General features: G+C 37.3%; 44 protein-coding genes. 28 read left to right on the top strand and 16 right to left on the bottom strand.

The features are described 5' to 3' along the window. Positions 1–36: 36 nt before the first annotated feature. The gene (locus VLZ86_RS13640) at positions 37–1,710 is read right to left on the bottom strand and encodes a BCCT family transporter (RefSeq protein ID WP_325452266.1); all 1,674 of its coding nucleotides are present in this window, start codon (positions 1,708–1,710) and stop codon (positions 37–39) included. 622 nt (positions 1,711–2,332) lie between these two features. On the opposite strand from VLZ86_RS13640, the gene VLZ86_RS13635 reads away from it, so the two are divergent. The 15 genes from VLZ86_RS13635 (at position 2,333) to VLZ86_RS13565 (ending at position 25,751) form a co-directional block, all read left to right on the top strand. Next, positions 2,333–3,382: a GNAT family N-acetyltransferase gene (locus tag VLZ86_RS13635; RefSeq protein WP_325452264.1), complete on the top strand. Its 1,050-nt coding sequence runs from the start codon at positions 2,333–2,335 to the stop codon at positions 3,380–3,382. Positions 3,383–3,913: 531 nt separating this feature from the next. Then, complete coding sequence (locus VLZ86_RS13630) at positions 3,914–4,546, top strand: Crp/Fnr family transcriptional regulator (protein WP_325452262.1); 633 nt, start codon at positions 3,914–3,916, stop codon at positions 4,544–4,546. Between the two features lie 69 nt (positions 4,547–4,615). Then, a complete protein-coding gene (locus VLZ86_RS13625) occupies positions 4,616–5,428 on the top strand; it encodes a sulfite exporter TauE/SafE family protein (RefSeq protein ID WP_325452260.1) in 813 nt (270 codons plus the stop codon). A 144-nt stretch (positions 5,429–5,572) separates the two neighbouring features. Next, positions 5,573–6,982 carry an MBL fold metallo-hydrolase gene (locus VLZ86_RS13620; RefSeq protein ID WP_325452258.1) on the top strand — a complete coding sequence of 470 codons (1,410 nt, stop codon included), beginning with the start codon at positions 5,573–5,575 and terminating at the stop codon, positions 6,980–6,982. 200 nt (positions 6,983–7,182) lie between these two features. Then, the gene (trxA, locus tag VLZ86_RS13615) at positions 7,183–7,482 is read left to right on the top strand and encodes a thioredoxin (RefSeq protein ID WP_325452256.1); all 300 of its coding nucleotides are present in this window, start codon (positions 7,183–7,185) and stop codon (positions 7,480–7,482) included. Further along, a complete protein-coding gene (locus VLZ86_RS13610; protein ID WP_325452254.1) occupies positions 7,479–8,063 on the top strand; it encodes a methyltransferase domain-containing protein in 585 nt (194 codons plus the stop codon). Before trxA ends, VLZ86_RS13610 begins: the two co-directional genes overlap by 4 nt. A gap of 188 nt (positions 8,064–8,251) precedes the next feature. Then, positions 8,252–9,112, top strand: a complete 861-nt coding sequence (locus VLZ86_RS13605; RefSeq protein WP_325452252.1) for a class I SAM-dependent methyltransferase — start codon at positions 8,252–8,254, stop codon at positions 9,110–9,112. A gap of 309 nt (positions 9,113–9,421) precedes the next feature. Then, positions 9,422–10,018 carry a hypothetical protein gene (locus tag VLZ86_RS13600; RefSeq protein WP_325452250.1) on the top strand — a complete coding sequence of 199 codons (597 nt, stop codon included), beginning with the start codon at positions 9,422–9,424 and terminating at the stop codon, positions 10,016–10,018. Between the two features lie 454 nt (positions 10,019–10,472). Beyond that, on the top strand, positions 10,473–17,201 hold the full coding sequence (locus tag VLZ86_RS13595; RefSeq protein WP_325452248.1) for a polyketide synthase: 6,729 nt from the start codon (positions 10,473–10,475) through the stop codon (positions 17,199–17,201). Between the two features lie 54 nt (positions 17,202–17,255). Next, on the top strand, positions 17,256–21,251 hold the full coding sequence (locus VLZ86_RS13590) for an amino acid adenylation domain-containing protein (RefSeq protein ID WP_325452246.1): 3,996 nt from the start codon (positions 17,256–17,258) through the stop codon (positions 21,249–21,251). Beyond that, on the top strand, positions 21,244–21,984 hold the full coding sequence (locus VLZ86_RS13585) for a 4'-phosphopantetheinyl transferase family protein (protein WP_325452244.1): 741 nt from the start codon (positions 21,244–21,246) through the stop codon (positions 21,982–21,984). The genes VLZ86_RS13590 and VLZ86_RS13585 overlap by 8 nt, the downstream gene beginning before the upstream one ends. Before the next feature lie 298 nt (positions 21,985–22,282). Then, a complete protein-coding gene (locus tag VLZ86_RS13580) occupies positions 22,283–22,891 on the top strand; it encodes a class I SAM-dependent methyltransferase (protein WP_325452242.1) in 609 nt (202 codons plus the stop codon). Positions 22,892–22,965: 74 nt separating this feature from the next. Further along, positions 22,966–24,297 carry an MBL fold metallo-hydrolase gene (locus VLZ86_RS13575; protein ID WP_325452240.1) on the top strand — a complete coding sequence of 444 codons (1,332 nt, stop codon included), beginning with the start codon at positions 22,966–22,968 and terminating at the stop codon, positions 24,295–24,297. A 270-nt stretch (positions 24,298–24,567) separates the two neighbouring features. After that, positions 24,568–25,230 (top strand): peroxiredoxin, encoded by a 663-nt coding sequence (locus tag VLZ86_RS13570; protein ID WP_325452238.1) that lies wholly within the window; start codon positions 24,568–24,570, stop codon positions 25,228–25,230. 71 nt (positions 25,231–25,301) lie between these two features. Continuing rightward, a complete protein-coding gene (locus VLZ86_RS13565) occupies positions 25,302–25,751 on the top strand; it encodes an isoprenylcysteine carboxylmethyltransferase family protein (RefSeq protein ID WP_325452236.1) in 450 nt (149 codons plus the stop codon). Between the two features lie 73 nt (positions 25,752–25,824). Here the strand turns inward: VLZ86_RS13565 and VLZ86_RS13560 are convergent, their stop codons facing one another. From VLZ86_RS13560 to VLZ86_RS13525, 8 genes are all read right to left on the bottom strand, one after another. After that, positions 25,825–26,310, bottom strand: a complete 486-nt coding sequence (locus VLZ86_RS13560) for a nucleoside deaminase (RefSeq protein WP_325452234.1) — start codon at positions 26,308–26,310, stop codon at positions 25,825–25,827. Between the two features lie 12 nt (positions 26,311–26,322). Continuing rightward, positions 26,323–27,024, bottom strand: coding sequence for an ankyrin repeat domain-containing protein (locus VLZ86_RS13555; protein WP_325452232.1), 702 nt, complete (start codon positions 27,022–27,024; stop codon positions 26,323–26,325). Between the two features lie 39 nt (positions 27,025–27,063). Then, entirely contained in the window at positions 27,064–28,491 is a 1,428-nt protein-coding gene (locus tag VLZ86_RS13550; protein ID WP_325452230.1) for a bifunctional metallophosphatase/5'-nucleotidase, read from the bottom strand. A 65-nt stretch (positions 28,492–28,556) separates the two neighbouring features. Beyond that, positions 28,557–29,183: a TlpA disulfide reductase family protein gene (locus VLZ86_RS13545; protein WP_325452228.1), complete on the bottom strand. Its 627-nt coding sequence runs from the start codon at positions 29,181–29,183 to the stop codon at positions 28,557–28,559. Positions 29,184–29,212: 29 nt separating this feature from the next. Beyond that, complete coding sequence (locus VLZ86_RS13540; protein ID WP_325452226.1) at positions 29,213–29,635, bottom strand: sulfur reduction protein DsrE; 423 nt, start codon at positions 29,633–29,635, stop codon at positions 29,213–29,215. A 6-nt stretch (positions 29,636–29,641) separates the two neighbouring features. After that, positions 29,642–30,040, bottom strand: a complete 399-nt coding sequence (locus VLZ86_RS13535; protein WP_325452270.1) for a DoxX family protein — start codon at positions 30,038–30,040, stop codon at positions 29,642–29,644. 124 nt (positions 30,041–30,164) lie between these two features. After that, positions 30,165–30,527 carry a hypothetical protein gene (locus VLZ86_RS13530; protein ID WP_325452225.1) on the bottom strand — a complete coding sequence of 121 codons (363 nt, stop codon included), beginning with the start codon at positions 30,525–30,527 and terminating at the stop codon, positions 30,165–30,167. Between the two features lie 189 nt (positions 30,528–30,716). After that, the gene (locus VLZ86_RS13525; RefSeq protein ID WP_325452268.1) at positions 30,717–32,741 is read right to left on the bottom strand and encodes a cation:proton antiporter; all 2,025 of its coding nucleotides are present in this window, start codon (positions 32,739–32,741) and stop codon (positions 30,717–30,719) included. Between the two features lie 284 nt (positions 32,742–33,025). Between VLZ86_RS13525 and VLZ86_RS13520 the strand changes: the two genes are divergently transcribed. The 13 genes from VLZ86_RS13520 to VLZ86_RS13460 all read left to right on the top strand — a co-directional run bounded on the left by VLZ86_RS13520 (position 33,026) and on the right by VLZ86_RS13460 (position 45,484). Continuing rightward, positions 33,026–34,360 carry a cytochrome ubiquinol oxidase subunit I gene (locus tag VLZ86_RS13520; RefSeq protein WP_325452223.1) on the top strand — a complete coding sequence of 445 codons (1,335 nt, stop codon included), beginning with the start codon at positions 33,026–33,028 and terminating at the stop codon, positions 34,358–34,360. Positions 34,361–34,362: 2 nt separating this feature from the next. Beyond that, entirely contained in the window at positions 34,363–35,439 is a 1,077-nt protein-coding gene (gene cydB, locus VLZ86_RS13515) for a cytochrome d ubiquinol oxidase subunit II (protein WP_325452221.1), read from the top strand. Between the two features lie 21 nt (positions 35,440–35,460). Continuing rightward, positions 35,461–35,757, top strand: a complete 297-nt coding sequence (locus tag VLZ86_RS13510) for a hypothetical protein (protein WP_325452219.1) — start codon at positions 35,461–35,463, stop codon at positions 35,755–35,757. A 386-nt stretch (positions 35,758–36,143) separates the two neighbouring features. Next, positions 36,144–36,752 (top strand): TetR/AcrR family transcriptional regulator, encoded by a 609-nt coding sequence (locus VLZ86_RS13505; protein WP_325452217.1) that lies wholly within the window; start codon positions 36,144–36,146, stop codon positions 36,750–36,752. A gap of 1 nt (position 36,753) precedes the next feature. After that, complete coding sequence (locus VLZ86_RS13500; RefSeq protein ID WP_325452215.1) at positions 36,754–38,004, top strand: TolC family protein; 1,251 nt, start codon at positions 36,754–36,756, stop codon at positions 38,002–38,004. Positions 38,005–38,016: 12 nt separating this feature from the next. Beyond that, the gene (locus VLZ86_RS13495; protein ID WP_325452213.1) at positions 38,017–38,916 is read left to right on the top strand and encodes an HlyD family secretion protein; all 900 of its coding nucleotides are present in this window, start codon (positions 38,017–38,019) and stop codon (positions 38,914–38,916) included. Between the two features lie 65 nt (positions 38,917–38,981). Further along, positions 38,982–39,476, top strand: coding sequence for a hypothetical protein (locus tag VLZ86_RS13490; protein WP_325452211.1), 495 nt, complete (start codon positions 38,982–38,984; stop codon positions 39,474–39,476). Beyond that, entirely contained in the window at positions 39,477–40,379 is a 903-nt protein-coding gene (locus VLZ86_RS13485; protein ID WP_325452209.1) for an ABC transporter ATP-binding protein, read from the top strand. A 221-nt stretch (positions 40,380–40,600) separates the two neighbouring features. Next, a complete protein-coding gene (locus tag VLZ86_RS13480; protein ID WP_325452207.1) occupies positions 40,601–41,323 on the top strand; it encodes an ABC transporter ATP-binding protein in 723 nt (240 codons plus the stop codon). Positions 41,324–41,475: 152 nt separating this feature from the next. Then, complete coding sequence (locus VLZ86_RS13475) at positions 41,476–42,582, top strand: ABC transporter permease (protein ID WP_325452205.1); 1,107 nt, start codon at positions 41,476–41,478, stop codon at positions 42,580–42,582. A 121-nt stretch (positions 42,583–42,703) separates the two neighbouring features. Beyond that, positions 42,704–43,825: an ABC transporter permease gene (locus VLZ86_RS13470; RefSeq protein WP_325452203.1), complete on the top strand. Its 1,122-nt coding sequence runs from the start codon at positions 42,704–42,706 to the stop codon at positions 43,823–43,825. A gap of 406 nt (positions 43,826–44,231) precedes the next feature. Continuing rightward, positions 44,232–44,822: a cytochrome b/b6 domain-containing protein gene (locus VLZ86_RS13465; RefSeq protein WP_325452201.1), complete on the top strand. Its 591-nt coding sequence runs from the start codon at positions 44,232–44,234 to the stop codon at positions 44,820–44,822. Positions 44,823–45,118: 296 nt separating this feature from the next. Beyond that, positions 45,119–45,484: a rhodanese-like domain-containing protein gene (locus tag VLZ86_RS13460; RefSeq protein WP_325452199.1), complete on the top strand. Its 366-nt coding sequence runs from the start codon at positions 45,119–45,121 to the stop codon at positions 45,482–45,484. Positions 45,485–45,517: 33 nt separating this feature from the next. On the opposite strand, the gene VLZ86_RS13455 is transcribed toward VLZ86_RS13460, so the two are convergent. The 7 genes from VLZ86_RS13455 to VLZ86_RS13425 all read right to left on the bottom strand — a co-directional run bounded on the left by VLZ86_RS13455 (position 45,518) and on the right by VLZ86_RS13425 (position 54,828). Continuing rightward, positions 45,518–46,636, bottom strand: coding sequence for a mechanosensitive ion channel family protein (locus VLZ86_RS13455; protein ID WP_325452197.1), 1,119 nt, complete (start codon positions 46,634–46,636; stop codon positions 45,518–45,520). A 153-nt stretch (positions 46,637–46,789) separates the two neighbouring features. After that, positions 46,790–48,100 carry a Na+/H+ antiporter NhaA gene (gene nhaA, locus VLZ86_RS13450; RefSeq protein WP_325452195.1) on the bottom strand — a complete coding sequence of 437 codons (1,311 nt, stop codon included), beginning with the start codon at positions 48,098–48,100 and terminating at the stop codon, positions 46,790–46,792. A 256-nt stretch (positions 48,101–48,356) separates the two neighbouring features. Further along, positions 48,357–49,652: an NAD(P)/FAD-dependent oxidoreductase gene (locus VLZ86_RS13445; RefSeq protein WP_325452193.1), complete on the bottom strand. Its 1,296-nt coding sequence runs from the start codon at positions 49,650–49,652 to the stop codon at positions 48,357–48,359. Positions 49,653–49,744: 92 nt separating this feature from the next. Continuing rightward, the gene (locus VLZ86_RS13440) at positions 49,745–50,491 is read right to left on the bottom strand and encodes an SDR family oxidoreductase (RefSeq protein WP_325452191.1); all 747 of its coding nucleotides are present in this window, start codon (positions 50,489–50,491) and stop codon (positions 49,745–49,747) included. Positions 50,492–50,928: 437 nt separating this feature from the next. Then, a complete protein-coding gene (locus VLZ86_RS13435) occupies positions 50,929–51,642 on the bottom strand; it encodes a hypothetical protein (protein WP_325452189.1) in 714 nt (237 codons plus the stop codon). A gap of 173 nt (positions 51,643–51,815) precedes the next feature. Next, on the bottom strand, positions 51,816–53,267 hold the full coding sequence (cls, locus tag VLZ86_RS13430) for a cardiolipin synthase (RefSeq protein WP_325452187.1): 1,452 nt from the start codon (positions 53,265–53,267) through the stop codon (positions 51,816–51,818). A 151-nt stretch (positions 53,268–53,418) separates the two neighbouring features. After that, the gene (locus tag VLZ86_RS13425) at positions 53,419–54,828 is read right to left on the bottom strand and encodes an NAD(P)/FAD-dependent oxidoreductase (protein WP_325452185.1); all 1,410 of its coding nucleotides are present in this window, start codon (positions 54,826–54,828) and stop codon (positions 53,419–53,421) included. Between the last annotated feature and the right edge of the window lie 97 nt (positions 54,829–54,925).

Here is a 54,925-nt window from a genome sequence, read left to right as displayed (position 1 = left end):
GTTTACTTTAAGAATTTTTAATAGTATCCATATTACTTAGAGGTCAGTTATATTTGGTTTCTTTTTAGGTTGGATTTCAGGATCAATCTTTTTCAAGTTTTTCTCTGCCCGCTCTTTGTTCACCAAATCAAGAATATTTTTTCTATACGATTCCCTTTCGAGGAGTTTTTCCTGACGTTCTGCCTTATCATAATCTTCATTAATCCCCCGATAGAGTGAAAAACACATCATCACCAAGAGAATGGCAAAGGGCAAGCCAGAAATAGTTACCACGGTTTGTAGTGCGTTCAAGCCCCCTCCGTACATTAACACCGCGGCAATCAAACCTGTGGCTACTGCCCATATCACTCTTTGGTATTTTGGGGTCTTTAATTTTCCTCCAGAGGTAATACTATCTACAACCAAAGCTCCTGAATCGGCGGAGGTAATAATAAAACTACAAATCAGAACCACGCCTAAGACTTTCAGCAACATCGCCAATGGAAATTTATCGAAAAACACGTAAAGTGCCGTAGAAATATTATCATTAACTGCTGCAATCATGGCGGTATCACCAAGAAGAATATCGCGCATGGTGGTCCCACCAAAGGCACTAAACCATAGGAACGTCACCAATGCCGGTAAAATTAAAACACAAAGAACAAACTCTTTAATGGTACGGCCCCTAGAAATTCTGGCAATAAAAGTGCCTACGAATGGCGACCAAGAAATCCACCATCCCCAGTACATAATAGTCCGTGTTTTTTGCCAGTCTGTACCTTGCAAAGATTCGGTCCAAGTAGACATGTCTACAAAGTGTACCAAATAACTTCCTATATTTTGGATGTAGGATTTAAAAATAAACGTAGTGGGACCCAATATCAAAATCAGTAAAAAGATAGCAGATGCCACTCTAACGTTAAGTTTACTTAGCATTTGGACGCCTTTATTGACCCCACTAAAAGCTGAAATGGTAGCTGCTAATGTGACGCCTACAATAATAATCACTTGATAAAACAACGAATTGGGGACGCCAAATACATGGGTAAGCCCAGCGTTAATCTGCCCTACGCCAAACCCGATGGTTGTTGCTAATCCGAAGAGCGTTGTAATGACCGCCATAATATCGATCATGTCCCCCATCCATCCGTGGATCCTGTTCCCTAAAATTGGATAGAAAACGGAGCGCAACGTAAGCGGCATTTTTCTATTGAATGTAAAATAAGCTAAAGAGAGCCCGACAACCGAATAGATGGCCCATCCATGAATACCATGGTGGAGAAAGGAGAAATTAATTGCCTCTTGGGCAATGAGGGCTGGTTCATGTCCTGCCAATCGGGGCGGATTTAAAAAATCCCTAACAGGATCTGCAATACTAAAAAGCACTAATCCATTTCCAATGCCCGCGCTAAAGAGCATCGCAAACCATGCCCATAGGCTAAACTCAGGTTTTGACTTTTCACCTCCAATGCGTATCGCACCAAATTTACTGAAGGCCATATATAAACAGAAAACAATAAATAAATTTACTGATAAGGTGTAAATCCATCCACCATGCGCAGATACAAAGGTCTGGGCCATTCCAAAATAGTAATCGGCTTCTTTCTCAAAGATCAGCGTAAATCCAACGGTAAAAATGATGACGGCGATTGCGCTTATAAATACAGTTTTATTTACAACAAGACCTAAAAATCTTGAGGCACTTTCTTTTCTAGTAATTTTAATTGACATATATAATAAATGGTTTAATTCAAAAATGAATTTTTATACATTTCCTTCAGGAAAAGAATAGAAATTATTATTGTAGAGATATCGTAGCAGCACATCTTTAAACAAGAATGCAAGAATCAGTAGTATTTATCTCGGGTAATAAAAGATCTATGTTTCTGAAGGATTTGAACAATCTTGTTAATATTTTTGGTTACATTTAAAGAAAGCTGAGTACTTCTCATAAGTAATATTATAATAAAATAGCGATGCTTATTATAGCATAATATAATGTGTTATACAAACTTTTTTGTAATTGATTTTCTATTGTAGAAATTATTAGTAGATGAACAAAAAAACATGAAATTTTCAAGTTAAATGTGTATTTTTGGATTAACCCATTCTAACACCAAGTTTTAAGTGAGTTTTTGTAGACCTAGTGTTAAGGTAAACCTGAAAAAGTGAATTAGTATTATTATTTTTAATATTTAAGAATTATCGATAGGCACATATATTCTCCCATTATTCAATAGCAAAAGGAAGTCTTAAAAAAATTAATCTTGTCAACAATAATAAACAATTGGTCAAACACAGAAAAATGATTTATAGACATATTTCTCACAGAACTAGTTATTAAAATAGATCCATGATTGAAGTTATAAAGGATAAAAAACATTGGAATGAGTTCTTAGCAAATATTGGGCATATAGATTTCTATCACACTTATGACTATCATCAACTTTCTAAAAATGATGGGGAAGTACCATTACTTATAAAATATACCGATGAATCTACCACAATCGGTTTGCCATTACTTTTAAGACCTATTGAAAATACCAATTATAAAGATGCCATATCAGTATATGGCTATGTTGGTTTATTGGCCTTGGAAACAAATGCAGGTTTCAGTAAAGAAAAATTTCACAGAGAACTCAATGCGTTTTTCAATGAGCAAAACATTGTATCAGTTTTTTCAAGACTTCATCCGTATTTAGATTACCAGGAATCGCTTCTTGAGGGGCTCGGCACAATTAAAACATTGGGTAAGGTAGTATATGTTGATTTGAAAGAAACCGTAGAAAATCAAAAGAAGATGTATAATAGGCGAATGAAAACCTATATAAACACCTCTCGTAAAACTTGTACAGTAATAGAAAGTAATTGTGAAGATCATCTTAATTCTTTTATGGATCTATATGAAGAAACCATGAGACGAGTAAATGCCCAAGAAAAATACTACTTTAATGATAAGTATTTTAAACAACTTATATCAAGTGAGGATTTTACCGCAAAATTACTTTTGAGCATCCATAAAGAATCAGGGTCTATACAAGGAGGAGCCTTATTTATAGAAAAAGGCCCCTTTGTACAATATCACTTATCTGCCCTTCGTGAGGACTGCCAAGAGCCCAGTTGCATAAAACTCATTATTGATGAGATGCGTATCAAATCCACCAAGGCTGGATTTCAATACTTAAACCTTGGTGGTGGCAGAGGAAGTAATGAAGATTCTCTATTCGCTTTTAAAAGTAATTTTTCTAAAAAATTTAAAGATTTTAAAATTTGGAAGTATGTCGTCGATGAAAATATGTATGATATATTAGTACAAAATCACTTAAGGGATTCATCTGAAAATGACCTCATAGATCCTGAATTTTTCCCAGCGTACCGGTCCTCTATCAATATCGATTTGTAAGAGATTACCTTCTTCTGAATACTATTGTAACGTAATTTTTTCTACTTGTGAAAGTGTTCTATCTGAATTTTCCAAAGAAATAAATTAGTTGCAACAACGGCATATATTAGAGACCATCCTGAGGTGAAGTGTGGGTGTATTTATGGTCATTGAACGAAATAACTTCTAATGTTAGCGATGGCATTCCATGAGACCGCACCCCATCACTTTTGAGATCAGGTATTTAAAAATTTTTATTGATAAAAATCCATATTACCAAAATGCATTGTGAAACACTCCCACTGAAATTTTTATTAAATTAAAACCTAATCTCTTTCTAACATAATCACATACTTTCTTATCTTGAACCGGTAGTTCTGAAATTTGCAACACTTTTAATAGTTGTTGTATTATACACAATTCAGAATATTAAGAATCTAAAAACACTAATCCATCCCAATCAGAAGAGTTCATTGAACTTAACTTAAACCATGAATGGATCATATCTGTTTTCAATAAAGTAATTTTTAAACCACTTAACGCAAATAAAAAATGAACAATGAATTGAAACAAAGTTATGGGCACCTGTTTGAAGACGCCTTGCTCGATGAAATAGTCCAAGTAGGAACTTTCAAAGAAATTCCTGAAGGTTTTATGATGATGGAAATTGGAGAATATGTAAAATCCATGCCATTACTTATTTCTGGAGTTGTCAAAGTATTACGAGAAGATAATGAGGGCGATGAGCTTTTACTATATTATTTGGAGAAGGGCGAAACTTGCTCCATGACCATGACCTGTTGCCTAGGTCAAAAACAAAGTGAAATCAGGGCCATTGCAGAAACAGATACCAAATTAATCATGGTGCCCGTTGCCAAAATGGAAGAATGGACGGCAAACTATAAATCTTGGCGAAATTTTGTATTTGAAAGTTACCATAATCGCATCAACGAATTGCTGATGACCTTAGACAGTATTGCGTTCTATCAAATGGACGAAAGGTTGACACACTATTTGATTGAAAAAGTGCGGGTCAATGAGAGTAATATTATTAATAGCACGCATCAGGAAATTGCCTACGATCTTTATACGTCTCGAGTAGTGATCTCAAGGCTTTTAAAAAAAATGGAACAGCTCGGAAAGATAGAGCTCGGCAGAAACTATTTAAAAATAATAAAACTATAAAGACTATGTAACCAATGTTACCGCATTTATCCCGTAAACGTGGTATTTTTGACATATAAGTTATAATTTATGGAATTAATTGAGATTTTTGGATATATAAGCGCACTGGCAATTGGTATTTCATTGGGCATTATTGGCGGTGGTGGGTCAATTTTGGCGGTACCGGTTTTAGCATATCTATTTTCTATTGACGAGAAGGCCGCAACTGCCTATTCCTTATTTATTGTGGGCGCTAGTGCATTAGTAGGCGGAATTCAACAACACCGTAAAGGTTATGTAGATTGGAGAACTGCAATCGTTTTTGGAGTTCCGTCAATTATTGGAGTATCCCTAGTAAGATATTTTGTGATTCCTGCATTACCTGAATTGTTTTTTACAATAGGTGATTTTGAATTTACCAGACGCATGGGAATGTTCGGGTTTTTCGCGTTATTGATGATTCCAGCCGCACTCTCAATGCTTAAAGGAAACAAGAAAACCGTTCTAAATAAAAACCAAAAAATCAAATACAACTATCCTTTAATCGTCCTCGAAGGTCTTATCGTGGGTGGAGTTACTGGCTTGATTGGTGCTGGTGGCGGATTTTTAATTATTCCGGCACTTGTCATCTTGGCAAAAGTGGAAATGAAAGTTGCGGTAGGTACTTCCTTGATGATTATCGCATTTAAATCACTATTAGGTTTCTTCCTAGGTGATGCTTTAACCATGACCATAGATTGGGCGTTTTTGGCGCTTTTCACTGGTTTGTCTTTTGTAGGGATTTTTATTGGCAGCTATTTAAGTAATTTCATAAATGGCAAAAAGTTAAAGAAAGCTTTTGGATATTTTATTTTTGTCATGGCATTTTTTATTTTCTACATGGAATTTATAGTAAAACAATAATAGTAACTTTGGTTACTACAAAGATTGATAAGAGTTTTTACATTTGAACAATATTCTCCTCTCAAAACGATTTCATAGAGGAAATATTCACAATAATCATCCATATTTCTGCGACAGACATCGAAGAAGTAAATATTTAAAACAATGAAAATAGAGCAAATTTATACAGGTTGTCTATCACAAGGCGCCTATTATATTGAAAGCAATGGAGAAGTGGCAGTGATAGATCCTTTAAGAGAAGTAAAACCATACCTTGATAGAGCAACAAAGGATAATGCTAGCATTAAATACATTTTTGAGACGCATTTTCACGCCGATTTTGTTAGTGGACATGTGACACTTGCAAAAGAAACTGGAGCTGCAATTATTTATGGACCACATGCCAATCCTTCTTTTGATGCGATTATTGCTAAAGATGGTCAGGAGTTTAAGCTTGGAAACATTACCATAATTGCATTACATACCCCTGGGCACACGATGGAAAGCACTACGTTTCTCTTAAGGGATAAAAACGGAAAGGATCACGCAATTTTCAGTGGAGACACCTTGTTTTTAGGCGATGTGGGCCGACCTGATTTAGCCCAAAAAATGGGTGTTTTAACAGAAAGGGATTTAGCTGGTTTTCTATATGAAAGCCTTCGTACGAAGATTATGCCGTTAGCCGATGATGTTATCGTTTATCCAGCACATGGCGCAGGTTCGGCGTGTGGAAAAAACATGATGAAAGAAACAGTAGACACTTTGGGCAATCAAAAAAAGATGAATTACGCTTTGAGAGCCGATATGACCAAAGAAGAGTTTATTGATGAAGTTATCGATGGTTTGTTGCCGCCGCCCTCCTATTTCCCACTCAATGTCAAAATGAACAAAGAAGGCTATGAAGATATATATGATATATTAAAAAGAGGCACCCAAGCTTTGTCTGCAGACGCTTTTGAAGCCGCCGCCAATGAAACTGACGCCCTGGTATTAGATGTCAGAACCCAGGAAGAGTTTGCCAAGGGCCATATTCCAAGATCCATTTTTATCGGCCTGAACGGTGGTTTTGCTCCTTGGGTAGGGTCACTTATTGCAGATGTTAAGCAGCCAATTCTTTTGGTAGCCCCAGAAGGAAAAGAAGAAGAAACCGTGACCCGGTTATCGCGCGTGGGATTTGATAATACCTTTGGCTATCTCAAAGGTGGTTTTGATACCTGGAAAAAAGCAGCTTTTGAATATGATACCGTGACCTCAATCCAAGCCACAACATTTAAAGAAATTATTTCATCAGACCATGTGCCCATTTTTGATGTCAGAAAAGAAGGAGAGTATTTATCAGGACATGTAGTGAATGCTAATAATACACCTTTAGATTACCTGAATGATCATTTGGAAACATTTCAATGCAACCAAACATTTTATTTGCATTGTGCGGGTGGTTACAGGAGCATGATTGCTGCATCTATTCTAAAAAGTAGAGGCATCCATAATCTAATTGATGTGGCAGGTGGATTTAAGTCCATAAAGGAAGCAGGTATTCCAGTATCAAAATTCGTATGCCCTTCAACATTGTAAAATAGCACAAGAACTAAAAATATTTTAATTTAGGAAATCAAAACCTAAATGAACGCAGCTGTGTGAAAAACCGTTACTACCAAACTATTAACAATCGGAACTAAGCAATTTACAATTAGATCAAAATGATGGCCAACATCTACTGTTAGTGAAGTTTAAGGCATTTAAAGGGTCACTTTTAATAAATAAATCTTTTAATTATGAGCAAATTTTCAGAATTAATAACTCAGGACAAACCAGTTTTAGTCGATTTTTTCGCAGAATGGTGTGGTCCCTGTAAAATGTTAGCGCCAATTTTAAAACAAGTAAAGGAAAGCTTGGGCGATGGTGTTTCGATTATAAAAATAGATGTTGATAAAAATCAGTCCTTAGCTGCCAAATATCAAGTTAGAGGCGTTCCCACCATGTTACTATTTAAAAATGGAAAACAAGTTTGGAGACAATCTGGAGTACTTCAAAAAGATGAAATCATAAATATCATCCAGACCTCAAACCAATGAATTTATCGGAAGAATTTTGGGACAGTCGCTATATCAATAAAGATACAGGGTGGGATTTGGGCGAAATCTCCCCGCCTCTTAAATCCTATTTTGACCAGTTGACCAATCGGAATTTAAAAATTTTAATTCCTGGAGGTGGTAATTCTTATGAGGCCGAATACCTAAATCAACAAGGATTCCAACACGTTTATGTTGTAGATCTCTCCAAAACTGCCTTAAATAATATTAAACGACGGGTGCCATCATTCCCGTCTTCAAATCTCCTTCACCAGAATTTTTTCGACTTAGAAATGAATTTTGACCTTATAATCGAACAAACCTTCTTTTGCGCCTTGGACCCAAAACTGAGGCCTTCTTATACTGAAAAAGCTGCTGAGTTACTCTACAAACGCGGAAAAATTGTTGGCTTACTTTTCAATGTTCCTCTCAACACCGATAAACCACCATTTGGGGGAAACAAAAAAGAATATCTAGATCATTTCGAACCTCATTTCGAGATTCTATCGATGGAACCTGCTTATAATTCACATTCCAAAAGACTTGGAAGGGAATTATTTATAATAGCTAAAAAGAAAAATTAATTCTCAATAATTTTTCAACCTTATTGATTGATCTTGTTATTATCCATAAACGTGCTCTTTTGTAAGTATCCTTGGCAAATTATCTATAAAAAAATAGGAATAAAAAATATTTTTTAAACAATTAGTTTATCTTTATAAAATTAACCCTCGTTAAGAACTGACTACAAACAACTAGTGCCTAATGCTTTATGATTAATAAATTAAAAGCCATTTTTTATCAAATTATTTCAGGCACCTTAGGAAATGCACTCGTATTTTTTCGACCTAAAAAAGCGTACGAGTTGGGAGAAAATAGAATTGCACTAGTCCATAGAAATAAAAAAAACCTGACCATCTCTGAAAGGTTAATGCGTGCTGCACTTCTCAAAAAACTTGATAAAACACAAGATTACGATACTATAGCTGAGCAAAATCGAAATTTTTGGATAAATAATTCTGCCACAGTATTATTTTCGGAGTTGGAAGATACCTTTAACACAGATTTCCTACCTCATTGCACCTTCATATTTGAATTGCTGAAAAAAGAATTATCCAATCATCCGGAGGAGTTCCACACAATAGTAGAGATCGGGACAGGAAATGGAGATGTTCTAAACTATTTAAGTACAGAGTTTCCTGAAATCAAGAGTTTTATTGGCATTGACCTCAGCATGGATCAAATTGAAATAAATAAAGACAGATTTAGTGATAACAAAAAGCTTGAATTTATAGACTCAGATGCCCTGGACTGGGTTAAAGAATATGGTCAAGGCAACACTGTTTTCGTCACATCTAGAGGGGTTTTAGAGTATTTTATAGAATCCCGCTTACAGGAATTATTCTATGAAATCAATTCCTTGGGCAAGACCATCTTTATAGCCATTGAGCCTAATGGAGCCGACCATAATTTTGACACCAATCCTAGTTCGCAGCTTTATGGACACGAGCCCTCGTTTTCACATAATTATCCTAGACTTTTCAAGAATGCAGGCTTTGTGTTGTGGCATTTTTCTCAAAAAGTTTGTTATAAGGCTAAGGATATGCAAACATTTGTTGGAGCTAAAAATTGAAGAACAATGTTTTTAATTATATAAAAACTTAAAGTTAGACTTCAACCAATTAAAAAAACACACATATTTATCATGGGTACTGCTGTTTCTAAATCAAAAACTATGCGTGAGTTTATTAAAAAAAATGAAATTTGGATATTTTTAGTTCTTGGTCCAATAGTTAGTGCCATTTTTGTTTACGCTAGGATTCAGGGTCTTTTTCCGAGGTTCGTTTATACCAATGGCCGTTTTTGCGTACTTTTATTAGTACTAATTCTTTTAGTAAAATACACCAGGGGCATTCAGGGGGTAAAGGATATTTTTAAACCCATGACCAATTGGAAAGTTCATCCAAAATGGTATCTATTCAGTATTTTATTTGCTTTTGTGGTAGGCGGGATTACTTTAATTTTAAAAAGTTTTTACATTGAGGGAGACTTCACATCCTATTTAAAAATCAACTTCGGAGTTTTAACCTTTAGGGGGATTGTTGCTCTATTTGTTTGGGCCTTCCTTGGTGAAGTTGTATGGGTAAGTTATTGCATTCGTGAATTGTCAAAAATAGTAAAACCATTTTATGCAAGTCAAATTGTTGGTTTTGTTTGGACGTTATGGTGGATTCCAGTTGTGATCCATGGCGAAGGAGTGCTGCCGGGGATTCCAATAGTGTCTTTGGGAATATTCATGTTGGGCATTGCAGGCATGTGTACGATTGTTTACGGATATTCAAAAAGTGGTATTTGTGTTTTATTATTACAATTTGGTTTGAACATTAGTCTCAATGCTTTATCCATCTCGCCAAGCACAGGAGGTATAGCTACATTTACAGCCTTTTCTATCGTCTATTTTTTAACGATGCTTGGCTTTATGTATTTCACCAATCCAGCAAAAGAATTTAAACTATATCGAATTTTAAGAAGTAGTTGATTTTCTTCGAATTTATGCAACTTTCTATTTAAATATTTATCTTGAACTTTTAATATAGAAATGTTTTTTAAGGTATTAATATAACTTAAGGTCAGCATTGTAAAATCTTAAGGTTTCTGAAAAATTAAGGAATGAAAACCTACTCCAACCTATTATTACTAAAATAAGGAAGAAAAACATTCTAATTTTCGTCGGATTAAAATATTAAAATGAATCTTATCCGGTTTGAACGAAAAAAGAAACAATTTATCTGATTTTTCTTAGGTATTACTAACATAATCATTAAATTTAATACCTATTCCCCTTCAAAATTTATTATAGCTAATTAAGCTAAGTCATCAGTTGGCTTAGACTATAGAATGAAATTAGTACGAAGTTTTCTAGTACGAATTAAAGAGATGACAATTTATCGGAAGTTGGACGGTCAACGCCTCATTAATAAATTTGAAACAACATGCATAGCCCTACCAGTGTTTATAACCTATTTGAGAAAGCATCAAGATTATATCCTGACACGCTTTGTTTATTAGCTGAAACAGAAAGATTGACCTATCGGGAAATCGAAGACGAAATTTCTAAAATTCATACTGAAATTATGGTCCATGCCAAGGATGAAGAAATTATTGGCGTGCCAACAACACGTGGGATAAAACAGATTGTTTTCATACTGGCCATTTTAAAAGCAGGAAAAGCGTATCTACCGATTGATTTTTCTTACCCAAAAAAAAGATTGGAAAGCATCATAAGCAATTCCAATCTAACCTACTGTCTCACCACTAAAGAAGATCAAAATAATGCCATGGCGCTGGGTCTCATACCCATTCCAAATGGTAATTCTATAAATAATATAGAGCAGCCAGCCTCAGGTACAAAGGTTCAAAACCCCATCACCTACATCTTATATACGTCAGGATCTACGGGAGAACCAAAAGGGGTGTGTATGGGTGAAAATGCAATGGTGAATCTGATTCAGTGGCAAAACGAAAATTCAATATCAAAGCATGGCAGTCGCACCTTACAATTTGCTCCAATAAGTTTTGACGTCTCTTTTCAAGAAATCATGACCACCTTAAGTACTGGCGGTACTTTGGTATTGATAAATGATATGTTAAGACTGGACATGGTTGCGCTTTTAAATTATATCAACAAACAACAGGTCAACCGACTTTTTTTACCATTTGTAGCTTTACAAGCCTTGGCCGAAGTAGCCTTAAGTACAGCGCTCTACCCTACCTCGCTTAAAGAAGTGATGACGGCAGGTGAACAACTCAAAATTACGCCACAGATCATTAATTTGTTTACCAATTTGAATGACTGTGTCCTCTATAACCAATACGGACCAACCGAATGTCATGTGGTTTCCGAATTGAAATTGGAAGGAAATCCTGCCGAATGGCCGACCTTACCATCCATTGGGAAAGCTATTAGCAATACAGGGTTATACATCCTTGATTCAGAACTACAAGTAGTACCCGATGGAACAATTGGCGAACTGTGCATCGCCGGAGCATGTTTGGCGGAGGGCTACATGAACAAAAAAGAGCTTACTGTAGAAAAGTTTGTCAATTGGAATTCACCTGATGGTAAATTTAATAGAATGTATCGCACTGGGGATATTGCAAAATATCTGCCAGATGGAAACATAGAATTCCTAGGGCGTAAAGACGATCAGGTAAAAATAAGTGGCCATAGAATAGAGTTGGCAGAAATAGAATTGGCGATTAATTCTCTATCAGGCATTCATCAGACCGTTGTAATTGCCTCTAACCATTTGGGAAGTCAAGCGCAATTGGTGGCCTATATGCAACCCAATCATGACCAAATGGATGTAGCGGAAATTCGTCAGAAAGTTTCTGAGATTTTGCCTGATTACATGATTCCCTCTTATTTTGTATTAGTCGATCAATTTCCAAGAACGTCTAGTGGTAAAATTGACAAGAGAAGTTTACCTGCACCTGAATATAGTCGACCAAGCTCTGCCCCACCATACAAAGCGGCAACAACGCAAATTCAGAAGAATTTAGCTAAAGTGTGGACGGCCCTATTGCACATACCAGAAATTGGAATTGACGACAATTTTTTTGAATTGGGTGGCACTTCATTATTGGCACAAAAATTAGTTGCCGTATTATTGAAAGATTATAATTATACATTACCCGTAACCAAACTCTATCAATTTCCGAGAATTTCTGAAATTTCGAATTACTTGGAACCCAATAAAAAGACGAAGACGAAAAGAGTTTTTAATGCCCGTTCTAATGCAGGCATTTCTAGAGACGTTGCCGTTATAGGTATGGCGGGAAGATTTCCAGGCGCAAATACCATTCAGGAATTATGGGACGTACTGAAAAACGGTAAAGAAACGATCTCATTTTTCTCTTTGGAAGAGTTAGATCGCACCATCCCCGAAGCGTTAAGAAATGACCCGTTATACGTTAGGGCACGGGGGATTATCCCGTCTGCTCAAGAATTTGATCCAGTTTTCTTTGGATTGAATCCGAAAGTAGCTTCTGTAATGGATCCACAACAGCGGCTATTTTTAGAAGTAGCTTGGGAAGTCCTTGAGCAATCAGGACATCTTCCAAAACATTATGACGGAAGTATTGGCGTGTATGCGGGTAGCGGTATGAATACTTATTACAAAAACAACATTTTGCCCAATCCTGAATTATTAAACCAGGTTGGCGATTTCCAAGCCAGTACGCTCAACGAAAAAGATTATATCGCTACCAGAACTGCATATCATTTGGATTTAAAAGGTCCGGCAGTGAGTGTGCATTCTGCTTGTTCCACTTCGCTTCTAGCCATTGCCCAAGCGGTGGAGGCGCTAAGAAATGGTCAATGTGATGTGGCTATTGCCGGAGGCTCCAGCGTTACTGCACCTATATTTAGCGGACACCTTTATCAAGAGGGATCCATGCTCAGTCCTGATGGCCATTGCCGCTCTTTTGACATAGAAGGAAAAGGGACAGTTTTTAGTGATGGCTGTGGTGCCGTGCTCTTAAAAAGCTTGGAGGCCGCCAAAGAAGATGGCGATCATATTTATGGAATTATTAAAGGTATTGGGATTAGTAATGATGGTGGTGGAAAAGGTAGTTTTACCGCCCCTAGTGTTGAAGGACAATCTGAAGCCATTTATAGAGCCCTAAATGATGGAAATGTAGCGCCATCAGATATTAGTTATGTGGAAACCCATGGCACAGCAACGCCAATTGGTGACCCTATTGAGATGGAAGGGCTTCATGATGCCTTTGGTGAGCAATCCAAAAAAAGCTATTGTGCCATTGGCTCCATTAAAAGTAATATGGGCCATCTCACTGCAGCGGCTGGGGTTGCTGGTTTCATTAAGACGATTCTGGCATTGAATCACCAACAAATACCACCTTCATTAGGATTTACAAGCCCAAACCCAGTCATCGATTTTGAAAACAGTCCATTCTACGTCAATAATGTATTGCGCGACTGGGAATCCGATAAAATTCGTCGTGCTGGGATAAGTTCTTTTGGCGTTGGTGGCACCAATGTGCATATTGTTGTTGAAGAATTTAAGACCGAACAAAAGCCTTCAGGAGAGAGCAGGCCATTGCAAATTTTAAATTGGTCGGCTAAAACCAAAAACAGTCTTGACGGCTACCAAACGGCACTTGGAAATTTTATAAAATCATCGAACGGCGTTAAGCTGGCGGATGTCGCCTACTCACTTAACGCTACGCGGGACTCATTTAATAAACGCCGTTTTATTCTGGCATCTGATTCTGAAAATGCGATTAAACAACTCTTATCCGAAGATACAAGCGCGGTTAAATCATCAGAATTAAAAACCATTCCGCACCATTTGGCATTTCTTTTTCCTGGTCAAGGGGCGCAATATTTACAAATGGGAAAAGCGCTCTACGATCATGAACAGATTTTTCGTAACGCAGTAGATGAATGTGCTGTCCTGCTGGAAGAAGCTTTTCAATACGACATTCGAGAGATCATCTACCCTGAAGAATCTTCAGCTGACGCAGAAAATATTCTAAAGGATACCCAATTTACCCAGCCTGCATTATTTGTAATAGAATATGCTTTGTCCCAACTTTGGATAAGTTGGGGCATTAAACCATCGTTACTTTGCGGCCATAGCATTGGCGAATTCGTTGCTGCTCATTTGGCGGGCGTATTCAGTTTAAAGGATGCTTTATTATTGGTGGCCATTCGCGGCAGGTTGGTCAGTAAACTTCCATCTGGAAGTATGCTATCGGTCAGAACACCTTTTGAAAATCTGTCTCAAATACTTCCCGATAATGTCTCGGTTGCTGCAGTTAATTCTGATCAATTATGTGTGGTTTCTGGTGAAAACTCCGCGATTATTGCTTTCGCAGAACGTTTGGATGAAAAGAAAATTCCTAACAGATTACTCTTGACTAGTCATGCCTTCCATTCTAATATGATGGATCCTGTTCTGGAAGAATTTGAAGCAGAAGTCAGGAAAGTAAACCTGAGCATCCCCCGCCTACCTGTTGTTTCTACTGTTACTGGTACTTGGTTGAGCGATTCTGAAGCCACTGACCCAAAATATTGGACTTACCATTTACGGGCTACCGTCCGATTTTCGGAGGCCATGGAAACTGCGCTCGATCTTGAAAATATTGCGTTTTTGGAAGTAGGTCCGGGTCGAGCCTTGACCACTTTATCCCAACAAAAAAAGAAGGCTAAGGCGGCCACCTCAATTGCCAGTTTGGTTGCACCTAGTGAAAATGAAAATTCTTATCATACGGTGCTCTCGGCATTAGGCCAACTTTGGTCAACAGGTATTGAGCCTGATTGGCAGGCATTTTATCAAGGGCAAAACCGTAAAAAAGTTGGATTGCCTGCCTATAGTTTTGATCGTAAATGGTGCTGGGTGGATCCACCAAGTCCAACAAATGGTCAAACGAATGAATATCAACACTTAGACATAATTAATCATCAACCCATACAAGCACATTATCAAATGGATACCGTTGCACAACCTCAAAGAAAAACCGCGATTCTGGAAAAAATTTCAGAAATCATTTTGAATACCTCAGGAATAGAATTGGAAGCTTCAGAACATGATCATAATTTTCTTGAACTTGGTCTTGATTCGCTCGTTCTAACACAAATGGCCATCACGTTTAGAAATGATTTTGAGACACCAATAACTTTCCGTGAATTGAACGAAGAATTGAGTACACCTAATTTATTGGCGGAACACCTTGACAAAGTTTTACCAAAAGATGTTTATGCACCCGCCCCTACAATCAATCATGTAGTGGATACGCAAACTTATAACCATCAGCCGATGGCAGCTCCACAAACACAGTTTCAGCAACAGCAACAAACTCAACCTCAGCAACAAGTGCCAACGCAACACCAAGAGTATCATCAGCCACAAAATTATAGCAATAATTATACGAATGCGAATAGTAATCCTGCCTTAAACCTAATAGCACAACAATTACAATTATTGGGCAAACAAATAGAACTACTTCAAGGAAATGGCACGTACGCAGTTCCATCGGTACAACAGGAAGAAAAGCCTAGTGTACAACAAGATAGAAAAACATCCACTCCTGCTCCTACAAATGGGTCAACCGAAGTATTATCTGAAGATGAAAAAAAGGAGCATCAAAAACCTTTTGGTGCGTCACCAAAAATAGAAAAGAAGTCAACGGATATTGATCCTGCCCAAAAAACTTTCTTAGATAACTTAATTGCAAAATACAATAAGAAAACGTCAAGTAGTAAAGCCTATGCCCAAAAGCATCGCCCGCACATGGCAGATCCGAGAGTCGTTTCCGGATTTAAGCCGTTAACCAAGGAATTGGTCTATCCAATTGTAGTAGGAAAATCCTCTGGAAATAAACTTTGGGATTTAGACGGCAACGAATATATTGATGCCTTAAATGGCTTTGGCTCGTGCTTATTTGGCCATCAACCTGATTTTATTAAAGAAGCCCTTCACAATCAAATAGAACTTGGGTATGAAGTAGGACCACAACATCCTTTAGCTGGTGAAGTTTGCGAATTGATTTGCGAACTGACAGAACATGATCGTGCCGCTCTTTGTAACACAGGTTCAGAAGCGGTGTTGGGTGCCATGCGAATTGCAAGAACCGTTACTGGAAGGTCATTGATAGTGGCCTTCTCAAGATCCTATCACGGCATTACAGATGAGGTATTGGTCCGAGGGTCACGCATTAAAAAATCCTTCCCTGCAGCTCCCGGGATCATGCCAGAAGCGGTGCAGAACATGCTGATTTTGGATTATGGAACCGAAGAAAGTTTACAAATTATTCGTGATAGAGCTCATGAATTGGCAGCTGTTCTTGTTGAGCCGGTTCAGAGTAGAAGACCAGAATTTCAACCTGTCGAATTCTTGAGGGAAGTTCGAAAAATAACAAAAGATTCCAATACAGCCTTTATTTTTGATGAAGTCATTACTGGTTTCCGCATGCACCCTCAAGGAATCCAAGGTTTGTACAATATCAAGGCTGATATTACAACTTATGGTAAGGTTATCGGAGGAGGATTATCCATTGGAGCCATAGCGGGCAGTACAAAATATATGGATGCCCTTGATGGTGGACATTGGCAATTTGGTGATGACTCCTACCCAGAAGTGGGTGTTACCTATTTCGCTGGAACCTTTGTGCGCCATCCGTTAGCATTGGCTTCTGCAAAAGCCTCTTTGATCCATTTAAAGGAAAATGGGCCCAAACTTCAGGATGATCTGTCCGCCATGACCAATAGGTTGGCCTCAGAACTAAATTCATTTTTCAAAACTGAAAATCTGCCTCTTGAGATCAATAATTTCAAATCTTTATGGCGTTTATCATTTAAAGAGGAAGTTCCTTATGGCGAATTGGTATTTGTGTTGATGAGATTGAAAGGAATACATATTTGGGATGGATTTCCTTGTTTCTTGACCACTGCCTACACCGAGGAAGATGTATCTTACCTGATTACTTCTTTTATAGAAAGTATTAAAGAACTTCAGCAAGTTGATATTTTTCACTCCAACAAAAAAGACGAAGGACCTGTGAACATAAAAAATTCGACAAAATTGAATCAACCTCCACAGCCTGGCGCAAAATTAGGATTGGACGAATTAGGAAATCCCGCTTGGTACATTAATGACGAAAACAATAAAGGAAATTATAAGAAAATTGAATTATAGTGGTCGTAAATATCACTAATTGTTTAATTACTAAATATTTACAGTTGCATCCTGATGAAAGAACCTACCATAACTTTAGATAACAGAACTAACTTCAATCCTTTTGCCGGACCAGAAATAGAACGGGTCATCTACACCACTCAACCACAGGCGGAAATTTGGATTGCCTGTAAAATGGGCGATGATGATGCCAACAGGGCCTATAATGAATCCATCAGTTTAATATTAGAAGGGAGCTTAAATAAACCCGCATTAATAAATGCCGTTCAAGTTTTAGTTACGCGTCATGAAGCATTGAGAGCGGTTTTCAGTACGGACGGCCAATTTATGACGGTTTTTAAGGAACTCTCAATTAAGGTTGACCATCAAGATATATCTTCATTAAACGATTCTGAAAAAGAAAAATCGATAAAGGAATATTTGGTCGCTGAGGCTAATTATGTTTTTGATCTGGTCAAAGGGCCACTTTTAAAAGTGGGTCTTTTAAAGCTCTCAGACACTAAACATCAGTTGGTACTGACTGGCCATCATATTGTGTGCGATGGCTGGTCTCTTGGAATTATGCTTCAAGAACTTGGAGCACTTTATTCTGCGATCGTGCAGAATACAACTCATAATTTACCCAAGCCTGAGAGTTTTTCTGAGTATGCTGATGAACAACAGGCTTATTTAGGAAGCAGTGCACATACTATAAATGAAAACTATTGGCTAAGCCAATTTAAGGGTGATGTTCCACAACTTACTTTGCCGACTGATTTTCCAAGACCTCAATTTAGGACGTTTAAAAGTGAACGCTTGGATTTACCGATGCCTATGGAATTGGTGGAGGCTCTTAAAAAAACCGGACTCAAGGCGGGATCAAGTTTTGTAACCACTCTTCTCTCCGCTTTTGAGATTTTTTTATATACACAAACTGGTCAAGAAGATATTGTTTTAGGATTGCCTTCAGCCGATCAGGCTGCAAGTGGAAAAATTCAAATGATTGGCCATTGTGTTAATTTATTGCCCCTGCGCAGTAAAATTGATGCAAACCATTCCTTTAACGACTATCTCAAACAACGCAAACCACAGCTTTTTGATGCTTATGAACATCAGAAATTTAGTTTTGGAGAATTACTCCAAAAATTATCTATTGCCCGCGATCCTTCTCGCGTTCCTTTAGTGCCTGTGGTATTCAACATCGATATGGGAATGGATGATGGGGTATCATTTGCGGGGCTTGATTACCAATTAAAAAGTAATCCTAGAGCCTACGAAACCTTTGAAATTTTCCTTAATGCTTCAGGCTCAGCTGATTCACTTATTTTAGAATGGTCCTATAATTCCAGTATATTTAAACCAGAAACCATAAAACAAATGATGGTTTCTTTTCTAGAAATAGTTAAACGCATTATCGCTAATCCAAATATCAAGATTGGTGATATCATAAAGGTAGATGTATCCGCATATGCGGAGTTGAACAACACTTCGGCTGATTATCCAAACTTACCATTACATGAATTACTGATTAAACAGGCCAAGGCCAATCCTTTAAAAACAGCCTTGAAATTTGGTGATAAGGAACTTTCGTATGGCAATTTAGAAAAACAAGTTCATCAAGTAGCACATTACTTAAAGGCGCAAGGGATCCAAAATGGCGATTTTGTAGCCGTTTCTTTACCGCGTTCCAATGAGCTCATTGTCACATTAATTGCCATTATGCAGTGTGGCGCAGCTTATCTTCCTTTAGATCCTAGTTATCCTAGCAAAAGATTGGAGTTCATGTTGGAAGATTCTGAAGCTAAATTTATTATTACCACAAAAACATTTTCTTCGGCATTACAATCGGATACAAAATTGTTGCTTTTAGAAGATATATTTTCAGATTTATCAAAATATCCGGAAACTCCCCTTTCTGAAAAGGTAGACCACCATAATATTGTTTATATACTTTATACATCAGGCTCTACAGGAAAACCTAAAGGCGTCCCGATAACGCACAAAAACTTGGTGAATTTATTGTTCAGCACCTTGGAAAAACCCGGCATCAAAGAATCCGATGTTTTAATTTCAATTACTACAATTTCCTTTGACATTGCCATGGTCGAGTTGTTTGCGCCCCTCTTAATTGGAGCAAAATTGATAGTCACCACCGAAGAAACTTCAAAGGACACCCGTTTATTATTAGATGTCATGGAAGAAGAAGCCATAACTTGGATGCAAGCCACGCCTGCAACCTGGCAAATGCTCTTGTATTCGGGTTGGGAAAAACCCTTAGCCATTAAAGCCATCAGTACTGGGGAAGCCTTACCTATGGTTCTGGCCAAAAGCATACTCCAACGAGTGACTGAACTCTGGAACATGTATGGGCCTACGGAAACGACCATCTGGTCTGCGATGAAGAAAATCTCTAAAGAAGATACCTTGATTGCAATAGGCCATCCTATGGCCAATACCCAACTTTATATTGTTGATGAACACGATAGATTAGTTTCACCAGGTAAAACTGGTGAACTTTGCATAGCGGGTGACGGCGTGGCAAAAGGCTATTGGAAACGAGATGATCTCACTAAAGAAAAGTTCATAAAAAATCCTTTGGAGAGTGATCTGGGACCTACGCTTTACCGCACCGGTGATTTGGCTAGATTGCTGCCTTCAGGCGATGTACATTGCTTGGGACGAATAGACCATCAGGTTAAAATCCGAGGTCAGCGTATTGAATTGGAAGAGATTGAACAAGCCTTAGACTCCTTAGATGGCATCCAGTCAGCGGTCGTTTTGCTCCAAGAAGATCAACTTATCGCCACTGTTATCCCTTCTGATTTGGGTCATCCCAGTGCAAATCAGGTAAACCGGTGGAAAGAGGCCTTAAAGGATCAACTCCCGGTTCACATGATTCCGAATCAGTTTATCTCGGTCAAAGAATTTCCAACCACACTTAGCGGTAAAATCGACCGCAAAGCGTTGCTAAGTAATCTACCGGTCAAAGATGAAAAACTCGGATTTAGTGAACCAATTACAGAATCGGAGAAAATTATTGCCACTATTTGGGAAGAATGCCTAAAGATCGAGAAGATAGATGTTCATAGTGACTTTTTTGAACTTGGCGGCCATTCCATTGTGGGGGTTCAGGTTATGGCAAAACTAGAGAAGGAAACGGGAAACAGATTACCACTTGTTGCTTTACTCAAACATCCTACAGTCAAAAAACTGGCGGCTTATATGGATAGTGAATACATTGTGTGGGATTCATTGGTGCCTTTAAAACCAGAAGGGACAAAACCAGCTTTATATGTCGTACACGGAGCCAATCATAATGTTTTAATGTTCAATGCCTTAGCACAATACCTAGATAAGGATCAACCTGTTTACGGACTTCAGTCTAGAGGTTTAAGTGGTGTAGATGAGCCACATGATTCTATTGATCAAATGGCGGCAGATTATATTTCTGAAATTCTCCAATCCAATCCTAATGGTCCTTATGCTTTGGGAGGATTTTCTTATGGTGGAATTGTAGCTTTTGAAATGGCAAGACAATTACGAGCGCAAGGGAAAGAAGTGACTATTGTTGCACAATTTGACACCTATGTGTATCCCGCCTATTATTACACCAACCCCATTAAGAAAAAGATTCTTTCCAATTTATTCCATTTGGGAAAAATAGTGTATTTAAGTTTTAACATGTTTGCGAGTAGAAAACATTTTATTCGCCGAAAGGAATTACTGAAAATTCAAATTTCTGGATTGTTTTTAAAGTTAAAGTACGGAAAGGAAAAACAGTATGAAATGCAATTTAATGTTCCGTATAAGATGGAACAAAATCATCAAAAGGCTACTAATGCATATACCATTACTCCTCAGGATTTTGTGATCGATTTATTTAGGGCCATGGAGGAAATTAACTTTGTACACGACCATGATTTACTGGGATGGAAAAACATGGCACTTAAAGGGATTCGTAAACATATGGTACCCGGGAATCACGTAGATATGTTTGAAGAACCCAATGTTCAAACTCTAGCAAAAAGTCTTCAAAATGTACTCGACACTAAAACTTTAAAAAGTGTATAGCACTATACTTTGTAGAACAATTGAATGTTTGACCCGAGATCCATCCCAAAATAGAAAAGGTGATCCAGGAGTCACTATTTATAAAATTGAATTATTAAAGTTACAAGAAACGATTCCTGACCTCACGCGTTTTTTATCAGACTCAGAGTGCCAACGTGCTAATAGATATCATTTTATTAAAGACAAGAACAGATTTATTATCTGCAGGGCACTCTTAAAACTCCTTTTGGCTGAATATACAGCTTTGGATATTAGTCAAATTAGTATAGAAGTGGATGCTCACAAAAAACCCTATTTACCATCTCATCCATCTGTTTATTTTAATGTTTCGCACTCTTTAGATTATGCAATAATTGCCATAGCAGAAAACCCTGTAGGCGTTGACCTTGAATATATTAATAAAGAATTCAATTATAAAGAGATTTTACCAAATGTATATCATCAGAAGGAAATGGATGAAATTGAAATTAGTAAGGATAAGTACCTTACTTTTTACAAGTTATGGACCCGAAAAGAAGCTGTTGTAAAAGCCATAGGAAAAGGTATTGATAACGATCTTTACAAAATCTCGGTAATCGATGGTTCACATACTATTCCATCATCCCTAGTATGCAATCAAAAAAACTTATATGTTTTCAGCTTCATGGTAAATCATAATTATATTGGAGCTTTAGCCTTAACAGTTCCTATAAATAATTTAGATGACATTTTATTCCAGCCATTACCCCGGTGATTTGCAGATAAAGAATTTGATCTCTTAATGTGTCATAAAATTCAGTTCTAGACAACAATTGAACTTATAAAAGTATAACATATTAAACATCCTGTTATATTTTTTAGTAACTTTTCAGGACGATAATCAAGGTTTTGTAACCTAGGTTACTGTATTTCTGGAAAATGTTTGTTAATTTCATCCTTTATAGAAATCCGCATTTTTTCAAAGCATTGGTTTGACCGATTAATCAAATGAAATATTTTCACATTTATTAAACCATTTTGGATATCAATCAAATGATCTTAGCAAATAAATTATGAACACAAAAGAGCATTGGGAATCCGTCTACGAGAAAAAAAGTCCAGACCAAGTCAGTTGGACCCAAGAAATGCCGGAGATATCCCTAAGATTGATTCAGGAATGTCATTTGCCCAAAACTGCCAAAATCATTGATATTGGTGGTGGCGACAGTAAACTAGTGGATTTTTTACTTGAAGAAGGCTATGAAAATATAACCGTATTGGACATCTCAGCTAAGGCTCTTGAAAAAGCAAAAAAACGCTTGGGTAAGAAAGCCGATAACGTACAGTGGATTGCGAGCGACATTACTTCGTTTGAACCTAAAGTAACTTACGACTTATGGCACGATCGCGCCGCATTTCATTTTCTGACTTCAAAAGAAAAAATTAGAATTTACGCGACCATTGCTAATAAATGTGTCGCCGAGCGATTAATTATTGGTACTTTTTCACTCCAAGGTCCGACCAAATGTAGTGGGTTGGAAATTTCACAGTATGATGAAAACGGATTGGTAAAAGTGTTCCAAAGCCACTTTGAAAAAATAAATTGCCTCACTATAGACCATATCACACCTTTTAAAACCACGCAGAACTTTCAATTCTGCAGTTTTAAAAAACTGAAATAGTATATTTTTTCAGGAAGCAACTAATAATTATAGTAATTTATAGTAGATTTTTTATTTAATAAAATTTAAGAATTATGAATATCAAACAGTTTGAATACAAGCCGCTCTCCCACTTTTCTTACGCCATAGTTAGTAATGGCAAGATGGCGATTATTGATCCGGAGCGCGATCCACAGCAATATTATGATTTTGCGAAAGCGAATAACGCGAAAATAACCGCGATAATCCAGACGCATCCCCACGCCGATTTTGTGAGTTCGCATCTTGAAATCCATAAAAATACTGGAGCGACTATTTACAATAGTAAAAAGTTAGGCGCCGACTATCCTCACGAAACATTTGACGATGGCGACAGTATCAACTTGGGCAATGTCAACTTAAAAGCTATCAATACACCTGGACACTCTCCAGATAGCATTACGATAGTGGCTACAGAAGGCGACAAAACCGCCATGTTTACTGGAGACACGCTATTTATTGGTGATGTAGGCCGTCCCGATTTAAGAGAAAGCGTAGGTAACCTGACCGCCAAACGTGAAGAACTGGCGGAAATGATGTATGATACCGTTACAAATAAATTTAACAACCTTCCTGATGAGACGATTGTCTATCCTGCTCATGGAGCGGGTTCGCTCTGTGGAAAAAATTTGAGTGATGCTGCAAGTAGCACATTGGGCGATGAACGTACGGGCAATTGGGCCTTTAAAGACCAATCCAAAGAGCAATTTATGAAAACCTTACTCGACGGTCAGCCATTTATCCCCTCTTATTTTGGATTTAATGTGGATATCAATAAGGCTGGGGCGGATAATTTAGATCCAACCATTGATCAGATTCCATTTATTGAAAACACTACCGCTACAGGTCTTATTGTTGACATGAGAAATGAAGCGAGTTTTAAAAAGGGCCATTTAAAAGGCAGTATTAACGTTCAGGCAGAATCGGATACTGCAAAATTTGAAACGTGGATAGGTTCGATTGTGGCGCCAAAAGAAAAGTTCACCTTGGTCATCGATAAAAAAGAAAATAAGGACAAGCTTTTAAACCGCTTAGCTAAGATTGGATATGAAAAACAGGTTAAAAAAGTCATTACACTTTCAGATGACGACTTAGTAAAAACTGAAGCATTGGATTTGGAAGATTTCAAGAAAAATCCGGACAACTACACTATTGTTGACGTTCGGAACCGAAGTGAAATAGAACAAGGTAAGATTTTCGAGAAAGCGCTTGAGCATCCACTTTACGAATTGCGCCAAACTTCCAATCAAATCCCAACCAACAAACCAATTGTAGTACATTGTGCTGGCGGATATCGAAGTGCAGCAGGAAGTAGTATTCTAGAAAATGAATTGGAAAACGCTACCGTTTATGATTTAAGCGATGCTATTGAACAATTTAAAGACTGACATTAAACTAAGTTAGCACGAGCGATTTGTTGTGGAGTAGTTATGACACTTCCTTTGTCCAGGATACACCTACCCGAATGGCTATGCGATTCGGGTTTTTTAGTTTTATATTTTGTAGAATAGGTTTATCTCATTAACAATTCATCAAGAATTTAAGGAGATGATGTTAAAACAAAGCTAATTATAAACATATGTAACCTCTGTTATCGCTTAAAAAGTAATAATTGCTTAAATTTATAAAAGATAAAAAACAATAGTAAAAACATAATTATGGAAACAAATTTAGAAATGCAACAAGGCACTTCAATGCCAAGAATTGGAGATGATGCTCCCGACTTTGAAGCTGTGACAACTAAAGGGAAAATAAAATTTTCAGATTTCGCAAAAGACAAATGGGTGGTGATGTTCTCACATCCCGCTGATTTTACGCCTGTGTGTACTACCGAATTGAGCGGATTTGCCACTCGAAAAAGTGAATTTGACGCTCTAAATACTGAGTTATTAGGTTTAAGTATTGACAGTATCCATTCGCATATGGGATGGGTTCAGAATGTTAGGGAAAACACTGGCGTTTATTTTGATTTCCCTATCATTGCAGATATCGATATGAAAGTGGCAAAACTATACGGAATGCTACAACCCAATGAGAGTGAAACTGCCGCGGTTCGCGCCGTATTTTTCATTGATCCAAGTAAAAAAATCAGATTGATCATGTATTATCCTTTGAATATAGGTAGAAACATGAATGAAATCTTACGTGTTTTGGAAGCCATGCAAATTTCCGATGAAAATAAGGTGGCGATGCCATTAGATTGGAAAAAAGGCGATAAGGTCATCGTGGGTCCACCAAAAACTTTGGACGAACTCAATGCCAGATTAGCAGACGATTCACTTGAAAAAGTCGATTTTTATCTTGCCAAAAAACATCTATAATTCTTCAAGGTCAGTCTGATTTCTAAAAAGTGAAGACGGATAATTAATAGACTTTAGAAGAATTGTAAAAAGTGAACCAAAAAACACCTGTTAAGGACTATGCATTTGTAACGGTGCAGATACTGCTTTTTATAGCTTATTTTTTACCCTTACGTGTGTCTTATACTCAACTACCCGAATGGCTATGCTATTCGGGTTTGGTTTTGTTGGGTGTTGCTATCTTATTCGGAGTTATTGCGCTCTTTCAATTAAATACCAAGCTTTCTCCCTTCCCATCGCCAATGGCATCTGGGAAATTGATCACCAGTGGTGCTTACCGCATCTCAAGGCATCCTATTTATACGGCATTGCTGTTTTCAGGATTCGGATATGCTGTCTATGGATCATCTCTTTACAAAGTTTTGATCACACTTCTGCTTTTAATCCTATTTTACTATAAATCGGTTTATGAGGAAAGACTGTTGGGCGAAAGATTCCCGGAGTATGAAGATTATCAAAAAAGAACACGACGGTTCATTTAATATTCATGAACCTATATTCCCATCATTTGCAAAGACGTTATTTATCTTCTTGAAATATTCTTTTTTATTGATTTTAAGATTTGTGAAAACGGACGTGCAGCTCACGTATTTCCTCGGCAAGACCAGGCACGGGTCCATAGACTTCAATTTCAGGAACGACTTGATTAATGGGCAACGATTTTACTGGGGATGCAGCAACACCGATTTCTTTGAGCCAAGATGATAATTGCTCGGTAGAACTCACATACACTATCCGACCCAATCCTACCCAACCGTGCGCCGCAGAACACATGGCGCAATGCTCACCCGATGTGTAAACGATTGCCTTAGCACGATCTTCCGGCGTCATATATGTTGCTGCCCAACGTGCAATCTCAAACTCTGGATGCCGCGTTTGGTCACCTGTGGTCATTACTTCGTTTCTTCCTTCAAACATAACTTCTCCTTGTGCTGAAACGAGTACCGAGCCAAACGGCTGATTCCCTGCAGAAAGGGCTTCTTTTGCCAATTCAATACAGCGACGTAAATGCCGCAAGTCTCTGTCATCTATCTTATTCATTTTGTTTTGTTTTTAATGAGCGTTTGCTGCAATTAGAATTTTAGTAATTTTATCCATGCCCCTGCTTTTGGCGTGTTGCAGTGGTGTCACCCCATCCTTATCCGCAATATTGACATCAGCGCCTGCATCTACCAGTACTTTTACAATAGCCACTTGAGGTTCGCCAGTTGGACCCAAAATAATAGCTTCCAGTAAGGCCGTCCAACCGAGATGGTTAATATGATCAATAGGATATTCTGGTATTTCAGACAACAGCTTGACTACTTCCAAATGTCTTTTCTCTGCTGCAGGTATCAGTGCAGTTCCACCATAACGATTATAAACATCAAATTTAGCACCGTTGGCCAAACTCATTTTTAAAATAGACAAATTGCCGCTTGCGCCAGCATATAAATGAGGACTATTCAACATGTCGTCCTGTGCATTTACATCGGCTCCGGCAGAAATTAACAGTTCGGCTATTTTGCTATCGGCATTATATGTTGCAATCATTAAGGGTGTTCGTCCTTTGTTGTCGCGCACCTCAAGATTTGGTTGGGTACTTAAAATTTTTGCGACCAGTGCGGTATCTTTTTCAGAGACTGCGTTCAATAAGTTTGAAGTTGAATCTTGAGCGGTTATGTACATAATTTTTTTTGAATTTGGATTGCCGCAACTTTGCAAGGGAAAAGAAGCGATAAAAAGAAGGGTAATGACTTTATAAAAAGAGCTCATAGATATTTGATTTAGATGGAACAACAAATTTATAAAACTTTAAACCAGTCGAAAACTTTGTATTTTATCTGGAGTGAAAACTGGATTATTCTTCAAATACTCTTTCATAACCACCACCGCCCTTTGATCGTGTTCTCTACGGTTTTTACCATATTTATTGGGAACACCTTGGCTGGTTACAAAACTTACTTTATAGATTCTTTCATATTTAAGATGGGAATCTTTGTAATAAATTTCCTGAATACGATGCCCATTTGGATTTTCGATGCGCATATTAATTTGCAATCCTAAAACACGTTTTACATAGCCTCCCATTTGCCCAAAGGGATCCTTACAAAAGGTACGCTCCAAATTTTCTTCCAACATTTGCTTTATTTCGGCACCGGTTAATTCTACAGTAGAAACGGGTGGATTCATTGGAGTAATATTGTAAAGATCGTTCTCTGTGATTGCTCCCACTCCAATCGGAGCGCCAAACCGCCATCCGTTAGAAAAAGCAATCTCCGTCTTAGTGGCATGCGCTATGGCTTTCAACAGAAAATTATCCATGGTTGAATTCAGAGTGCTATAACGATGTAAAATAGTATCAGTATAACCTAAAACAAATTTTGTAATGTCCTGATAGGGCTTGAGAACCTTCTCTACCAATCGTTCTGTCGTTTCACTTTTAGGTAATGCACTATTAATTTTAATAAGTTTGTAATCAAAGTTCTTAATACTATTCCTATCTATTTCAAGGGTCAGTTTCCCTAAAAAGGCACCGTGGCATCCACATTGTACAATACGTGCGCCATTAATTTCTATAGGTTTATAAATTCTATTATGGGTATGCGCGCTCAAACAAATGTCAATGCCCTTTACGTGTTCCAAGAGTGCAACATCTTGTGGAAATCCATTATGAGAAAGCAAAACAACTACATTTGCTCCCTGAGCTTTCAAGTTCTTAATGTGCAGTGGTACCTCATGAATTCCAGATGTAAACTTCAGTCCCTGCCCCATCCTTTCCGGCATCACTTTATCAATAATCATTGCACAAATTCCTATAACTCCTATTTTGATACCTTCTTTTTCGTACATCATAGTAGGTCTCAAAAAATTCGTACCATTTTCTTTATAAACATTACACCCTAATATGGGAAACCTCAACTGTTTAGCAAGGGCTTTTAAACGTTCAGGGCCATAACCGAAATCCCAATGCCCTACTACGGCATCGGGGTTAATTGAATTTAAAATTGGAATAATAACTTCCCCTTTAGAATCAACCAAGGGTTTGGTACCGTGTAAAGTGTCTCCGCCATCAAAAAAAAGTGTATTAGGATTTTCATCCCTAATAGCTTCTACCAATCCTGCAATATGGGCATATCCGCCAACGGTTTCAATAATCTCGCCTGTTTCATCATAAAATAATTCGGGATGTGGTGCTAAATACCCGTGTACATCGTTTATGAATAATACATTTAGCTTCATATTAAGATTTTTATGATCCAAAAGGGACAGATAAATTTACAATTTTCCATCCCATTTCGGAATTATTACTTCAAACTTCTCAGAAATTTCTTAAATCCGTCATCATTATAATCGGCCATGCCTTTGTGCGTCAAAGCTAGATTTCCTTTCGCATCAATAACATAAGTAGTTGGAATTGCTGAAGATTGGTACATTGGTGGCAAATTGCTAGCTGGGGCATAAATAGGCAGATTGTAGCCTTTACGCTTATCAAATGCTTTTGCCAATTCAAAATCCTGATCCAATGAAAGCATTACAAAAACCACTTCATCACCCATTTCTTTGTGCAACTTATCAATACTTGGCATTTCTGCAATACATGGTGGACACCAAGTAGCCCAGAAGTTCATGAAAATAACCTTGCCTTTCAAATCCTCCAAAGAGGAGATATGACCTTCTCTATCCATCAATTTTAAGTTAAAATCTGCCTTTTCAAACTCGGGTCGTGATGTTATAGCCTTTTTATTTTCATGCACTTGGGTAATGTTCTTTACGTTGGGATTCATTAATCCGGTAGCAAGAATACCCCGTTGGGCAAAACCGATGACCTCAGTATGTAATCCTGTGGCGTAAAGTATAATTGCGACAACACCAAATACACCATACTGGATCCAAGTTTTCTTTTTATTTATTTCTGTTTTATCGTGTTTCATAATTCTTCTATTTTTTTTGAGATTTATAGTTATAGACTTAAGCTTTTATATCCTTTTTTTTGAAGCTGGAAATTATATAAGATGCCGTTTTCTACAATGTAAAGGCGCGCTGGAACTTTTGTTTTATCGACTTTAAATTTGTTGAGCGAAAATCCACAGGCTATGATCTGGACGCCAGCTTTCTCCGCTTTTTGAATAAATGAATTTATTATTTCAGGATCTGTAAGTTGTCCCATGTCCTTACCACAGATAATGACCTGAAAATCGCCAAAGCTCTCTCCTTCCTCTGCCTTTAGGGCTTCTGCAGTTAGGATGATGGGTTGTAACTGTTGTACTTTTGTGGTGAGAACTACGTAATTATTTTTGCTGCTATCCACTTGTTGCGCTTGTAAATTAACGCTGCCAAATAGAGTGAACATTAATAATAGTGAACTAAAAATGTATGTTTTCATATCGTTTTATTTTAAAAGTTGATCGGTATCATTCAGTATAAAAAAAAGAAGTCCGCCTAAAATTGCAATGTTTTTAAATAAAGGACCAAGTGTCGTCAATTGTCCTACTTGTACCGTTAGTGTGATAGGGATTAAAACCGCCACTAGAATAATAGCTGCCCATTTTGTCCTATAACCAATTAGAAAAAGAAAGCCTGCTACTAGCATAACAATCCCTGAAAGGATGATAAGCCATTGAGGATCTCCGAAATAAAGGGCTAACCCCTTAAAACTCGCCTGTTCTATACGTTGGGCTGTTTTTTCAACATTGAGCAAGTGGCTAAGGCCCGCTACTAGAAATATGCCGCTTACTAAAATGCGCAGTAGCTGGATGGAGCGGCGACTGATTAAAATATTGCCCGTCATTATAAAAAATGTAAATAAAGATTGTTTGATTCTGTGTGGTGCCTGTGCGTGACAGGTCATCCAAGTATATGTCTTGAAAAAGAAATATTATGGAAACACCCAGTTTAAGATGTCAAAAAGAAAGTTAGGCCACGCGAGGCGGAGGAGATATGTTATCGGGATACCGATAACTTAAATTGGAAGTAAAGTGTTGGTTGATCACTACAACAGGATCGGAAAAGTCCGCTTCCCAAGAAAAGAAATCAAAATGAAAAGGCGATGTGCAATTTCCAGTTAAAATAATTACTTGTGTGTCCACATCATCTTGAGCTGTTAAACTGGTTGACTCCTTCGATTTTTCGTCGGAAGCGGTTTTCTTACAATATGGATTTACAAAAGAAGTCTTGCTTCCACTGAAAACAATATTCAGTCCATGGGCATCTATCGCAGCAAATTTTGCCAGAAAGATAGTTATTAGAACTACTGCTATGTAAGATTTAGTTTTCACTGTAGGTACAAACATAAGACAAATGGCCTGGTTCTTATGTAACCTTTGTTACCGTAACGTGTTAAAGTCTTATTAAAACAAAAGAAAATGATTGGTAGGTACGTTTTTTTATTGCCATGAAAAATTTAAGCTGTAACAACAAACCTCTATTTTAAATGATTAGGTCATTAAGATGCTTCTGTTAACCTGCTACTGAGGATAAATAACCATTTTACTTATAGCAGGAAAATGTCTCTCCAACTTTAAAGGGATTCTATCCAGGTGTCCAAAATAAGAAATATAGCCTTTTCTAGCGGATACCAAAACAATCAAATCGGTAGCATCAATCTCTCTGGAAATAATTAGGAAATCGTCCCAGTCCTTGAAATTTTTATATTCCATGGTCAAGCTGACCTTATTGTCCTTGGCAAACCTCAATATTGATTGGTGTGTCGCCTCGTTGCAATTGAGATGTATCGGAATGGATAATTCCACTGAGAGTTTGGCGATTTTATTGACCCAATGTGCAAAACCTTCTTCGAATTCGGCATTTGGGGGAACCACGACAAATAATCGCTTATGGTTGACGAAAGGAATTTCGAAATCACATATAAAAAGAGTTTTATCAGTATTTTGCAAAATACTTTCCATCTTGTCTCCTATCAATTTATCCAAGAACCCAGTCTTTTGAGGCCATCCCAATAAAATGATATCGGCCATAATTTCCTTGGCGGTTCTCGAAATACCACTCGCCGCATTATGGTCTATTGTTGCCATAACCGTAGCATTGGTATCAGATGCTGTAGTTTCCTTTAAATAATTCTCCAATCCTAGTTTCGCTTTGTGTATGGTTTTCTCTGCTTCATTAGTATTGGGAACCACCGTTAAAATGGATAAGGGATTGATGGATTTTTTATCCTTTATTAATACTGCAAAATCCAAAACTTTCTCAATATTTACCAAATTGGCAATGGGTATTAAAATTGTTTCTTGGAAAGATGGACTGCTCAGTGCCATATCCTCATCTTCATCAGAATTACGGATAATGGTTTTGGCTGCTCTTTCAGTTACAAAAGAAGCAATGATGCAGGTAATTAGAATGAGTATTACAGTACCATTCAAAATATTGTCATCCAAAATTCCTGCTTTGTATCCCACCAAAATTACGGCTAATGTTGCCGCAGCGTGGGCACTACTTAATCCGAAAATCAACTGGCGCTGCCCCGTTGAAAATTTAAATATAATTTGGGTTAAGAAAGCTGCAGTCCATTTTCCGAAAATGGCAACTACGGTTAGCGTTCCTGCAATAATAAGCGCCATCGGACCGCTCATAATGACACTGACATCCACGATCATCCCAACACTAATAAGGAAAAATGGAATGAAGAGTGAGTTACCAATAAATTCAATTCGGTTCATCAAAGCTGACGAATGCGGAATGAGTTTATTGAGCGCCAATCCGGCCACGAACGCACCAATAATAGATTCCAAACCTGCTATTTCTGCCAAAAAAGCTGAGAAAAAGACTACTGAAAGCACAAAAATATAATGCGAATGTTTTTCACTTTCCAGTTTCCGGAAAAACCATTTTGCAATTCTTGGGATCACCAAAAACATAAACGCCGAAAACAAGACCAATGATATGCCCAAACGGATCCAAAATTCCTGCGTAAGCCCACCATCATGCGAGCCTAAAATAACGGCCAACATAATAAGAACGGCAGTATCCGTTAAGATTGTTCCTCCTACCGTAATGGCTACAGCGGCGTTTTTTGAAACACCAAGTTTGCTGACTATTGGGTAGGTAACTAACGTATGGGTGGCAAACATGCTAGATGTAAGGAGACTGGCGTTAAAATCAAAGCCCAATACATAATGACACACCGGAAATCCAATCGCTATAGGGATCGTGAAGGTTAAAAACCCAAATAATAAACTCTTATTTCTTGTGGCTTTAAACTCGTTTAAATCAAGTTCCAGACCCGCAATAAACATGATGTATAATAGGCCGATAGTGGAAAATACATCTACAAAAAGACTTTTCTCCAAAATGTTCAACCCAGCAGGTCCAATGATAATTCCCGATACAATCAAGCCGATAATTCCAGGAATCCTAATTCTGTGCAACACCACCGGGGCCAACAGAATAATAAAGAGAATCAAAGAAAAAATCAACACAGGATTTTGAAGCGGTAGTTGGAACTCTTCTATAAGTTGATTGATAATAACATCCATAGTTGATGAATAAGAGAAAAAGTTATACTGCATTAATTTGAGAATTAAAACAGTTATGCACGATACAATTATACAACAAACATAGGAAAAGATCAGCATCTATATCTTACCTTTATTGCGCTTACGTGTTAAAATTAAATAAAAAACCGAAATTCAAGGAATTTAGGAGAAGTTAAATAACGGTCTCAAAAAATAAAAGAGGATTTTGTTTCTTGTAGTATCCATTTAACAAAGGGTTCTCATATATTTTTATAATAAATTTATCCCTCAAAAGCTATCTCAATATGGAAGACATGCTCTTTTACGATCGAATGCAATTTGCGTTCACGATCACTTTCCATTACCTATTTCCACAATTGACCATGGGATTATCCTTAATGATCGTTTATTTTAAATGGCGATTTTTAAGAACTAAGATTGATAAGTATAACGATGCCGCCAAATTTTGGATGAAAATTTTCGCGCTCAATTTTGCAATGGGCGTCGTCACTGGGATTCCAATGGAATTTCAGTTTGGCACCAATTGGGCGAAATTCTCTGAACTTACGGGAGGAATTATTGGCCAAACCCTAGCCATGGAAGGTATGTTTTCCTTTTTCTTGGAATCTTCATTTTTGGGATTGTTCCTGTTTGGAGAAAAACTAATGGGCCAAAAGCTCCATTTCTTAACTGGTTTTCTGGTATTCTTAGGCTCTTGGGCAAGTGGCTATTTGATTATAGCCACACATTCCTGGATGCAATACCCTGTTGGTTATGAAATTTTAGAAAACGGAAAGTTTGTGCTTAACAATTTTGGCGCATTATTCTCCAATCCGTGGTTGATGCCTGCATTTTTACACAATCAAATGGGCTCCGTAATTACCTCTTCATTTGTGGTGGCATCCATTGGCGCTTTCTACCTCCTAAACAATAAGTATAGTGAATTTGGAAAACTCTTCGTAAAGACTGGTGTTATTTTTGGATTGGTTTCCAGTATTTTGGTTGCTTTTCCAACCGGTGATTGGGCTGCGAAAAATGTAGCTAACCATCAACCGGTAACCTTTGCTGCTATGGAAGGCATTTTTGAAACCGAAGATGGCGGCGCTGAGATTATCTTAATTGGGCAACCGGATGTGGTCAATAAAAAACTCGACAATAAAATTGCGGTACCAAATGTGTTGAGCTTTTTAACCTATCAAAGATGGGATGCCGAGATTAAAGGTCTCAATGAATTTGATGAAAGTGTGTATCCAACCAACATTCCTGGGCTGTATTACTCCTATCATATTATGGTGGGTCTGGGTACTGTTTTTATAGGATTATTGCTTATTGCAGGCATCCAATTATTTCGAAAAAAACTCTATACCACCAAATGGGTGCTATGGGCGTTGATGTTCATGCTACCGTTTCCATATATCGCCAATACAGCGGGATGGTACACTGCCGAATTGGGCAGGCAACCTTGGTTGGTATATAATCTGTTGCGGACTGCAGACGGGATTTCGCCCACAGTTTCATCAGGATACACTCTGTTTACGTTGCTTGGTTTTATTGGACTTTATGCCTTATTGGGATTATTGTTCATCATGCTTGCTGTAAAAATCATCCATAAAGGTCCTGAAACCACAAAACTTATCTAACTATGGAATTATTCTGGTATATCGTTTTAATGACTATGTTAACCATCTATGTTATTTTGGATGGTTATGATTTTGGTGCAGGAATCATTCATTTATTTTTTGCCAAAACCGAAAAAGATAAGAAAGCCATCACCAACGCCATTGGTCCTTTTTGGGATGCCAATGAAGTTTGGCTCATAGCCGTTGGCGGTGTTTTATTTTTTGCGTTTCCAACCTTGTACGCGGCGTCATTCAGTGGGTTTTATTTGCCGTTGATGATGATTTTATGGTTGCTTATTTTTAGGGCGATTGGTCTTGAGTTACGAGGACAGATCAAAAACAGAATGTGGGAAGCTGTTTGGGATAAAGCTTTCGGGATTGCAAGTTTACTGTTGGCTTTATTCTTCGGAATCGCACTAGGTAATATTGTTAGGGGCGTAAATTTAGGTATGGTTACCGATGGGGTTTCCGCTCATGAGCCTCATTTTTTCTTTTTGCCTTTATGCAATCAGAGTTTTAGTCCACATGCCGAACATTTGGGAGTAATCGATTGGTTCACTTTAATGCTAGGACTTGTTGGAGTGGTTTCCTTGGCCATTCATGGTGCCAATTGGATTATTTTTAAAACCAATTCTGACTTAAACCCAAAACTAAAAAAAGTGATTTTTAATTTGAATTTTGTGCTGTTGGTGTTGGTCATAACATCCTTGTCCACATGGCATATCATAGATCCCAATCCATTTCGTAATTTTATGGAACATCCTTGGTTAATTATTTTTCCACTGATTACGTTTACGGGACTTTTTGGTTTGTTTAAAGTAAAGTCATTTAATAGAGACGGAATAGGATTTCTTTTCTCAACGCTGTTTCTACTCGGAGGATTGGCATCTACTGTAGCCTCTATATTCCCTAAGGTTTTGCCTTCAACAAATAACGTCAACCCTTCTTTAACCTTATACAATGTGGCAGCCCATGAGTATGGATTATCCGTTGGGGTATATTGGTTTGTAATTGCAGCGCTTTTGGTTGGGATTTATATGTTTGTTCAATACCGTGTTTTTCGAGGAAAAATTAACGATGTTGGCTATGGCGAGCATTAAATAAGTAAGAAATCTCTGGGCATGACCGACACACTTATTGCAATCATTAGTATTTTTATGGGAATTATTGGCGCACATGTTTTTGCATTGATAAGCAAAAAACACACGTTAGGATTAATTGGAAACACCATGGCGGGTGTTTTTGGCAGTATTTTCTTCTTAAAGACCTTTGGACGACTTGGATTTGATCCGATGTCGATTATGGAAACTGGCGAAACAAATCGTGTGTTATTTACAATAAACATATTGGTATCCCTTGTTGGTGGTACCATTGGTGTGATGGCAATTAAGCTGATAAAAAACAAATTGAATTCATAGATTGAGAATCCATAATCTGGAATAATTATGATTTAACTTCATCAGAAGGTTTTCGCAACTCGTCAATATCATCTATAATATTAAATGTTCATATGCTATATCTTTTACCGCAAAAGTCGCGACGAGCTACGCTATGACCACAGTCCTTTAAAACTTTACGCTCCTTGCGGTTTTTCTTCCCTTGCGATTGAGTTTTTGTATTAGTACTGTACCCTTAAACGAAAATAAATTCCTGGTCAGGTACAAGTTTCCCAATGGCACTCTTCTTTCTTCCGAAATGAACACTATCAAATAAAATATACTTGAGCCTTAAAACGTATCAATTTACTTACCATTAGATTATTTTTTGTACATTTGTTAACCATCTGGTTAAACCTCTTAGTTAAATGAAAAAAGAAGAAACGACGGAACATCAAATATTGGACGCCGCCAAAGATGTCTTTCAATCAAAAGGGATGGATGGTGCAAGAATGCAGGAAATAGCTGATAAGGCAGGGATTAATAAAGCGATGCTTCACTATTATTATCGAAGCAAGCAATTACTCTTTGAAGCCGTTTTCAAGAACGCATTTTCGCTCTTGGCACCACAGTTAAATACCATATTAAACGATGATTCAACCGTTGAGGATAAAATAAGAAACTTTACCGGTGACTATACTTCGTTCATGATGAAACACCCTTATTTACCGAATTTCATTATCAATGAGCTTTACAGAAATGAAGATTTCATTCTAAAGTTAAAAGACAACACAGGCTTTCCAAATCTCGAAAAGTTTAAAGCAAGCGTGGATGACGAGATTAATAAGGGAATTTTAAAACCAATAGATGCCGACCAATTATTCGTCAACATACTCGCGCTCAATATTTTCCCGTTTTTAGGAAAACCATTGGTTAAAGCGCTTACAAAGAAAGACGAAAAAGAGTACAAGGCATTTATAGAAAGCAGAAAAACAGAAGTTGCCAACTTTATTATCAATTCAATAAAGCAACATTAAAATGAGACTCTCGCTAATTATTTTGATAGGATTTTTTACAAGCGCCATGGTTTCGCAACAATCGATAACCCTTCAAGAATGTTATGACCTCGCAACAGTCAATTATCCTTTGGCCAAACAATCTGACCTACTGGCTATGCAAAATAAATTAGAAAAAGAGGTGGTTTCAAACGCGAAACTACCGCAGTTGAGTTTTGATGCGCAGGCCACCTATCAATCGGATGTGATTGAAGTTCCCATCCCAAATTCAAATATCGAACCACTAAAAAAAGACCAGTACCGCGCAACACTGTCGGTCAATCAACTTATTTATAATGGCGGTGCAACGGAAGCATCATTAGGTGTGAAATCATCGCAACTTAAAACGAGGCAAAAACAGGTTGAAGTCAACCTTTATCAACTAAAACAAAAAATAAACCAGCTCTATTTTTCAATTTTATTAGCTCAGGAAACGCATTTATTGTTAAAGGCAAAACAAGAACAATTACAAGCCAAATTGAGCGAAGTGAAATCCGGTATTAAATATGGTGTGATTTTACCTGCATCAGATAAAGTTCTGGAAGCCGAACTGCTTAAACTCAAGCAACAGCTCATTGAAGTTAAAAGCAACAAAACCTCACTCATTGAAACGCTCTCAAGTGTTATTGGACAACCCTTGAATGCCTCAGCTATCTTTCAAAATACTTTGTTGGAAACAGTTCCGAAAACCGAATTGAACCGGCCAGAACTGGAATTATTTCAACTTAAAAAAGATGAAATTGAAAGCAACGACGCCTTAATAGCCAAACAAAACGCGCCCAAATTACTTGGGTTTGCATCTGGTGGCTATGGCAATCCAGGATTGAATATGCTCGATAATTCCTTTCAAGCCTTTTATACCGTTGGTATTAAATTGAATTGGAATGTCTTCGACTGGAATTCCAATAAAAAACAGCGTGAATCCCTGTCCATCAATAAAGACATTATCGATACTGAAACCGAAACGTTCAAATTGAACACCAATATAGAACTGAATCAGCAACAAAACGAAATCGAAAAGTTAGAAGCTTTCATCACTTCCGATTTGGAGATTATCACCCTTCGAAAAGAGGTCCTTAAATCGGCAGATTCCCAACTCAAAAACGGTGTCATCACCTCATCGGTATACATCACGGAGCTTACCAATTTATTTGAAGACGAAAACACTTTGGTCAAACATAAAATTCAGCTACAACTTGCAAAAGCAAATTATAATATTAATAAAGGGCACTAATCCCAAAACAAAATGAACAATTTCGATTATATATTAGGTTTAAGCATCCTGGCCACTTCCCTCTTTTCCTGTAGCAATTCCAATGGAAAAGCGGACGGCTACGGTAATTTTGAAGCCACAGAAATAACGGTATCAGCTGAAAATACCGGAAAACTGATGCAGTTTGAGGTGTCAGAAGGTGATCAACTTATGAAAGACACATTCATAGGCTATATCGACACCATTCCGTTGGTCCTAAAACGAGAACAATTGGAAGTTTCAAAAGCAGTTATCAGTTCTAAATCAAAAGGGGTGCTATCTCAAATTAATGTGTTGAATGCCCAATTAAAAACAGCCAACACCAATAAAAAACGAACCGAAAACCTGATAAAGGACAATGCGGGAACTCAAAAGCAACTGGACGATGTTCAAGGTCAAATTGACGTGATCAACAATCAAATTCGCAGTGTGGAAATCCAAAATGCACCCGTAGTCAACGAACTGAAAAATATTGATGTCCAAATAAAACAAATTGATGATCAGATTCAAAAAAGTAAAATCATCAATCCGATAAATGGCACCGTTTTAACCAAATATGCCGAACCAAATGAAATCACCGCATTTGGCAAACCGCTGTATAAAATTGCCGATTTAGGTACCATGCAATTACGAGTGTATATCAGCCAAATCCAATTGGCAAACATAAAAATAGGACAAGAGGTCACCGTTAAAATTGATGATGCAGAGGCGATGAAATCCTATAAGGGGAAAATTAGCTGGATTGCTTCTGAAGCTGAATTCACGCCAAAAATCATTCAAACCAAAGAAGAACGGGGGGCATTGGTATATGCCGTAAAGGTAGATGTGGATAACGATGGTAGCTTGAAAATAGGCATGCCCGCTGAACTATGGATTGGATCCCCTAGTCTTTAGAAATTTATTTAAAATATGATTACATTAAACAATTCAAATATTAATAACCACTAAATTCAAAAACAATGAAACATTTAATTTTTACCATCGGCCTCTTGGCATTAGTAAGTTGTAAAGACAACAAAAATCAAGAAACCATCACGCACTCAGATGAAATTGAAAATCGCGATGCGCATTTAAATGAGCACCACGTTGAATCGGCGGCAAATGTCTACGATAATTCTTGGACCGAAGAAATAGAGATGAACAATGGCGAAAAATGGCAATCTGATCTCCCAACTAATGAAGGGGTCAAAAAATTGCAACACACCATTAACACACAAACCACAAGTACATTGGCGGACTATCATAAACTGGCCAAATCGCTCGGTGACGACATAACTTTTGTTATAAAAAATTGCACCATGCAGGGACCTGCACATGACAATCTCCATGTTTGGTTACACCCATTGATTGAAAAGAATGCAGCGCTTACACAAGCTGAAACGGTTGAAGACGCTGCAAAGCTCAAAAGCGCCATCGATGAAAACATCAACGCTTATTACGATTATTTCAAATAAATGGGGATTTCAATTTCCAATATATCAAAATCCTATAAAGACCTAAAAGCTCTTGAGAATATTTCATTTGATGTAAAACCAAATGAACTCTTTGGGCTCATCGGTCCTGATGGCGCTGGTAAGACCACATTGTTCAGGATTTTGACCACGCTTTTATTTCCAGATGAAGGCACGGCAACTGTTGCTGGTTTTGATGTGGTTGGAAATTATAAAGAAATTCGGAAGAATGTAGGTTATATGCCAGGGAAATTCTCGCTCTATCAGGATTTAACGGTGGAGGAAAATCTAAATTTCTTCGCTACTATTTTTGGAACGACCATCGATGAAAACTACGATTTGATAAAGAATATCTATGTTCAAATTGAACCGTTTAAAGATCGTCGTGCCGGAAAACTGTCGGGCGGGATGAAACAAAAACTGGCATTGAGCTGTGCATTAATCCACAAACCCAAGGTTTTATTTTTGGACGAACCCACCACAGGGGTGGATCCTGTTTCAAGAAAGGAATTTTGGGAAATGCTGAAACGCCTTCAACAAAAAGAGATTACGATTTTGGTATCCACCCCCTATATGGATGAAGCCGCTCTTTGTGATAGAGTGGCTTTGATCCAAGATGGGAAAATCTTGGAAATTGACACCCCAAAGGCTATCGTGAAACACTATCCGAAGGCCATTTATAACGTGCGTGCAAATAATATGTACCTATTGATCACAAGTTTAAAAGACTATGAGTATAACCACAGTGTCTATCCTTTTGGCGAGTTTGTGCATTATACAGATAGTAGAACCAATTTTAATCAGAATGAATTGCAGCACTATTTGGAATCTAAAAACCTATCGGATATAGAAATTAATGAAACTGAAGCGACGATTGAAGACACCTTTATGGAGTTGGCAAAATAACCTTTCAAGACTAAAATCAGACTTGTGAGGCCGGTTAAATTCGTGCAATAAATGGTAGTGTTTAAAAGGCGAATTTGTATCAAAAACCAAATAGAAGCGAAATGAAAATGAACTGAGCATTCAATATTAAAACAGCTTCTATCTTTTATAAGTTGGGAAAACATATGGTTTATAATTTCCTGCGATGTTTCCAAATCCTAGTAGGAATAAATCCTTAAAAAATGGACAAAGTCATACAAGTAGAAGGATTGACCAAAATGTTTGGCAATTTCACAGCGGTTAATGCCATCACTTTTGAGGTTGAAAAGGGTGAAATCTTTGGGTTTTTGGGAGCCAATGGCGCAGGAAAAACCACAGCGATCAAAATGCTGATTGGAATTTCAAATCCAACTTCTGGAAAGGCTACTGTTGCAGGGTTTGATGTCTTAACCAATCCAGATGACATTAAAAAAAACATTGGCTATATGAGTCAAAAATTTGCCTTATACGACGATTTAACCGTTAAGGAGAATATCACTTTTTTTGGTGGAATTTATGGATTATCACGTCAACGGATAAAAGAAAAATCAGAAGCATTAATTGAAGAATTGGGGCTTGAAAACGTTGCCAGCCAATTAGTAGGATCGCTACCATTAGGTAGGAAACAGAAACTATCGTTTTCAGTGTCGTTGATCCACGATCCAAAAATTGTGTTTTTAGATGAACCAACAGGAGGCGTTGACCCAATTACCCGACGTCAGTTCTGGGAAATGATTTATAAAGCAGCCAATCAAGGGACCACTGTTTTTGTGACCACTCATTATATGGATGAAGCAGAATATTGCGATCGGGTGTCCATTATGGTGAATGGAAAAATCGAAGCTTTAGATACCCCAAAGAAGCTTAAAGAGCAATTTCAGGCGGAAAATATGAATGATGTGTTTTTGAAGTTGGCGCGCGGGTAGAAAGGCCATTTCAGTCGCAGTTTACAGTTTAAAAACTCTGTGCAGCTCTGTGATTTCTCTGTGGCGCTCTGTGTAACAACAAAAATTATTAACTAAAAAAAAGATTCCTGCCTTCGCAGGAATAAAAGATCCCTGCTTTCGCAGGGAGTGTTATGAAAAGATTCATAGGTTTTGTAAAAAAGGAATTCTACCATATTTTTAGGGATAGACGCTCCTTGTTTATTCTCTTCGGAATGCCGATTGCCCAAATTTTATTGTTCGGATTTGCCATTACCAACGAAATCAACAATGTAGATATCGCCATTTTAGACCATTCAAAAGACACCACTACAGAAGAAATCATTAATAAGATAGCAGCATCAAAGTATTTTAGCATCAAACAAATGGTGACTCGTGAAGCGGATATTGCTTCAGTTTTTCAAAAAGGACAAGTCAAGGCCGTTTTAAACTTTGAAAAAGATTTCAGTAAAAACCTTGTCAAAAACCACAAGGCGACCATTCAAATAGTCACGGATGCCACAGATCCAAATACAGCTAATACGATTACAAATTATATCAGTGCCATCCTTCAACAATATCAAAAGGAACTGAACAAAGACATCACCATTGCCTATCAAATAATTCCGCAAACCCGCATGGTTTACAATCCAGAGTTAAAAAGCGTTTATATGTTTGTTCCTGGAGTGATGACCATCATTTTAATGCTGGTTTCGGCAATGATGACCTCCATCTCCATAACCAGAGAAAAAGAATTGGGCACCATGGAAATTCTTTTAGTATCTCCGTTAAAACCATTTCAAGTAATCATAGGAAAAGTGTTTCCATATATCTTTCTTTCCATAATAAATGCTGTTGTCATTGTAATGTTGAGCATTTTTATTTTTAATATGCCTATTCAGGGAAGTCTGTTTTTACTAGGCCTCGAAAGTGTGTTGTTCATCATTACCTCATTGGCGTTGGGTATTTTAATTTCAACGATTTCGGCCACCCAACAAACCGCAATGATGATTTCTTTAATGGGGTTGATGCTGCCGGTAATCTTGTTATCCGGATTTATTTTTCCTATAGCAAGCATGCCAATGCCGCTCCAAATCATCAGTAATATCATTCCTGCCAAATGGTTTATCGTTATTTTAAAAGCCATTATGCTGAAAGGTGTCGGACTCCAATTTATATGGAAAGAAACCTCGATTTTATTGGGAATGACTGTGTTTTTTATCGCATTAAGTGTGAAGAAATATAAGATTAGGTTGGAGTAGATGAGTGGGTAGATGATAGACGGTAGTTTAAGTAAAAAGAAAAAAACGTCCTGCAAGGTTTTGAAAACCTTGTAGGTATGTATAAATTAAAAAAGAGATTCCCGCTTTCGCGGGAACTAAGATGAAAACAATACTTTACATCATACAAAAAGAGTTCAAGCAAATCTTTAGAAATAAAGGCATGCTTCCTATTATTTTTGTGCTACCACTACTCCAACTGGTCATTCTTTCCAATGCCGCTACTTTTGAGGTTAAGAATATTAAGTTTGGCTATATCGATAAAGATCATTCCTCTACATCAAGAGCATTGATAGAAAAGTTTAATGCCTCAACGTATTTTGATGTATTGACCGATTTTCCATCCGAAGCTATTGCAAGTTCTGCTATGTTAAAGGGAGAAATTGATGTCGTTTTAGAAATTCCAAGACATTTTGAACGCAATCTTCAAAAAGAAAAACATGGAACTTTAGGAGTTACCATTAATGCGATTGACGGTGCAGCGGCGGGTGTTGAGAATGTCTATATCACACAAATCATACAGAGCTATAACAAGAATATCAGAACAGATTTGGCACAAATTTCGGATGCTCAAATTCAGCCTATACACATTGAAACCATTCCCCTATTTTGGTACAATGAAACCTTAAACTACAAAACGTTTATGGTGCCGGGAATCTTGGTTTTGTTAGTGACGATGATCACACTTTTCCTCTCAGGAATGAATATTGTCCGAGAAAAGGAAATCGGCACTTTAGAGCAGATTAACGTGACACCTATAAAGAAAAGTCAATTCATTATCGGGAAGCTCTTTCCTTTTTGGGTCATTGGAATGGGGCTTCTAACTGTTGGATTACTATTGGCAAGATTGATATTTAACGTTCCAATGGTGGGCAGTTTGGCGCTCATGTACTTCTACACTTCCATTTATATTTTAGTGGTATTGGGAATTGGATTATTCATTTCAAATTTCACGGACACCCAACAACAAGCCATGTTTATTGCTTGGTTCTTTATGGTGATATTTATCTTGATGAGCGGATTGTTTACACCCATAGACAGTATGCCAAAATGGGCACAAATCATTACCGAGTTCAACCCCATAAAATACTATGTTGAAGTCATGCGGATGGTCATGCTGAAAGGATCTGGTTTTATGGACATTTTACCTCAGGTGATTAAAACTTCGGTTTATGCTATTGTCATGAACGGACTAGCGGTTTGGAGTTATAAAAAAACAAGTTGAAAATTGATGATTTGGAAGAAAAAAAATAATGTTTTGTGTTTACAGTATCACCTACTAGTTTTCATACGCTTATTTTTTAAGACGAAACAAATAAGACTTAATGACATTTAGAAAGAGAACGCAATCAAGGTATCCCTATATATCTTATACGTCCCGGCAAACTACAGAGCAGTCGGTTTAAATGGAGTTAGCGGATTAAGATTTAAACAAAAAAGAAATTGAAAAATAAGCAGTTTAATTTCTGAATTAATTAAATAATTTATTGAACTTATGACGTTGCAAGTTTATGCTTTTAAAGGTGGATCTGAGGAAGAAATAAACCAATAGGTGATTGTTTTTCATGAAGAAGCATGAACCTAAACTAAAAAACAACTAATATAACGCAGAGTAATAATACATTCATATCATGAAAAAAACACAATATTCTAAAACATACCGTATCGTTCATTGGGCGATAGCCATTTCATTTCTACTCTTATTAATTACAATTTTCTTGCGATTAACGTGGATGAATAAATACAATATGGCGGCCATTATACAAGATTATCTAAAAGATACTGGCCAGATTTTATCAGAAGAACAAGGCATTGCCTTAGCTAAAAAGATAAGACAACCAATGTGGGATTGGCATATTTATCTCGGTTATGTATTAGTTGGTTTATTTAGTATTCGTTTTCTACTTCCTGCATTCGGACAAATGAAGATCCAAAATCCTTTAGGCAAAAACCTCAGCACAAAAGCAAAATTTCAGAAATGGACCTATATCATTTTTTATGTCTGTGTGATTGTTTCATTAGTTACGGGACTTATTATAGAATTAGGACCAAAAGAATTTAAAAAACCCATGGAAGCCATCCATGTTCTTGGAATTTATTATTTGGTCGCATTTATCATACTTCATTTGATAGGTGTAATAACTGCTGAGTTCACGGAGCATCGAGGAATTATTTCAAGAATAGTAAGTGGACCGAAAAATAAAGTTAAAAAGAAAATCTAAGGTAAACGTGGAGTGACACAAACTCTCAATCAATTTTTAATTAACCTTTAGATCGAGAATGTTTTATGGATTGTCTCAAACTTTAAAAATGATCTAGAGATATATTTTACGATTATAGATCTATCACTTGGTCGCCAAATTAAAATTTATAAAAAGTATAAGAGTTTAACTAAAGCAGAACTCATTGAAAATTAATATTTTTGTAAATATAAACCTCAAGATATTTAAAGGTTTAGCCATGTAAAAATATAATTTCATCCAAGGTTCCACCCTTAATTCTCATTAACATTCATATTATGAAAAACATAATCCTCCTTCTCCTTTTAGTGAATTTCTCCTGTAAAGGCCAAGAAAAGCAAGCTATGGAAGACCTCGTTATTTTATCTCCTTCTTCATTTAAAGAAGAAATATCAGATAAAAAAGTACAGCTTATAGATGTCAGAACGCCGGAAGAATATCAAGAAGGGCACATCAAAAACGCAGTAAATATCGATTTTCTAGCAGATGGTTTTGATCAGAAATTCGATAATTTCAACAAAGATGAACCTCTTTACATCTACTGCAGAAGTGGAAATAGAAGTGCTAAGGCCGCAAAAATATTATCGGAATTGGGATTTGAAAAAATTTACGATTTGGAAGGTGGCTACCTAAATTATGAATAGGTTAAAGTTGTCGCATTTATTTTTTTAATACCTCTATTTATTTTCTGACTTCTCCTCTACTGTTGCCTTAGTTTCATTCGCCAGATAAATTGTTCGTGTAGGATAAGCAAGATCTATATTCGATTCACCATAGCGTTTGAAAGTGCTTTCAAAAATATCGCACTTCATAGAAAAGGAATCAGAAAAATTTCTTGACCACGCCCACGCTCGAATAGTTAGGGAAGAATCGTTGATTTTGGTAAGTGCTGTTCTCACTATTGGCAATCCGTTTTTCTTATCAATTTCCGTACGATTATCCAAAATTAATGGATGTTTTTCACATTCCTCCTGTAAGATCTTTTTAGCAAGTTCAATATTACTATCATAGGAAATTCCCATTTCAATATGCTCGCAGCATTTTGGATCGCCTAAATCATAATTAATCAATCTTTCCTTATTGATTACCGCATTGGGGATCACGATCATTTTGTTTTCAAAGTTTCTGATCACAGTATGACGTAAAGTGATGTCGGTCACGGTACCTACCATCGTATCGGTCACTTTTATAACATCGCCAATTTTAAAAGGTTTAAATGATATAATAAACACACCTCCCACCAAGTTGGACAATGCTTCTTGAGAGGCTACACCTGCAATTATTGCCAAAACTCCTGCACCACCTAAGGCCGTTTGAGCAACGCCTTTAAGCGATGGAAAGGCTAAAAGGCCAAAAAGAATTCCTATAAAATAGATCAAGAATACCGCCACATACCGTAAGAATTTGTAGCTGGTGGGGTCATATTGATAAACTATTTTTTCTTCTATTTTTCGTTTAAACCATAAGTTAACAAGGGTAGCTGAGACAATAGTTGCCACTGCAACTATCCCTAAGTGACTTGCCAGTTGAAAATAGGCTTTTAAATTGGCGGCATCTTTCTCTTTATCAACAAAAATAAAGCTGAGTGCTATTACTCCTAAAACCAACCAAAGAGTGTTTAGGGTACGCTTTAATATTTTTAGTGGTCTTATTGGAACTTCAGAGTAGTTCTCAGTTTCCTTTTTAAGAAACCATTTACTGATCACATTTGTAAGTAACAGAAGTACAAATACAATTGCAATTACAATAATTCCATAGACGATGTGGGATCGATATGTTTCAAAAAATTCTGTCATGAAAAGTTCGTTCTAAAATTGAAAGACATGATGACGGGTCATTTTAAAAAATCATTGCTACCAAAAATCAATATCAATTTACGCTGCATATTAGAAATTCAAAAGACTATTCTAAAACTCAACGCTCTACCTCTCTTGTCAAAAGTGTCATTTTTAGGGCAATTGAGGAGGCTTTTTGGTTGCCATCTTTAGAAGTACATAGCCGATAATAGCAGATATAAATGATCCTATGAGAATCCCAATTTTGGCAGAATCCACATATTCTGGATGGGTTGCAAAAGCTAAACTTGCAATGAAAATTGCCATAGTAAACCCTATTCCCGCCAAAAATGAAACGCCTACAATTTGTTTAAAGTCAATATCTCTTGGCACTTCAATGATTTTAATCTTTTTAGCCAGCAAAACAAATGATGTAACGCCCACGCTTTTACCTATAATTAAAGCGAGGATTATGTTAATGACTATGGCAGTGTCTAATTCTACCGAACTATCAATCATCACGCCCGCATTGGCAAGTGCGAAAATGGGAATGATAAAGTAGGCCACCCAACCATGTAAACCGCGCTCCATGTTTTGTAATGGGGACCTAAATTTAGCAGTCCAGTCTTGTAAATCATTGATGTTTTCCAACTGTTCGTTTGAGAGTATTGGTTCCTGCAGAACAATAGAACTTTTAATATCTTTATAGACAATGTCCAAATGTTGCAAAAACGTAGAGGTATCGATCTTTTGTCTGATAGGTACTGAAAACGCTAGCATAATACCTGCGACTGTAGGATGGATTCCAGCAAAGTAAAATAAGAACCAAATGACTAATCCTAAGATAACCATGATGTACTTAGAATAATAACCTTTATAAGAAATTAAATATAAAACACCTAACAAGGCCAGAGCTATCAATAAAAGCGTCGTGTTAATGCTTCCGCTATAAAACACGGCTATGACCAATACGGCGCCGATATCATCCACGATGGCAAATGCTGTAAGGAATATTTTTAAGCTTAAAGGCACGCGTTTTCCTATAACGTTTAAAATGGCCAATGAAAACGCAATATCAGTGGCCATGGGAATACCCCATCCTTTTACCGTCTCTGGATTTTGATTCAACAACAAAAACAAAGTTACCGGAATGACCATACCTCCCAAAGCACCAACGAGGGGAAAAGCTATCTTTTTGGTGGTGTTTAGCTCACCAATTACTAATTCCCGTTTGATTTCCAAACCAATCAGGAAGAAAAATATAGCCATCAAACCATCGTTAACCCAAAGGATTGCAGGAAGGGAAAACTCAAAAGATTTTGTAACAATACCAATATCATATTGCCAAAGTTCTCGATAGGATTCCCCAAAGGGGGAATTTGCCCAAGCAAGTGCTATTACAGTGGCAAACATTAATAAAATGCCACTAAAACTTTCTATTTTAACAAACTTTTGTAGAGGAGTAACGATTAATTTTTTTATCATCGACGTGAAATAGACTTTGTAATGTGTATTGAATTTCAAAGATACACTTTCAATGTAAAAAAGCTAAAGAACAGGAATCGATTTTTGTAATAATTCTATTTTTACCGAATTATTAACAAAAACATCAAACATTTGCCACTTTTTATTAGAAATTCACAAGCAAAAATCAAGACAACTCACAACTAAAGGCCATTTTAAACCTGAATATGCACCCTTATTGCTTCGCTAAAGGCATCTTGAATGTTGACCTAGGTTTTTACGTTTCACTTTTAGCGGATAAAGGAGCATCTTTGGGGAACTTCCCTATCATGATACCCTGAGATTGTCCTTTCCCCAAATAGGCATTGAACCAATTCCAAAATGTCCTAAACCGGTTTCGGTAGCTTACCAAGAGAAATAAATGCACAAACAACCAAGAAAACCAAGCCAACCAACCCGTAAGAATTATTTTTGGAAAGGTCATATCCGCCACCGCCTTTTGATCACCAATAATGGCCATAGCACCTTTGTCTTTATATCTAAACGGTTGTGGTTGAGCATTGTTTAACAAGGCTACAAAATTAGTTGCTAAGGCTTTCCCTTGTTGTTGTGCCACAGCTCCTAATTGCGGATGGCCCTTCGGAAAATCAGAATCCGTGGTTTGAATGCATGTATCACCAATGGCGTAGATCTTGTCAGTGTGGACCACTTTATTAAAGGCATCAACCTGAAGACGGTTGCTCTTGTCATAACATTCATCTGGAATACCCTTGAACTTGATTGCTGTAACTCCTGCCGTCCAGATAAGGGTTTTGGTTTCTATCGTGTCACCATCCTTAAAAAAGACTTTATCTTCCTTAAAATCGGATACCATCTTGTTCAGCTTCACAATGACGCCCAGTTCCTTTAGGATTTTTAGGGTATATTCTTGCGATTTTTTACTCATTGGCGGTAAAACCGTTGGCGCAGCATCCACCAAATAGATATTTAATCGTTCACTCTCTAATTCAGGATAGATTTCTTTAAGTTTCCGCTTGCGCATTTCTGCGATCATGCCCGCAATTTCCACTCCAGATGGTCCTGCACCAGAAATTACAATATTTCGCATTTTGCGTTTTTCGGCTTCATCCGTACAATAGGTATATCTTTCACCTTCCATAAGGAGATAGTTTCTCAATTTTATGGCGTCGTTGACCGTTTTCATTGGTAAAGCATTTTTTTCAATGTTCTCCATGCCAAAATAATTGCTCTCGGTACCTGTTGCAATAACCAATGCATCGTACTTAACTTCTCCCGTAGAGAGGATGACTTTTTTTTCGTTGGGAACTATCTCTTCCAATTCGCCCATCCTAAAAAACAAATTTTTCTTACCCACAAAAAGGGTCCGAAAAGGAATTGAGATACTTGAAATATCCAACATTCCTGTAGAAACCTGATACAGTAAGGGAGGGAAAAAATTGTAATTATTCCGATCCACCAATGTCACCTTCATTCCTTTCTTGTTACCCAATTCCAATGCTAAATTGACGCCAGCAAATCCACCACCGATAATCACAATATGTTTCTCTTGCATGATTTTCTTTTTATAAAATTTTCATGATTTTTTGAATTTTAAAGTCAAAATACTTTAAAAAAAGCGTCTGAGAACGCTTGTCCGACAATTCATTAGGTCAACTTAATATCGCCACCATCTGCCATAAGGGTTTGCCCGGTCATATACTGACTGTCGGCACTTAAGAGAAATGCAACGATTGGGGCAATATCTTTTTCTGGATCTCCAAATCGGTTCATCGGATTTTTTCCTGCCACTTCCTCATATTGATCAGGATGGGTTTCCTTCCATTTGGCAACACCTTCCGTAAATGCTAACGGACATACAATATTAACCCGGATACCATCTTCTGCCCATTCATTGGCGGCCACTCGCGACAACCCCCGAATAGCTTCTTTGGCTGCGGCATAACTAGCTTGATTTTTTTGACCAAGCAATGCGGCACCAGATCCGAAATTAACTATAGCGCCTTTCGATTTTTTTAGTTCGGGATAGGCGGCTTTCATAAAATTCAACGTTCCGACTAATCCTGTATTCATGGACAATGCCCAATCATCCTCAGTTAGCTCCATTAAAGGTTTTTGTCTTGAAGCGTGTGCATTATTAATCAGTCCGGTCAACTTCCCGAATTTTGAAACAGCCATGCTAACAGCTTCCTTAGCCACTGATTCTTTAGAGATATCACCTTTCAAAAACGCAATCTGCTCTGGGTTTGACGCTTGTTTTTCCATACCTGCCTCTACATTGAGGTCTACGGCCACAATGCAGGCACCTCTTTCTGTCAAAACTGTCGTGATGGCGCCCCCTATTCCAGCGGCTCCGCCAGTAACGATGACGACGTGATCTTTTAAATTTTTCATCTATTAGGTTTTAATTTATTAAAACTTCACCAGATCACTAAGCATTTAATGACTGTTTTAATAAAAATAAGAAATAGTTACCCGCTGTCTTAGCGCAATTATGAATTATGTTATCCTTTGAAATATTTTTAGGATTAAAAGTTAAGATAATTAAATTACACTTTTGGTTTTATACAAAAAAATTATGGTTGGGAGTTTAGATCGCATTGAGCTGTAAAATGATTAAAGACATCAAGCTGATTAATATTGAAATTTCAATAAAAAAGGGAAAATTAATTTTCTTTAGATGGATCGCTAACTCACTTCAATCATTTGAAATTTTGGATTATTATGAATAAAAAAAGGAGAATTTCAGTTGAAATTCTCCTTTTTTCGATCAGATTTACCATAAAGGTTAATCCTACACTAGTCCCAATAAAATTTAGGACTAAACAATATTATTGCCTGTCTTGGGCAGCTCTTTTAGCATCTGAAGATGGCAAGTGAATCTGCAAACCTAGGTTTAGTCCAAGACTATGTTGATAGGTCGTATTTCCACCTCCAACAAGTCCGTTGTATTTTACAGAGGTCTCCAAGGCCACATTATTGGTTAGGAAGTAAGAATACCCTGGTCCAAAACCAAAAGCAAAACCATTGGTTGTAGGTCCTTCTTTAACATTTACACCCGCAAAACCTGCGTTGGCCTCCATGAAGAAGCGTCCGTTTTTGAGCAGATTATCTACTCCTTTTTCTCCCGGCGCTAAATAATATCTAGACAAGGCCTGAATGCCATAAAGTGTGGATTCAGAGGCACCTTCCGATTCCGCTGCTTTTGTATAACCAAGGTTTACAACGGCACCAAGCATAAAATTATCCGAAACAAAATACCCCACTTTAGGAGCAAGCCCTACATTAAAACCTGCACCATCATTGAGACCAAAGTTAAAACCAAAAAGTCCATTACTTGCGGTACTAGTAATTCCACTACCTAAATCGGTTCCAAGCATATAAGTTCCTTCCGCCAATTGTGCTTTAGAAATCCCAACCGCTCCTAGAACCATAATTATGGTCAAGAGCAGTGCGTTGTTCAAGTTTCTACCCATAACGCGTGGTCTTTCAAGAATTTCAGATTTGCTTTTAGCATTCGCTAAAAAAATGTCATTTGTTTTCATAATTGATTTTTAAAAAAAAGTGGAAGGAATGAATCGAAAAAGATAAAAGAATTAAATATCATAGCGATCACTACTTCAACTCTCTTTATATTAATGCTTAACAAAGATACGAAAGGTTCGCCTAGTTAAGAACTAATTACGCTTAAACTTATGTTAAACCTTACCTATCAAAGTTATAAAAAAGGTGATAACAAACGCACCATTCTTTCCCACAACTTCATGTATTTAGGACGGTTGAGCCATTGTGCTGCATCTATGAGTTCTGATTCTCTCAAATCCTCTTCAAAGACTGCTGTGAGTTGTTTTGTGATTGTTTTACTGTAGACCATCGCATTGACTTCAAAATTAAGATCAAAACTTCTGTAATCCATATTTGCCGATCCCACAATGGCTAAATTATCATCAATAACCATAGTTTTAGCGTGAATAAAGCCTTTGTTGTATTTGTAGATTTTGGCACCAAATTTAAGTAATTCGGTGTAATAAGCCCGTGCTGCGGCATCAACCATTTTCGAATCGGAAATCCCTGGAATTATAATTTTAACGTCTACCCCGCTCTGAACGGCAATTATTAAGATATCCATTAAACTTTCACCGGGAATAAAATACGGACTGGCGATATAGATGTTTTTCTTTGCAGACCCAATGGCCTCCAGCAAGGAATAGAAAATAACAGGCTGAGGACTGTCCGGTCCCGACGCAGCTATTTGTACAACATCATTTTCTATAGTCTCATGACGGGTTTGATCAGGAAAATAAACTTTACCATAATCAAAACGGTTGGGACTAGAAAAATTCCAATCACATAAAAACAAATACTGTAAATAAGCGGTCGCCGGACCTTCAATCACTAAATGGGTGTCACGCCAATATAAATGATTCTCTTTTTGAAAATCGTTCCTGTATCTATCGCTCATATTGATGCCGCCAATAAAGCCGATGGTGCCATCAATAATTATAATCTTTCGGTGGTTCCGGTAATTGAGCCTATTGGCAAAAGCGTACCAGATGATCTTGTAAAAAGGTATGGTTTGTACGCCAGCATCTTCCAGTTTTTTGATGAATGACCGTCCGAGGCGACTGCCAAAATCGTCATACATAAATCGGACCTCAACACCCTCTTGCGCTTTTCTGATCAGGACGTCTGCCACAGAATTACCCGTGACGTCGTCTTCATAGATATAATACTCTATGTGAATGTGTGATTTGGCGCTTTCTAAAGCTTTTAATAATTCTGGAAATTTTTCTTCGCCATTGATCAGTAATTTCACCTTGTTGTTTGCCGTTAAGGGACTGAATCCTGAACGTAGGATGAATTCTGACAAGTTCTGATATTCTGATGCTACCAGACCTGAATTGCTTATTCTTTCCGAATAGATGTTCATTCTCTCCTTGATGCTTTTCCGGAAAGGCTCATCGTCAACAATTTTTTTGGAATAGAGTTTTCGTTTTCGGTAATTGATTCCTACCGTAAAATAAAATACCATTCCAATAAAAGGAACGAATATAATAAAAAGGATATACGCCAAGGCTTTCGTGCTACTTCGTGTATCAAGCAGGACTCTTAAAATGACGAAAACCACCAAAAGTGCATAGGCGATTTCAGCGAGTATAATCCAATTCATATCGAAAGACGGCGTTTATCTGGTTAAATTAAGATATTTTACCTATCTAAAATAACATACACCTAAAAAAAAGACCTCACAGTTCCGAAATATTCGGAATAAAACCGTGAGGTCTATCAACTATAATTTGGTATCTTAAAGATCAGAAAACTTATACGGGTTGTTTTTCAGCAACCTCTTCTAGAGCCTCTTCACTTTCTTCATAATATAAATACCGCTCCTTACTATCGTCCAATTCATCCATCCATTCTGTATGGTGTGCTTCTGCCATAGTACCCGTCACGACACTTTTAAAGGTTTTGTCACGGTAGGTTAAAATGTTTTCATCCTTGTCGTTAAGCCATTCCTTAAACATCACACCTACTTGATCTACGTTAAAATCAGGATAATCTGAAAGACCCAATAAATCTTTGATATATGCACTTTGAAAATCGACATGATCAAAACTATTTTCCAATTTATCATTGGCCTCTAACCATCGGTCAATATCCACCCGACGTTCTCTTTTTGAAGGCATCTCAAACCTATCCATCATATAATCCCTTGCAACCCAAGCTTGCGCATCAAACATATTAAAGGTGTAATATTGATCCTGCATGCCTAAGAAAATAAGCTTAGGTAAATTATTAAAGAAAACCCCTTTATACAAATGATCTGGATAGAGGTTGTTTTTGGTTTTCAAACGAAATTGATCGGGTAAGAATGGAAATTTATGTTGGTAACCTGTACACATAATCACTGCATCAAATCGTTCTGAAGTACCGTCTTTAAAATGCGCGATATCGTCTTCAAAATGGGTCAATAATGGCACTTCCTTGATCCCCTCCGGCCAATTAACCCCAATGGGATTACTCCTATAGCTCAACGTCACTGATTTTGCGCCATGTTTATGGCACTGGACGCCAATATCTTCAGCGGAATAGCTACTTCCTATAATTAAGATGTCTTGATCTTTATGCGGGTCAGCGCCTCTAAAATCATGGGCATGCATGACCTGTCCTGGAAACTGCTCTATACCTTTGAAATAGGGCATATTAGGGGTCGAAAAATGCCCGGAAGCCACTACGAGATAATCAAATTCTTCTGTATACGTTTTATCGATTTTCAAATCGTCAAAAACGACTTCAAATTTCTCAGTTTCATCATTGTAATTCACCCAACGGGCGGTGGTGTCAAAACGAATGTAATCACGAATTTTATTCTTTTTGATCCGTCCTTGGATATAATCAAATAGGACGGGTCTTGGGGGATAGGATGAGATCGGTTTTTTAAAATGCTCATCAAAGGAATAATCAGAAAACTCCAAGCACTCTTTGGGACCGTTGGACCATAAATATTTGTACATGCTGCCATGGATAGGCTCGCCATATTTCCCGACACCTGTGCGCCAAGAATAGTTCCACATACCTCCCCAGTTACTTTGCTTTTCAAAGCAAACTACTTCTGGCACTTCCAATCCTGCATGTTTTGCAGCTTCAAAAGCTCTTAATTGTGCTAAGCCACTTGGACCTGCACCAATGATTCCAACGCGCTTTTTGTTCGTCTTACGTTTGTTATTCATATATAGTTATAGGTTTTACATCTGTAAATAGATTCTTACTCCAAGAATTATTGACAGACAATTATTAATTCGATTTAATGGTAGAAGCTGCGACTTG

Origin of the sequence: Gelidibacter sp. (genome assembly GCF_035515035.1) — a bacterium.
GTDB lineage: Bacteria > Bacteroidota > Bacteroidia > Flavobacteriales > Flavobacteriaceae > Gelidibacter.
This window is presented reverse-complemented; position numbering and strand designations above follow the sequence as displayed.

What these genes read in the sequence shown, in the direction of transcription:
- VLZ86_RS13535 (WP_325452270.1), bottom strand. Translation starts at nt 30,040, where the DNA reads ATGACGGGCAATATTTTAATCAGTCGCCGCTCCATCCAGCTACTGCGC.
- VLZ86_RS13505 (WP_325452217.1), top strand. Translation starts at nt 36,144, where the DNA reads ATGAAAAAAGAAGAAACGACGGAACATCAAATATTGGACGCCGCCAAA.
- VLZ86_RS13605 (WP_325452252.1), top strand. Translation starts at nt 8,252, where the DNA reads ATGATTAATAAATTAAAAGCCATTTTTTATCAAATTATTTCAGGCACC.
- VLZ86_RS13520 (WP_325452223.1), top strand. Translation starts at nt 33,026, where the DNA reads ATGGAAGACATGCTCTTTTACGATCGAATGCAATTTGCGTTCACGATC.
- VLZ86_RS13570 (WP_325452238.1), top strand. Translation starts at nt 24,568, where the DNA reads ATGGAAACAAATTTAGAAATGCAACAAGGCACTTCAATGCCAAGAATT.
- VLZ86_RS13485 (WP_325452209.1), top strand. Translation starts at nt 39,477, where the DNA reads ATGGGGATTTCAATTTCCAATATATCAAAATCCTATAAAGACCTAAAA.
- VLZ86_RS13630 (WP_325452262.1), top strand. Translation starts at nt 3,914, where the DNA reads ATGAACAATGAATTGAAACAAAGTTATGGGCACCTGTTTGAAGACGCC.
- VLZ86_RS13435 (WP_325452189.1), bottom strand. Translation starts at nt 51,642, where the DNA reads ATGAAAACAAATGACATTTTTTTAGCGAATGCTAAAAGCAAATCTGAA.
- VLZ86_RS13500 (WP_325452215.1), top strand. Translation starts at nt 36,754, where the DNA reads ATGAGACTCTCGCTAATTATTTTGATAGGATTTTTTACAAGCGCCATG.
- VLZ86_RS13455 (WP_325452197.1), bottom strand. Translation starts at nt 46,636, where the DNA reads ATGACAGAATTTTTTGAAACATATCGATCCCACATCGTCTATGGAATT.
- VLZ86_RS13510 (WP_325452219.1), top strand. Translation starts at nt 35,461, where the DNA reads ATGACCGACACACTTATTGCAATCATTAGTATTTTTATGGGAATTATT.
- VLZ86_RS13490 (WP_325452211.1), top strand. Translation starts at nt 38,982, where the DNA reads ATGAAACATTTAATTTTTACCATCGGCCTCTTGGCATTAGTAAGTTGT.
- VLZ86_RS13590 (WP_325452246.1), top strand. Translation starts at nt 17,256, where the DNA reads ATGAAAGAACCTACCATAACTTTAGATAACAGAACTAACTTCAATCCT.
- cydB (WP_325452221.1), top strand. Translation starts at nt 34,363, where the DNA reads ATGGAATTATTCTGGTATATCGTTTTAATGACTATGTTAACCATCTAT.
- VLZ86_RS13555 (WP_325452232.1), bottom strand. Translation starts at nt 27,024, where the DNA reads ATGAGCTCTTTTTATAAAGTCATTACCCTTCTTTTTATCGCTTCTTTT.
- nhaA (WP_325452195.1), bottom strand. Translation starts at nt 48,100, where the DNA reads ATGATAAAAAAATTAATCGTTACTCCTCTACAAAAGTTTGTTAAAATA.
- VLZ86_RS13475 (WP_325452205.1), top strand. Translation starts at nt 41,476, where the DNA reads ATGAAAAGATTCATAGGTTTTGTAAAAAAGGAATTCTACCATATTTTT.
- VLZ86_RS13525 (WP_325452268.1), bottom strand. Translation starts at nt 32,741, where the DNA reads ATGGATGTTATTATCAATCAACTTATAGAAGAGTTCCAACTACCGCTT.
- VLZ86_RS13620 (WP_325452258.1), top strand. Translation starts at nt 5,573, where the DNA reads ATGAAAATAGAGCAAATTTATACAGGTTGTCTATCACAAGGCGCCTAT.
- VLZ86_RS13465 (WP_325452201.1), top strand. Translation starts at nt 44,232, where the DNA reads ATGAAAAAAACACAATATTCTAAAACATACCGTATCGTTCATTGGGCG.
- VLZ86_RS13635 (WP_325452264.1), top strand. Translation starts at nt 2,333, where the DNA reads ATGATTGAAGTTATAAAGGATAAAAAACATTGGAATGAGTTCTTAGCA.
- VLZ86_RS13480 (WP_325452207.1), top strand. Translation starts at nt 40,601, where the DNA reads ATGGACAAAGTCATACAAGTAGAAGGATTGACCAAAATGTTTGGCAAT.
- trxA (WP_325452256.1), top strand. Translation starts at nt 7,183, where the DNA reads ATGAGCAAATTTTCAGAATTAATAACTCAGGACAAACCAGTTTTAGTC.
- VLZ86_RS13495 (WP_325452213.1), top strand. Translation starts at nt 38,017, where the DNA reads ATGAACAATTTCGATTATATATTAGGTTTAAGCATCCTGGCCACTTCC.
- VLZ86_RS13425 (WP_325452185.1), bottom strand. Translation starts at nt 54,828, where the DNA reads ATGAATAACAAACGTAAGACGAACAAAAAGCGCGTTGGAATCATTGGT.
- VLZ86_RS13560 (WP_325452234.1), bottom strand. Translation starts at nt 26,310, where the DNA reads ATGAATAAGATAGATGACAGAGACTTGCGGCATTTACGTCGCTGTATT.
- VLZ86_RS13550 (WP_325452230.1), bottom strand. Translation starts at nt 28,491, where the DNA reads ATGAAGCTAAATGTATTATTCATAAACGATGTACACGGGTATTTAGCA.
- VLZ86_RS13600 (WP_325452250.1), top strand. Translation starts at nt 9,422, where the DNA reads ATGACCAATTGGAAAGTTCATCCAAAATGGTATCTATTCAGTATTTTA.
- VLZ86_RS13580 (WP_325452242.1), top strand. Translation starts at nt 22,283, where the DNA reads ATGAACACAAAAGAGCATTGGGAATCCGTCTACGAGAAAAAAAGTCCA.
- VLZ86_RS13460 (WP_325452199.1), top strand. Translation starts at nt 45,119, where the DNA reads ATGAAAAACATAATCCTCCTTCTCCTTTTAGTGAATTTCTCCTGTAAA.
- VLZ86_RS13470 (WP_325452203.1), top strand. Translation starts at nt 42,704, where the DNA reads ATGAAAACAATACTTTACATCATACAAAAAGAGTTCAAGCAAATCTTT.
- VLZ86_RS13575 (WP_325452240.1), top strand. Translation starts at nt 22,966, where the DNA reads ATGAATATCAAACAGTTTGAATACAAGCCGCTCTCCCACTTTTCTTAC.
- VLZ86_RS13445 (WP_325452193.1), bottom strand. Translation starts at nt 49,652, where the DNA reads ATGCAAGAGAAACATATTGTGATTATCGGTGGTGGATTTGCTGGCGTC.
- VLZ86_RS13440 (WP_325452191.1), bottom strand. Translation starts at nt 50,491, where the DNA reads ATGAAAAATTTAAAAGATCACGTCGTCATCGTTACTGGCGGAGCCGCT.
- cls (WP_325452187.1), bottom strand. Translation starts at nt 53,267, where the DNA reads ATGAATTGGATTATACTCGCTGAAATCGCCTATGCACTTTTGGTGGTT.
- VLZ86_RS13540 (WP_325452226.1), bottom strand. Translation starts at nt 29,635, where the DNA reads ATGAAAACATACATTTTTAGTTCACTATTATTAATGTTCACTCTATTT.
- VLZ86_RS13625 (WP_325452260.1), top strand. Translation starts at nt 4,616, where the DNA reads ATGGAATTAATTGAGATTTTTGGATATATAAGCGCACTGGCAATTGGT.
- VLZ86_RS13640 (WP_325452266.1), bottom strand. Translation starts at nt 1,710, where the DNA reads ATGTCAATTAAAATTACTAGAAAAGAAAGTGCCTCAAGATTTTTAGGT.
- VLZ86_RS13545 (WP_325452228.1), bottom strand. Translation starts at nt 29,183, where the DNA reads ATGAAACACGATAAAACAGAAATAAATAAAAAGAAAACTTGGATCCAG.
- VLZ86_RS13595 (WP_325452248.1), top strand. Translation starts at nt 10,473, where the DNA reads ATGCATAGCCCTACCAGTGTTTATAACCTATTTGAGAAAGCATCAAGA.
- VLZ86_RS13610 (WP_325452254.1), top strand. Translation starts at nt 7,479, where the DNA reads ATGAATTTATCGGAAGAATTTTGGGACAGTCGCTATATCAATAAAGAT.